At 47.8% G+C, this 57671-nt stretch carries 38 protein-coding genes (1 of these 38 running past the window's edge); 33 read left to right on the top strand and 5 right to left on the bottom strand.

The annotated features are described in order from the left end of the window. From DXA36_RS24155 to DXA36_RS33110, 3 genes are all read left to right on the top strand, one after another. A partial coding sequence (locus tag DXA36_RS24155) for an S-layer homology domain-containing protein (RefSeq protein WP_182479242.1) occupies positions 1-2736 on the top strand: 2736 nt, incomplete at its 5' end. 615 nt (positions 2737-3351) lie between these two features. Further along, on the top strand, positions 3352-3558 hold the full coding sequence (locus DXA36_RS32730; RefSeq protein ID WP_147366644.1) for a hypothetical protein: 207 nt from the start codon (positions 3352-3354) through the stop codon (positions 3556-3558). A gap of 284 nt (positions 3559-3842) precedes the next feature. Further along, positions 3843-4388 (top strand): hypothetical protein, encoded by a 546-nt coding sequence (locus DXA36_RS33110; protein ID WP_182479248.1) that lies wholly within the window; start codon positions 3843-3845, stop codon positions 4386-4388. A 235-nt stretch (positions 4389-4623) separates the two neighbouring features. Here the strand turns inward: DXA36_RS33110 and DXA36_RS24170 are convergent, their stop codons facing one another. Next, positions 4624-5790 carry a helix-turn-helix transcriptional regulator gene (locus tag DXA36_RS24170; RefSeq protein ID WP_118681994.1) on the bottom strand — a complete coding sequence of 389 codons (1167 nt, stop codon included), beginning with the start codon at positions 5788-5790 and terminating at the stop codon, positions 4624-4626. A 218-nt stretch (positions 5791-6008) separates the two neighbouring features. Here DXA36_RS24170 and DXA36_RS24175 point away from each other — a divergent pair, with 218 nt between their 5' ends. From DXA36_RS24175 to DXA36_RS24230, 12 genes are all read left to right on the top strand, one after another. Next, positions 6009-7400 (top strand): MFS transporter, encoded by a 1392-nt coding sequence (locus DXA36_RS24175; protein WP_118681995.1) that lies wholly within the window; start codon positions 6009-6011, stop codon positions 7398-7400. A gap of 5 nt (positions 7401-7405) precedes the next feature. Beyond that, positions 7406-9433: a hypothetical protein gene (locus DXA36_RS24180; RefSeq protein WP_118681996.1), complete on the top strand. Its 2028-nt coding sequence runs from the start codon at positions 7406-7408 to the stop codon at positions 9431-9433. Positions 9434-9661: 228 nt separating this feature from the next. Beyond that, positions 9662-11383, top strand: a complete 1722-nt coding sequence (locus DXA36_RS24185; RefSeq protein ID WP_118681997.1) for a sensor histidine kinase — start codon at positions 9662-9664, stop codon at positions 11381-11383. After that, positions 11380-12951: a response regulator transcription factor gene (locus DXA36_RS24190; RefSeq protein ID WP_118681998.1), complete on the top strand. Its 1572-nt coding sequence runs from the start codon at positions 11380-11382 to the stop codon at positions 12949-12951. Before DXA36_RS24185 ends, DXA36_RS24190 begins: the two co-directional genes overlap by 4 nt. 121 nt (positions 12952-13072) lie before the next feature. Continuing rightward, positions 13073-14623 (top strand): extracellular solute-binding protein, encoded by a 1551-nt coding sequence (locus DXA36_RS24195; RefSeq protein WP_118681999.1) that lies wholly within the window; start codon positions 13073-13075, stop codon positions 14621-14623. A 65-nt stretch (positions 14624-14688) separates the two neighbouring features. After that, positions 14689-15633 (top strand): ABC transporter permease, encoded by a 945-nt coding sequence (locus tag DXA36_RS24200; protein WP_118682000.1) that lies wholly within the window; start codon positions 14689-14691, stop codon positions 15631-15633. Between the two features lie 14 nt (positions 15634-15647). Then, entirely contained in the window at positions 15648-16535 is an 888-nt protein-coding gene (locus DXA36_RS24205) for a carbohydrate ABC transporter permease (RefSeq protein WP_118682001.1), read from the top strand. 97 nt (positions 16536-16632) lie between these two features. Beyond that, positions 16633-19275, top strand: a complete 2643-nt coding sequence (locus DXA36_RS24210; RefSeq protein ID WP_118682002.1) for a hypothetical protein — start codon at positions 16633-16635, stop codon at positions 19273-19275. Between the two features lie 91 nt (positions 19276-19366). Further along, complete coding sequence (locus tag DXA36_RS24215; RefSeq protein ID WP_207666377.1) at positions 19367-21781, top strand: glycoside hydrolase family 3 N-terminal domain-containing protein; 2415 nt, start codon at positions 19367-19369, stop codon at positions 21779-21781. A 96-nt stretch (positions 21782-21877) separates the two neighbouring features. Further along, positions 21878-22951: a family 43 glycosylhydrolase gene (locus tag DXA36_RS24220; protein ID WP_118682003.1), complete on the top strand. Its 1074-nt coding sequence runs from the start codon at positions 21878-21880 to the stop codon at positions 22949-22951. A 116-nt stretch (positions 22952-23067) separates the two neighbouring features. After that, on the top strand, positions 23068-24588 hold the full coding sequence (locus tag DXA36_RS24225; RefSeq protein ID WP_118682004.1) for a DUF5060 domain-containing protein: 1521 nt from the start codon (positions 23068-23070) through the stop codon (positions 24586-24588). Between the two features lie 24 nt (positions 24589-24612). Then, complete coding sequence (locus DXA36_RS24230) at positions 24613-27000, top strand: alpha-L-rhamnosidase-related protein (RefSeq protein WP_118682005.1); 2388 nt, start codon at positions 24613-24615, stop codon at positions 26998-27000. Between the two features lie 67 nt (positions 27001-27067). Here the strand turns inward: DXA36_RS24230 and DXA36_RS24235 are convergent, their stop codons facing one another. Together DXA36_RS24235 and DXA36_RS24240 are read right to left on the bottom strand one after the other, a co-directional pair. Beyond that, on the bottom strand, positions 27068-29110 hold the full coding sequence (locus tag DXA36_RS24235; RefSeq protein WP_118682006.1) for a hypothetical protein: 2043 nt from the start codon (positions 29108-29110) through the stop codon (positions 27068-27070). A gap of 23 nt (positions 29111-29133) precedes the next feature. After that, on the bottom strand, positions 29134-30510 hold the full coding sequence (locus DXA36_RS24240; RefSeq protein WP_118682007.1) for an MFS transporter: 1377 nt from the start codon (positions 30508-30510) through the stop codon (positions 29134-29136). A gap of 224 nt (positions 30511-30734) precedes the next feature. Here DXA36_RS24240 and DXA36_RS24245 point away from each other — a divergent pair, with 224 nt between their 5' ends. Next, complete coding sequence (locus tag DXA36_RS24245; protein WP_182479243.1) at positions 30735-31901, top strand: helix-turn-helix transcriptional regulator; 1167 nt, start codon at positions 30735-30737, stop codon at positions 31899-31901. A 21-nt stretch (positions 31902-31922) separates the two neighbouring features. Here the strand turns inward: DXA36_RS24245 and DXA36_RS24250 are convergent, their stop codons facing one another. Further along, positions 31923-32165, bottom strand: coding sequence for a hypothetical protein (locus tag DXA36_RS24250; RefSeq protein ID WP_118682009.1), 243 nt, complete (start codon positions 32163-32165; stop codon positions 31923-31925). Between the two features lie 319 nt (positions 32166-32484). Here DXA36_RS24250 and DXA36_RS24255 point away from each other — a divergent pair, with 319 nt between their 5' ends. The 12 genes from DXA36_RS24255 to DXA36_RS24310 all read left to right on the top strand — a co-directional run bounded on the left by DXA36_RS24255 (position 32485) and on the right by DXA36_RS24310 (position 49567). Continuing rightward, complete coding sequence (locus tag DXA36_RS24255) at positions 32485-32916, top strand: alpha/beta hydrolase (protein WP_118682010.1); 432 nt, start codon at positions 32485-32487, stop codon at positions 32914-32916. Next, positions 32868-34616: a sensor histidine kinase gene (locus DXA36_RS24260; protein WP_118682011.1), complete on the top strand. Its 1749-nt coding sequence runs from the start codon at positions 32868-32870 to the stop codon at positions 34614-34616. The genes DXA36_RS24255 and DXA36_RS24260 overlap by 49 nt, the downstream gene beginning before the upstream one ends. After that, complete coding sequence (locus tag DXA36_RS24265; protein WP_182479244.1) at positions 34597-36198, top strand: response regulator transcription factor; 1602 nt, start codon at positions 34597-34599, stop codon at positions 36196-36198. Before DXA36_RS24260 ends, DXA36_RS24265 begins: the two co-directional genes overlap by 20 nt. 81 nt (positions 36199-36279) lie before the next feature. Next, the gene (locus DXA36_RS24270) at positions 36280-37824 is read left to right on the top strand and encodes an ABC transporter substrate-binding protein (RefSeq protein ID WP_118682013.1); all 1545 of its coding nucleotides are present in this window, start codon (positions 36280-36282) and stop codon (positions 37822-37824) included. Positions 37825-37856: 32 nt separating this feature from the next. After that, positions 37857-38819: an ABC transporter permease gene (locus tag DXA36_RS24275; RefSeq protein ID WP_118682014.1), complete on the top strand. Its 963-nt coding sequence runs from the start codon at positions 37857-37859 to the stop codon at positions 38817-38819. 14 nt (positions 38820-38833) lie between these two features. Beyond that, the gene (locus DXA36_RS24280; RefSeq protein ID WP_118682015.1) at positions 38834-39724 is read left to right on the top strand and encodes a carbohydrate ABC transporter permease; all 891 of its coding nucleotides are present in this window, start codon (positions 38834-38836) and stop codon (positions 39722-39724) included. Positions 39725-39791: 67 nt separating this feature from the next. Continuing rightward, complete coding sequence (locus DXA36_RS24285; protein WP_118682016.1) at positions 39792-40979, top strand: sialidase family protein; 1188 nt, start codon at positions 39792-39794, stop codon at positions 40977-40979. A 142-nt stretch (positions 40980-41121) separates the two neighbouring features. After that, the gene (locus DXA36_RS24290) at positions 41122-42675 is read left to right on the top strand and encodes an ABC transporter substrate-binding protein (RefSeq protein ID WP_118682017.1); all 1554 of its coding nucleotides are present in this window, start codon (positions 41122-41124) and stop codon (positions 42673-42675) included. Between the two features lie 116 nt (positions 42676-42791). Next, on the top strand, positions 42792-44330 hold the full coding sequence (locus tag DXA36_RS24295; RefSeq protein WP_182479245.1) for a carboxylesterase/lipase family protein: 1539 nt from the start codon (positions 42792-42794) through the stop codon (positions 44328-44330). Between the two features lie 34 nt (positions 44331-44364). Continuing rightward, positions 44365-45390, top strand: coding sequence for an alpha/beta hydrolase (locus DXA36_RS24300; protein WP_118682019.1), 1026 nt, complete (start codon positions 44365-44367; stop codon positions 45388-45390). Positions 45391-45433: 43 nt separating this feature from the next. Then, on the top strand, positions 45434-47938 hold the full coding sequence (locus DXA36_RS24305; protein WP_182479246.1) for an alpha-L-arabinofuranosidase C-terminal domain-containing protein: 2505 nt from the start codon (positions 45434-45436) through the stop codon (positions 47936-47938). Between the two features lie 78 nt (positions 47939-48016). Next, on the top strand, positions 48017-49567 hold the full coding sequence (locus tag DXA36_RS24310; RefSeq protein ID WP_118682021.1) for a carboxylesterase/lipase family protein: 1551 nt from the start codon (positions 48017-48019) through the stop codon (positions 49565-49567). 465 nt (positions 49568-50032) lie between these two features. Here the strand turns inward: DXA36_RS24310 and DXA36_RS24315 are convergent, their stop codons facing one another. Continuing rightward, positions 50033-51223: a serine hydrolase domain-containing protein gene (locus DXA36_RS24315; protein WP_118682022.1), complete on the bottom strand. Its 1191-nt coding sequence runs from the start codon at positions 51221-51223 to the stop codon at positions 50033-50035. 513 nt (positions 51224-51736) lie between these two features. On the opposite strand from DXA36_RS24315, the gene DXA36_RS24320 reads away from it, so the two are divergent. From DXA36_RS24320 to DXA36_RS24345, 5 genes are all read left to right on the top strand, one after another. After that, positions 51737-52744: a LacI family DNA-binding transcriptional regulator gene (locus DXA36_RS24320; protein WP_118682023.1), complete on the top strand. Its 1008-nt coding sequence runs from the start codon at positions 51737-51739 to the stop codon at positions 52742-52744. Position 52745: 1 nt separating this feature from the next. Then, the gene (locus tag DXA36_RS24325) at positions 52746-53687 is read left to right on the top strand and encodes an ABC transporter permease (protein WP_118682024.1); all 942 of its coding nucleotides are present in this window, start codon (positions 52746-52748) and stop codon (positions 53685-53687) included. A gap of 12 nt (positions 53688-53699) precedes the next feature. Next, on the top strand, positions 53700-54620 hold the full coding sequence (locus tag DXA36_RS24330; protein WP_118682025.1) for a carbohydrate ABC transporter permease: 921 nt from the start codon (positions 53700-53702) through the stop codon (positions 54618-54620). A 44-nt stretch (positions 54621-54664) separates the two neighbouring features. Then, entirely contained in the window at positions 54665-56290 is a 1626-nt protein-coding gene (locus DXA36_RS24335) for an ABC transporter substrate-binding protein (RefSeq protein WP_118682026.1), read from the top strand. A 205-nt stretch (positions 56291-56495) separates the two neighbouring features. Further along, a protein-coding gene (locus tag DXA36_RS24345; protein WP_118682028.1) for a glycoside hydrolase family 2 TIM barrel-domain containing protein crosses the window boundary here: on the top strand, positions 56496-57671 show its 5' end (the start). 1203 nt of this gene lie beyond the right edge of the window; the window shows 1176 of its 2379 coding nt (coding positions 1-1176); its start codon is at positions 56496-56498; the stop codon falls past the right edge of the window.

Consider the following 57671-nt stretch of genomic DNA (forward strand, 5'->3'; position numbering starts at 1 on the left):
GGCGGTACCATCACCGTCCAGGACAACGCCGTGGTGTTCGCCACGGGCCACCACAACGCGGATCACATCGGCGGCGGCTCCGGAGACACCGGCAAAGGCGACAGCGGCACCATCCACCAAGACGGCGGCGTGATTTTCGAGGGCACGGCCGGCGCAGTCTGCGGCGACGTAACCCTGCCCGGCGACCTGACCATTCCGGGCGGCTCCACGCTGACCAATGACCACACCCTCACCAACAACCACACCCTCACCAACAACGGCACCATCGACGGCTCCGGCACTCTGGAAGGCAGCGGCATTTTTCAGGGCACGGGCACCTACATTACAAAAGTTACCCGCACCATCGCTGCCCCCACCCGTGCAGACGCCACCCAAACCAGCGTGACCTTGAACGCCGTCAGTCCCAAGGGGGACGGCAGGGTGGCATACGCGAGGAACGACACAAACACCGCCCCGGTGGACGGCTGGCAGACCGGATTGACCTTTGACGGCCTGACAGCGGGCACGGCCTACTATTTCTTTGCCAGAGTTACGGGCGGCACAATCTATATGGACGTGACCTCTGACGGCGCGGCGTTCTCGACGGCGGACCTCTCTCCCGTAACCATCACGGAAATCCCCGGCGTGACGGCCCCGGCTACGGGAGCGGTCCCCGTAACGACGGTTACCCCCACGGCGCAGTACACCGGCACGGTGGCGTGGAACCCCGACCCCGGCACAGCCTTTGCCGCCGAGACGGAATACATCGCCACCATCACATTGAGTCCTAAAGACGGCTACACCCTGCAGGGCGTGGCGCAGAACGCTTTCACCGTGGCGGGGGCGAACGCCACCAATGATGCGGACAGCGGCATCGTCACGGCGGCTTTCCCAAAGACAAGCGCTGACCCGGTCTATTCCATCCGGGCGCTCCCGGCGGCCCTGGACTTCGGCACCGTCACCGTGGGCGACGCCTCCCCCGCCGGACAGACCGTGACAGTGGAGAACACGGGCAATCAGGACGTGACACTCTCCCAGCCCTCGGCCACCGGCTATGACGTGGGAAATCTCTCCCAAACAGTGCTTGCGCCGGGTGAAAAGGCCACGTTCACTGTCCAGCCCCAGGCGGGGTTTGCGGCGGGCTCCCACAAGGGGAGGCTGGCCATCAACGGCTCCTTTGGCAGCAGCGCCGCGGTTTCCCTCTCTTTCACCGTCAACGCGCGGGAAAGCGGGGGGAGCGGAGGCGGCAGCAGCAGCGGAGGCGGCAGCTACTACCTTATCACTACCCCGGAACTGCCGAAGCCCAATCCTCCCATGCTGGCCGTGATCGAGCTGCCTGTTTCCGTGGAGAACGGAACGGCCGCCGGCAGGGCGGACGATGAGCGTACGGCGTCGGCCATAGCCGGGGCCGGGAGGGATGCCAAGGCCAGGACAAACGGGATCGCGGTGCAATATGACGCACAAACGGCCACGGCCTACGACGGCTTTTCCATCGTGATTGCGCGGGCCACCCTCGACCGTCTGATCGCCGCCAAGGTGAAGTATGTCACCTTAAACACCGGCGTTGTGGATATGACCTTTGACCTCGCGGCCCTGCAAGCGATTCAGAAGCAGGCCTCCGGCGACATCACCCTGACCGCCGTCCGGGAAACCGGCCTGGCCGGGGACGCGCTGGCCGCTGTCGGATCCCGCCCCGCCTACCGGCTGGCCGTGGGCTATACCGGCGCGGACGGCAAGACGGCCACGGTAGACAGCTTCGGCGCAGGCCGCGTCACCATAGGCCTCGCCTACAAGCCCGCTGAAAACGAGCAGGCCGGCGGCCTGTATCTGGTTTACAGCGCGGACGGAAGGGGTGCGGAGTGGCTGTATCAATCCGGCTACGACAGGAACAGCGGAAACGTGATCGCCTCCGCCGGGCATTTCAGTGTGTACGGCGTGGGTTATCGGACAGCCCCGGCCTTTGCCGACACGGCGGGACACTGGGCCAAAGGGGATATTGATTTTGCGGTGAGCCGGGGCCTGTTCTCCGGCACATCGGAATCTGCCTTCACACCAAACGGCATCCTCACGCGGGGCATGTTCGTAACGGCGTTGGGGCGGCTGGCCGGGATAGACCCCGCCGCCTACCCTTCCGGCCGGTTTAGCGACGTAGCCCCCACCGCCTACTACGCCCCCTTTGTGGAGTGGGCGGCCTCCAAGGGCATTGTGGACGGCACGGGCGAAAAGACCTTCTCGCCTGACACGCCGATCACCCGGGAGCAGATGGCGGTTATCATGCAGCGGTACGCCCAAAAGCTGGGGTACCCCCTGCCCGTGGCGCGGGAGGCCGTGGCCTTTACGGACGCCAGCCAGATCACCGGCAGCAGGAAAGATGCGGTGCGGGCCATCCAGCAGGCCGGGATTATGAGCGGCAAGGGCGATAACCATTTCGGCCCGGGGGACGCCGCCACCCGCGCCGAGGGCGCCGTGGTGCTGCGCCGGTTCGTCGAAGTGGTCATCGACCCCTCCACCGCTGGCGGCTGGGGGCAGGACGACGCCGGACACTGGCTCTACTATCTGGACGGCAGGCCCGCCACCGGCTGGAAACAGCTGGACGGCAAATGGTATTGGTTTGACGCTGCTGGCCTCATGCAGGCCGGGGGCTGGAAGCAGATCGGCGATAGCTGGTACTACTTCTACCCGGACGGCAGCATGGCCGTGAATACCAAGGCGGACGGCTATGAGGTCGGCCCGGACGGCAAGCGGAAAGAAGATTAACTAAACAAGTGCGTCACCCATACGGACGGGGCGGCGGGCGTAGGGAGTACCCTTGCCCGCCGCCCTGTTTCGGGAAAGGGGTGTCATGGGAAAAGGGGTATTGGCCATAGGATACGACAAAGAGAAGTTCAGCGAAGCCAAGAGCGAATTCTTGAAATTAAGCCGTTTTTGCGTCGCAACTTGCGTTATTTGCTTATTTTCTGACAGTCTGTGGTCAGGCTGTTGTCAGTTTGTCCCATTATAATTTCCATTCCGCGCGCCTTCGGGCGCGGCACAAATAGTAATGAAAGATTTTCAAAACCTCTACTCCGTGAGATAATGCTTGTTAAAAGCTATACTACAAAGCACGGGAGGAGGAGATCCCTGCAGGGATGCTTTCCCTCAACCTTAATGATAATGTACAGATTCAGGGCAGTCTGTACGATCCCTGAAGTCAGGCATACATATATGGATTTGGTTACCAGGATCGTAGAAAAAAACTTTTCTTTTCAATTGGGAAACTGGTGCAGGGAGCACGGCGTCTGCTATATCGGACATTTGATTGAAGATAACAACCAGCATACAAAGATGGGATCTTCTTTAGGTCATTTTTTTCAAGGACTGGGTGGACAGGACATGGCTGGAATTGATGATATTGGCGGTCAGGTATATCCGGGAGGAGAAGAAGATTCTTACGATATGGGAACATTCCGATGCAGGGATGGGGAATTTTATCTGCACCGTTTCCAGATCCGGAATGCCGCCCCATTTCTATGCGCATGGGCAGAATCCTATATATCGTCATTTTGGCTGCATAATGTTATATATGAATCGTGTATGTGAACTAATTAGCGATGGTTATCATACCGCCCAAGTAGCGGTAATATACCATGCAGAAGGGGAAGGGACTGGACGTGCCATGTACTCTCAGACTGTGGGGCATTTGCTTTGTGATAACCAGATAGAGTATGATTATCTTCCACAGGATGTCTTTGATGAGGAGGAGCGTTACCATGCACGGGTAATGGATAAAAAAATTAAAGATCAACACGCAGGAATACAGTGTTGTATTAGTCCCAACGACACAATTTATAACGGAAACCTTCATACAGGCTATAGAAATGCTGATGGATCATGGAGTACCTGTATATTTTATAGAAGCATATCCGGAAAGAATTTGTATTGACAGGACAAAGGCGTTGAACAGGGAGATGCAAAAGGGTGAAAGATTTGATGAAAAGGTTTCTGCTACACTGCTTAATTCCATTAAAAGAGCAAAGGTGATTTCCCTTGCCCATGTACCAACGGAAATGCGGCAGATTGGCGCTGCCGAAATACAGCTTGAACAGGAAAACGATAGACTCCGCTATTACCATTATACCCACCAGGATAATATGGAGGTTTTTATGTTCGTTAATGAAGGGACATCTCCTTATCATGGTGGTATTCAGATTGGAAAAGAAGGAGTGCCATTTATTTATGATGTATGGGAAAATGTGATTCGTCCTGCAATTTATAGGGTAGGGAAGTATAGAGTAATATACCGCTATTTAAAAGACGGGGTATTAGATATACTTGTAGTTATGGAAATGTTGCCGGAGAGCGAACAGGAATCTGCAAGCCAGTTCATTAAAAGGCTGGTGCTTGCATGGGACCTGGATTTACAAAAGTAACAAAGGAAGAACGGCAAAGGTTGGAAGCGGCAGAACAGAGAATTGACAGCGGGGGATATGTAAAAGACAGTGAAATTAAATGGGATTAAGAATAAGCAGTTGCAGGCTGAAAGGGCGGCAGCCGCTTATTTTACGGGTGTGCACCGTGTTTCCAGAAAGTCTGCAGATTTTCTGGACGTGGCAGGAAAAAGCCCCAGATTATTAATAAAGTAGTAAAGTCGTGTTATATTGGTAATCAAATATCAGGATTTTCCCTGTATTCCTTCGGTGTTTTTCCTATAACCCTTTTAAAAACACTGCAGAAATAACTCTGGGAAGAAAAGCCCAACATTTCTGCAATGGTTACAAGGGAAAGCTCTTTATATTCCAATAGCCGTCTGGCCTCTTCTATTTTGCATTCCTGAACATAAATGGAAATGGTTTTCCCCGTTTCCTTCCTGAAATGTGTACACAGATAAGAACCGTTCATATGCAGGTTTTCAGCCAGGAGTGCAGGAGTTATCCTTTCATAAAGGTGTGACTGAATATACTGGTGAATTTGGCGCACAGTAACGGAATGGGAATGGAACTGGTGTATCCGGGCAATGCGCTTGGTATATTCCTTAAAATAATCATAGAACAGATAAGTAAGCTCGGACTTTGTCTTTGCATGGAGGATTTTGTCCAGGTAATAGGAGGCCAGCGCATTGGCCAGGCTGAAATCCATTCCCGCCTGGACGGAGGTACGTGAGGCCATGATATTAGCGCTTAAAATATAGATGCGCATATAATCAATGCTGATTTCATCCCAGGAGTCAGCGTGGATAAAATGTTCATTCAGCAGTTTTTCCATGGCATCCAGGCGGCCATAGCGCAAATAGGACATCAGGGTGTTTTCATTCCAGGGATCTTCAGGTGCCACTTCAATTTTTAGTTCAATAGGCAGTTCCTCCAGGACGGGATAGGGAATGTTCCATGAAAATGGCATTCCCACAATATCCGGTTCTGTTTTTTGATTCAGTGCATAATTCAGGAGCTTTAGATGGGAGAACAGTGTTGGGAGGTCGCAGACTGCATTTTTGGAAAAATAGGTGCGCAGCGCAGGCTCATCCGAAGCCTTGCGTCCCAGTCGGTGCAGGATAAGCTCTGCCTGCCGGGGAAGGCACTCAAAGGGCATCAGCGGTCCCACAAACACAATCCCATTTTCTTCCGGCACAGTTATTCCGCCGAAATACAGATATTCCGGTGTGAAGCTGTACCATACGGGCGGAAGATTGGCAGAAAGGGAATTCATTAAGATTAAGGGAAGATTAAAATTCTGCAGAGAGAGTTCTGATTTTTCCACAAGCTCTTTCCCTTTAAAAAAGCTGAGCGGTACCCGGTTTGCCTGATAGTACTGGTTAAGAAAAAAGGTGAGATCCATTATTGCCTCCGATCATATATTACCGAGAGAGGAATAAAATCAAGGGTTTGAAAACAATATGCAGCCGTTACTATATCAAACCCATGATAGAATATAAACTTTAACAAATATATTAACATAAAAATAAATATATTGATATAGCAAAAAGAATAACTCGGCTATGATATCACTGGAAACAAGCGATTCGCACAAATATAAGATCAGGAGGAAAAGTTTTTATGGGAAAACGTGAAAAGAATCCCAAAGCCGTTGGCGTGGGGCGCATGTTTGCCTGGCAGAGCCGCGCCGTGTCCCAGGGCTGCGCACTGATGGCTATCGGATTTCTGTCCGTATATTGTACGGACACTCTGCAGATGCCGCCGGCGCTGGTGGGGACGCTGCTTGTAATCAGCAAGCTGCTGGATGGCTTTACGGATATCATAGCCGGTTATATTGTAGACAAAACCAATACAAAATGGGGAAGAGGACGGCCGTATGAATTGTGTATTGTGGGAGTTTGGTTTTGTACATGGCTGATGTTTACCTGCTCTCCGGCATGGAGCATGGTAGTGAAAAGCGCGTGGATTCTATGCATGTATGCGTTGGTAAACAGTGTCTTTTATACCTTCCTGAATGCCAACAATACGGTGTATATGGTGCGTGCCTTCCGGTATGAGGAGCAGTTTGTAGCGCTGAATTCCTACGGAAACATTATCAGTATGCTGGGCACGGTGGCCTTCAATGTGCTTTTCCCGATCTGTATGGCCAGGTTTGCCACAAGTGCATCCGGCTGGAGTATGCTGATTGCCATGTTTGCCATACCGCTGGCTGTTATCGGACTGATGCGTTTTCTTTTCATCAGGGAAACCATTGACGTGGATGTTGTGGATGAAAACGGAAAAAAAGAAAAGGTCAATTTCCACGATGTGAAAAAGGTACTTACCAAAAACCCCTATATTTACATAGTAGCCATTGTTCTGTTTGTCTGCAATTTTGTCACGAATATGGGGGTGAATGTTTATTACTTCACTTACGTGGCGCATAACGTTTCCATTATGGGAATTATCAGCGCTATACAGATGATAGGCATACCGGTGGTGATTATATTCCCGGCCATCATCAAAAGATTCTCCACAGCAAAGCTGATGTTTGTCGGCTGTCTGCTCAGCGCTTTCGGGTATCTTCTGAATTTCTTTGCAGGCGGAAACATGGTGATTCTGGGAATCGCCGCAGTCTGCTACGGCATCGGCAGCGTGCCTATTTCCATGCTTGTTAATCTGCTTATTATTGAATGTGCCAATTTCAATGAATGGAAGGGGATGCAGCGTATGGAAGGGACATTGGGCTGTGTGACCGGATTTGCCACCAAAGTTGGTTCCGCTGTGGGAGCAGGAGTCCTGGGCGTGTTGTTGTCCCTGTCCGGTTATATCGGAGATACCAGCCTGATTCCAGACAGCGCCGTCATGATGATACGTACTCTTTTCAGCCTGGTTCCGGCGGTGCTGTGGGTACTGGTGGCTCTGAGCCTTCTGCTCTATAAGCTGGATAAGCTGATGCCCCGGATCAGGGAGGAAAATGAAGCACGAAGACAGGCTATCGGAGAAAAAGCGGAAGGACAGAAGAAAGGATGAGGACTATGCAGGAAAATAAAATATATATCCCGGAGGAAGATCCCTATTTCGCCCGCCCATATATTGATGTGGAAGAATGGAGGGATACGCCGCTGCGCCACTTATATGTCCACGGCGGTTTTGAAGGAACAAAGAAGGACGGTACTGAAGTGAAATTCTGCTTCTACTTCCCGGAAAAGGAGAAGTATGAGGGGCGTTTTTATCAGTATGTATCCCCTGCGCCGGAGGATGAGCATGAAAGTGAGCATCTGACGGGAGAGGACGACAAAATCAGTTTTGCCCTGACTCATGGCGCATATTATGTGGTGACCAACCAGGGCGGTTTCAGCCTGACGGACGGGGAACGGCTTTTTAAATCCAGCGCCAACGGCGCACAGTTTGGCCGTAAGACGGCGCAGCGGATTTACGGATATGAGCACCGGCCCTTTGGTTATATCTTTGGCGGAAGCGGCGGAAGCTTTAAGACCATGAGCTGCATGGAAATGACTAAAGGAATCTGGGACGGAGGCGTTCCCTATGTGCTGGCAAATCCCATGGCCACACCCAATGTGTTCAGTCCCAGGGTCCGTGTCATGCGGGTGCTGGGGGAGGAGGGACTGAAAAAAATCGTAGACAACATGGAACCTGGCGGAAGTGGAGATATTTATCAGGGCCTGGATAAAACGCAGAGGGAGGTCCTTTTGGAAGCGACGAAAATGGGCTTTCCGAAACGGGGCTGGTTTTGCTGGCCGTTTATGGGTGACGGTTCTCTGATGGTCCTGGCGCCGATGATCTATCGGATATACCCTCAGTATTTCCTGGATTTCTGGTCGAAGCCCGGCTTTGCAGGGGCGGATCCGGACAGCACGGAGGCCAGGGATCGGGTACAGTTTGTCACAACAGTGAAGGAACTGGTTTATCCGGAAAAAAAGGAATCAGGGGAAGCCTATACCAGTGTTGACAACAGCTGGATCAATACTCTGATCGGAAACAATGAAACGCCGGTCATCCGGCTGGCACAGCTGCCCGATGCGGATGCTTATCTGTTCCACAGCCGTATCCGTGTCCTGAACGGCGGTGCAGCGGGAAAGGAGTGTTCCATCGATAGGATCGAAGGGGATCTGCTGACCGTCAGCAGCGCATATGACGGCAGCAACGCAGGCAATTCCCTGGAGGGATTGGAACCGGGAGATCAGATAATGCTCGACAACAGCGATTACCTGGCCATGCAGACTCTGCAGCGCCATCAGGTGCCGGATGCCAGCTATTATGTATATGAACAGTACCGGGACGGAAACGGAAATCCCCTGTATCCCCAGCTGCCCGTATTGATTGCGCCGTTGATTGCACAGAATGGAGGCGGTTCCGTGCCCAACGGCCGGATCAATGGCAAAGTAATCGCCGTCTGCAGCATACTGGATGAAAGCGCCCTTGCATGGCATGGAGACTGGTACCGGAATGCGGTGCGGCAGGCAAAGGACGGGGATGAAGAAAACTGGTTCCGCCTGTACTATAATGATAACTGTATACACGATGACAGGGCAGGGTATTTGGACGACAGGCAGCATCAGGTGGATTACCTGGGCATTCTTCATCAGGCCCTGCTGGATATCGCCGACTGGTGTGAAAAAGGGATTGCGCCTGCGCCCACAACCAATTACCGGGTAAATGATGGGCAGATTGAGGTCCCGGCAGGCGCAGCAGAGCGCGGCGGACTGCAGCCGGTAGCGGATGCTTATGCCAACGGAAAAAAATGCACTACCGTAAAGGCGGGGGAGCCTGTTATATTTACCGCAGATATTGAAGTACCGCTTCAAGCCGGCAAGGTGACCGCAGCCGCCTGGGATTATGAAAAAACGGATGATTTCAGTGAATTGATGCCGTTTGAGACAGAAGAAGACGGTAGGATCGCCTATGTAAAGACCACCCATGTATTTACAAAGCCCGGCACCTATTTCCCGGTGCTTAAGGTACAGAGCAGCCGGGATGGGACATTGGAGGATATATTTGTTCAGTGCAGGAACCTGGATCGGGTGCGGGTGATTGTAGAGTAAAATAGGCTGTAAAGAAAGAGAAGTATTTTGCACCAGGAGAGGAGTCGCAACGACTCCTTTTCTGGTGTATCGTTTCTATTAGTCAGGTAATCCTGTCAGATTGGTACGGTTCGGGCAGATCTGAACAGTTGCTGCTATGTCACAAAATAAACAGTTAAAGTCGCAAAAAGGATATCTGCTCTTCATAAATAGGGATATAATTATATTTGGAGCAATGGAGATAAAGCTATGATGACAAATTCTTTATTAAAGAGCGATAATGGGAAGAAGACCAGAATGTTCAGCTTAAGGCGGCAGATACTCAGGTTTGTAATAACTTTGGCTTTTTTGCTGCTTCTGATAATGATTACAGTAATGACAATACTGATTCATTCCTACCAGCGAAAAGTAGATAGTACGCAGTGGGAGAATGTGTCTTCTTATGCAGCGTCAATTGATAACAGCGTGCTGCAGCTTAGGGATACCGTTGGATACATATATTCCGAGAACAGCATTTTCCAGGGATTATATCTATATCAGCCTGCCGATGACAGGGTTAATTCGGTTGTAAATATGTTGAATCTGCTGAAACTCCAGGTTAAATCGAACAGAAATCTTGGAGGCTTGTTCATTTATTATGACAGCGATAAAAAACCTCTTTATTTTGTAAATGAAGAGATGTCTTTCCAGGATAAAGAAATGATAAAAAGTGCAGGACGTGCGGTACAGGGAACCAGCAATGCTTTTATCGACTACGTGCTCAGGGCCGACAGTGATACCTATTATAATGTTTATATGCAGAAAAATACCGCTGCAATAAGCGGAAATATCAGTCTGAGCCATGGACTTCCTGTAGATGTGGGTGAAGATGAGGAGTATGGGATTATTTATGAAGGCGTCTTTTATCATATAGCGGGCAGAAATTCGGAGATTTCAGACAGGGATCTTCTGTTGCTCAAGCCTGGCAAAATATGTTTGAACGGTATGGTTGCCTATGTGCAGAAACTGGACAGCGCTGCCATGTCAGTAGTGAAGATTCTTCCGCAGAATATATGGCTTTATATCAACGGAGTCCATATTTTCCTGCTTATCCTGGGGATTCTGCTGATTCTATTTTCTTTGCGGCTTTATCGTTTTACATCCGATCAGCTGTCCATTCCTCTTGAGGATATGACAAATGCGCTGCTAAATATCCAGGGCGGGATATGGGAAGTGGATTTCAACGCTTCTAACCGGATTACAGAGATAGAAAATGTACGGCAGACCGTGCGGATGATGCTAAAGGAAATAGAGCAGTATAAAATCAAATCGTATGAAGAACAGCTGGAAAAGCAAAAGGTTCAGCTGCAGTTTCTGCAATTGCAGCTTGCTCCCCATTTTTATACCAACTGTTTGAAAAATGCATATTACATGCTGATGATGAAGGAATATGAGAATGCAGAAGAGTTTCTGCTCTGTCTTTCCACCCATTTAAGGTATCTGCTTCAGACGGATGCAAAGATGGTGACGGTACAGACGGAAAAGGAGTTTGTGGATAATTATATTACAATGCAGTCAATTTTATCATCCAGACCGCTTCTGTGTGAAATAGCGGTGGATGAAAAAGCAGCCGCACTGGAAATCCCCATTCTGACACTGCAGATATTTGTGGAAAACTCGGTTAAATACGGCCGTGTTATTGAAGGCCGGAATCTGGAGATACAGATTTTAGTGAAATGTCTGGGGACGGATAATGGAGAACGGCTTGATATCATCTGCTGTGATAATGGGCCGGGTTATCCGCAGGAAATGCTGGATGAACTGAATCAGAAAGAGGTATCTGCGGGAGAACAGATGGGGATTGGGATTATTAATCTGCTTGGCCGACTGCGTCTGCATTACGGGAATGAAATCAGCTGGTATTTTGATAACAGAAACGGCGCTTACAGTGAAATTATAATACCTGCAGAAAAGGGAGGGGGAGTGTCATGAAGGTACTGCTTGTTGATGATCAGGAAAGGATTCTGGCAGCAACGAAAAAACTGGTTAACTGGAATAAACTCGGGGTGGATGAGGTATTTACTGCGGACAGCGCCGCTGCGGCCAAAAGAATCCTGGAAACCCGGACAGTTGATATTATGCTGACTGATATTGAGATGCCGGGAGAAGACGGGATATCCCTGCAGAAATGGCAGGCGGAACACTATCCTCAGGTATATTGTATCTTTCTTACTTCCCATGCTGATTTTTCATATGCAAGAGAAGCGATCCATAACGGAGCGTTTGACTATATCCTGCAGCCGGCCAGCATACCGGATATTGAAGAGGCAATGGGCCGCTGTATCCGGAATCTGGAGGAAAGGGATTTGCTGTTAAAGAAAAGCAGCCTGTATGATGAACAGCTTCCCAATGCGCTGGAGTCCTATGTTATTTCTTTGTTTTATCAGAGACATCAGTTTGCCCAGATGGAGGAGTTTCGTGCGGAGTCCGGTACCCAGGGAGAGGAATGGTGGTTTCTGCCGTGTCTTGCGGAAGCCGAACAGATAACGGCGGAATCTGTAAGGGAATTACTCCTGATTGAGTTTGAGAAAAAAGACTTTTTCAGAGAGAATATGATTTATATTGCAGTAACGCTTACAGAAGAACATGCCGCAGTTTTGCTATGTGGTACAGGAAATAAGGAGCTTGCTGCAATCAGGAGGGAACTGGAGGCTGTACGGCAGCATATTTGTGAGGAAACGGGAGGATTGCTTACGGTATTTATCGGCCGGTTTGCAGGGACAGATCTGCCTGCAGCTGTAGGAGATGTCACCGATTACCAGAGAGAAATGGTTTTTAGGAAAAATGAAGTGCATCTTGTTGAAAGCAGAAAGACACAGGAGTTAAGGGTCCCGGATGGAGCTGTCTGGGGAAAGTGGCTGATTAGGAAGGATTGGGCGCTTGTTAAAAACCAGATTGTCAATCTGCTTCATTATGCACAGAAGCAGCAGTATCTGACAGTCAATTATATGCAGAAGGTGATACACAGCTTTATTGAGGCATGCTCAATCGGCTGTTATGCGCAGAATAAGAAACTGACAGAGCTTTTTACGGAAGAATTTACATATGAGAAGATGCTCCATTCCTGTTCTTCCGTAGAGGAACTCTGTGAAGGCGTGGACATTTGTCTGAGACAGTACAAGCAGCTGCTGGCAGACAGTGATGAGGAAGAAAATACATATTCGGTCCGTGAGCGCATCGAGGATGTCATCCACTATCTGGATGTAAATATGGATCGGATGATTTCAAGAAGAGAAGCCGCCAAATACGTGTTTCTGAATGAGGATTATTTTTCCAGGGTGTTCCGCAAGGAAACCGGTATGGGATATAAGGAATATCTGCTGAAACAAAAAATGGATTATGCAGGCAAGCTTCTGAGTGAAACGGATATGCCGGTGGCTCTTATTGCTTCCAAGGTTGGGTATGAAAACTTCACTAATTTCACGCAGATGTTCCGCAAGTATACGGGGACGACACCGACCGAATATAGAAAAAATCATGTAAAAGGCAGGCGGCTGTAAAGTCGGAAAATCAATAATCCAAGTCTTAAAACAGCTACTTTTCAATAAAGGGATCTAATATACTAAAGCCATCAGAAAACATTGATTTGAGTCTTCAGAAGAAGACAGATGGGAGTAAAGAATGAAAAAGAGAATTACAGCAACGTTATTATGTGCAGCTATGGTTCTTGGATCCCTGGCAGGATGCGGGTCACAGGGAACTGCGGGAAGCGCGGCATCCACACAGGCGCCGTCAGGGGAAAACACGGAGGCAGCTTCGCAGGCGCCTTCGGAAACAAAGGCTTCAACGGGTGATATGGTTACGTTATCTTTGTACATTCCAACTTTGGCGCCGTATACGGAAGAAGCGATTGCCGAAGTGCAGGATGCGGTCAATGAACATCTGGCGGATAACTATGGGATTCAGACGAAGCTTGTTTACACGGAAATCGGAAATTTTGAAAAGGCAATCAACCTGGCCATGACGACGGATGAACTGGATGTAACCTGCTATTTTACAGGAACAGGGCAGCTTTCCAACTATGTGAATAACGGACAGCTGCTGGATATCACCGATTATTTCAATAATGCTTCTGATGAACTGAAGAACAGCTTTACAGAAGCAGAGATTACCGCTTCCAGTATGAATGGACGTATGTATGGGCTGGTAAGGAAGTACCAGTATGGCGGTACGGAAGTTGCCGTATTGAACAAGGATATTGTGGAAGAAATGGGAATTGATCCCGCCTCTGTTACCGATATGGAAAGCCTGGGAGAAGTTCTGTATAAAGTGCATGAGGCGCACCCGGAAATATATGCGCTGGTTCCTCAGTCAATGAACGATATGACATGGGGAAGCCCCTGGATTGGCGGTATCGGCCTGACATCCTTTGCTTATACCAATGATATTGATTCCACGGAGGTAAAAAGCGTATTTGAACTGGAAAACTTCAGAGAATTCTGCAGCTATACTCATAAGTGGTATCAGGATGGCCTGATTATGGCAGATGCAATCAGCAATACGCAGGAAGGCAGCAGTATGGTTACTGCAGGCGCAGCATTTGCAACGCTTCACAATGCCGATATTGATCCGCTGGAAACTTTATACCCCAACACTGTCAGTACATCTGAGTTTGTCAGTCCCAGGGCGATACCTACCGATATTGGAAATCTGCAGTATGGGATAAGCGCCAACAGCGCTCACCCTGAGGAGGCCTTTACACTGTTAAGCGCTCTTTATACGGATGCCAAACTGCATACTCTGCTTTCCTATGGAATCGAAGGAAAACATTATGTAATCAATGAAGACGGACGTGCGGATTATCCGGAAGGAATGACTGCGGAAACGGAACCCTACGGCGGATTTGCAGCAACGGCAACTTACCCCAATTATCTTTTAAATCCATTGAAGGCTACTGCTGTGGTAGATGATTATAAGGCGGCCGTAGATGAATGGAATAATAAGGTGAAGGTTTCCAGGACGTTTGGTTTTTATTTTGACACAACAGAATATGGGGATTTTCTGACAGCATATAAGAATCTGGAAGAGAAATATATGCATTCTATTAAAACAGGCAGTGTGGCCCTGGATGATGTGCTTCCCACAATCCAGTCAGAGCTTGAAGCAATCGGATTCTATGATATGCTTGCCAAAGTACAGGAAGAACTGGATGCGTACCTTGCACAGCAATAAATAAGAGAATTGTTTTGGAGCAGTATAAGGCGGGAAAACAGGCAGCCGGATAAGGGGTTTGAAAAATGACTGACGGTAAAAGAAACAAAGAAAGGCCGCATAATAAAAAAGGCTTCGTTAAGAATCTTTGGAGCTATCGGGAACTGTATCTGATGATGCTCCCGGGATTCCTGTATCTGTTGATTAATAATTATATGCCTATAGGGGGATTAACCCTGGCATTTAAAAAATATGATTATTCCAAAGGGATTGCCGGAAGCCCATGGAATGGGCTGAGCAATTTCAAATTTTTATTCAGCACCAAAGATGCGGCGCTTATTATACGGAATACGCTTGGATATAATTTCGTTTTTATATTGCTGGGAACCGTATTTGCAATTGCCGTTGCCATAATCCTGAATGAAATCAGAGCGAATCTGCCCAAGAAAATATATCAGATTTTCATACTGATTCCCTACCTGATTTCCATGGTGGTGGTCAGTTATATAGCGTTTGCTTTTTTAAGTACGGATAATGGTTTTATTAATAATTCCATTTTACATAAGAAAATCAACTGGTATATGACACCGAAGTACTGGCCTTATATTTTAATTTTTGTAAATCTTTGGAAGAGCTTCGGTTATAACAGCATTATATACTATGCGACCGTAATCGGTATTGATACGTCCCTGTATGAGGCGGCGGTAGTTGACGGCGCGAACAGATGGCAGCGTATCTGGAATGTGACTTTGCCGGGGCTGCGTCCTACGATTATAACCCTGACCCTTCTTTCTGTCGGGAGAATCTTTTATTCCGATTTCGGGCTGTTTTATCAGGTGCCCATGAATTCAGGACTTTTGTATGATGTGACGACGACAATTGACGTATATGTATATAAAGGACTGATCCTGCTAAATGATGTGGGAAGATCGGCAGCGGCCGGCTTCTTCCAGTCTATCTGCGGATTTATTCTCGTTTTGACTGCAAACCTCGTAGTATCAAAAATTGATAAGGATAATGCATTGTTTTAGAAAAGGAGCGGAAAATGGTTCAACATGATAAAATACAACAGACACTCATGCACGCATTCATGATTCTTCTGGTAATGAGCTGCATCCTTCCGTTCCTGCTGATGGTTATGGCATCCTTTACGGAAGAGGCGACCCTGACGAGGAACGGCTACAGTTTTTTCCCTGAAGTATTCAGCCTGGAGACTTATCGTTATATTATCAAGAGTGCGGGAACAATCCTCAGAGGATATGTAATGACGATAGTAATTACCCTGATTGGAACGGCCTGCAATCTGATCTTGACAGTCCTCTTTGCCTATCCGTTATCGAGAAAGGATCTGCCATACCGCGGTTTTCTTTCCTTCTTCCTGTTTTTTACGATGCTGTTTAACGGCGGACTGGTGCCTACCTATATGATGTATGCCAATACCTTTCATATTAAAAATACTATGTTTGCCCTGATTGTGCCCTCCCTCATGATGAATGCGTTTTATGTGATAATGATGCGGTCCTTCTTCTCTTCCAGTATACCGGATTCTCTGATAGAGGCGGCAAAGCTGGACGGGGCCAGTGAACGGAAAATATTGATGCGCATTGTTGTGCCGCTTTCCAAGCCTATGATCGTTACATTGGTGTTAATGGTGGGATTGGGGTATTGGAACGACTGGATGAACGGACTGTATTATGTCACGGATCAGAAGCTTTATACGATACAGATGATTCTTAACAATATGATTAACAACATTGAATTCCTTACAAGGAATGCAAGCATGCTGGGATCAGCAGCATCAAGCATGAGAATCCCCCAGGTAGGCATCCGTATGGGTATTGCGGTAATTGCAGTGCTGCCTATTTTAATTATCTATCCCTTCCTGCAGAAATATTTCGTAAAAGGGATTGTAATCGGAGGTGTGAAGGGCTGATTTGTGAAATCGGACTTTGAATTACAGGAATAAATGCGAATAGATTCCCGGAAAAGGAATCTGTTCGCTTCTTTTATAATAGGAAGGAAAGCTGATTATGGACAGTATATTGCAGGAAATGATGTCAGATGAAACAATACCAAATTATCTGCATCCTTTCACCGCTTTATCCGTACAGGATGACTTTGCTGCAGTGAAAGAAAGAATTCTGAAACAGAAGAGGATTGGAATCCGTTCTATGAATCTTCTTTGGAGCGGAAAAGAGGAGGATGAAAGTTTTACCCCATTTAATTCGGATAAATACTGGACGAGAATCCAATGGGTGGCGGATATCTGCCGGGAGCAGGGGATGACCTTCATGATGCAGGATGCCGCTCCATTTCCCACAGGCAGGGTAGAAGGGGTTCTGGAAAAGGAAGAATACCTGGAATTAAACAAGCTGTATCTGGGAGAGAGGCATTTGGATGTAAAGGGGCCTGTTTCGGAGGGCTGCTTTCTTATTTCCGATCTGACGGGTTCCATCCGCAGTACGGATCAGGAAAAGGGCTTTGGTAAAGCCAGGCCGTTTCCGGGAGATAAGCTGTTTGCGGTTGTTGCTTTGCCGAGGCTGGAAGAGGGGCTTTGTATGTCCGCCGGGATTGATCTGACAGATCAGGTCAGGGACGGCATGCTTCTCTGGGAAGTACCGGAGGGCCTGTGGAGAATTTTTGTGATATTTGAAACACATAATGACGGCGGCAGGCGGTATTATATGGATCTTTTAAATCCGGATTCGGCAGCCTTGAATATCAGGACGATTTATGAACCCCATCTGGAACATCTGAAGGAGGAAATCGGAAAAACCTGGCTGGGTTTCTTTTATGATGAAGCAGAGATAGGAAACTTATGGGGATACTGCTATCCGGTGCTTCCCGGGAGTAAAAGGAATCAGGAAGGGGAAAGCATGGCCCTGCCCTGGAGCAGGCAGGCCGCAGAATGCTGGAAGGAAATATGGAAAGAAGACTTCCGCAGAGTACTGCCTCTTCTCTGGGAAAAGGATGACGGACAGTTTCACAGAGTGCGTTACCTTTTTATGGATATGATTTCCCGTATTGTCCGGGAAACCTACAATGGGCAGATGCACAAGTGGTGCAGGAGTCATGGCCTTGGTTATATCGGCCATAATCTGGAGGACGAGAACACCCACTGCAGTCTGGCAAATGGCCCGGTACATTATTTCAGGATGCAGGCCCATCAGGATGCGGCTGGAATTGACCTCATCGGCGGGCAGCTGATGCCCGGAAAGGACTTTCCCCAGGCCTGGTATGGAAGTACGGAGGGAGACGGTGAATTTTATCATTATGGGATAGCCAAGCTTGCATCGTCGGCCGCCCATATTGATCCCGGCAAGAAGGGAAGAAGCTTCTGTGAGGTATTTGCGGTATATGGGGATATAGCCGGTTCCCGGCTTCGTAAATTCGTATATGATCATCTTCTGGTAAACGGAATCAATGAAATGATACCGGCTCCGCCTGAAATACCCGGAGCAGAGGAGAGATGCTGCAGGGAGGAGAACAGCTATGTGAACAGGATGTGCCATTTGATGCACCGGACAAAGGCGGTAATAAAAACGGCAATTTTGTATCATGCCGAGGCGGAATGGTTCCAGGGTGATTTCCAAAGATTTCAGATTCCCGGCGGAGAACTGGCAAGGCATCAGATTAGCTATGATGTGATACCTGCCGACGTATTTACCGATACGGATTATTACAGTACGGATACGGGAAAAGGGCTGGCGGTTAATGGAAATGTGTATGAGGCGCTGATAATACCGGCTGCGCAGGCTCTTCCGGAGTCCGTTTCCCGATTTCTGCAGGCGGCGGAGAAGACAGGCTTTCCGGTTCTGTTTTGTGACCGGAGGCCGGACGTGATAGCGGAAAACGGCAGACCATTAACCTGTGCCTATGGTATGCTGGTAAAACAGACACAACTGGCCGGGGCGCTGGATAAGTTGATTCACCGCGATATTTTTTTGGGTGACGAAAACCCGGATATCAGATATGCACATTTTACATGTGACGAGGGAGAGTATTATCTTCTTGTTAATGAGGGAAAGAGAGCGGAACTGTCTGTTTCCTTCCCTTATCAGAAAAATATATATTCCCTGGATGTCATGAGAAAACGTATGTGGAAAACAACGGTCATACCGGAAGAAAGAGGATGCTCCTGCATTTTTTGTATGGACGAGTTTGAAGCAAGGGTTTTGCTTCTGAGAGACAGGGAGATCCCGGAGGTAAAGGCTCCGGAAACGTTTGAACGAAAAGAATTCCAGGTAAAATGGAAGGTTTCCCTGCAGAATGGGGCGGTGTTTGAAACCGGAGAACTGGTTAATATCAATGGCGCCGGCTATTATCCCAGATATACGGGAAGAGTGGTTTATGAGACAAGCGCAGAGTGGACAGCCCTGCCGGATGTCCTTGATTTGGGGGCTGTCTATGAGAGGTGCGGTGTCTATATCAATGGAAAGCCGGTGGGCTATGCACAGAATGCACCCTACTATTTCGAGATAGGACCTTATGTAATCCGCGGGAAGAATGATATCAGAATCGAAGTGGATACCGGCACGGCAAGGGATACCCAAAAACCGGATTCCTTTGCATTTGGGCGGAGCATGAGTGCAGCGGTATACAATTCACTGGAGCCGGGCGGGTTGCTGGGGCCTGTGGCATTATATTATAAAAGAGGTTATAAAAGCATTTAAGTTCAGGGGAAATGACTGTAGAAAATTTTCCTCCCGGAATTGAAGGGATCGCTGTATTGGAAAGCAATAAACAATAGATGGAGAAAATGGAATGAAAGAACATATAAATCAAAAATATATGGATATATCGCTGGAAGCGGCAGAACGGGCCAGGCTGCTTTTGCAGGAGCTGACATTAGAGGAAAAGCTGGCGCAGCTTACCTGTTATTTTCCACAGGGAACGGATTATTCCGCATTGAAAAACAATTATCCACACGGAGTCGGGCAGGTCAGCGCATTAGAGATGAGAACTCTTGATACATTGGAGGAATGTGCACGGATGCAGCGTGAGGTTCAGGAAATGGTGATGGGGCAAAGCCCTCACCATATTCCGGCTATTTTCCATATGGAAGGGTTATGCGGGGCGTTTATCCAGGGTGCGCTCAGCCTTCCGGCAGGGATTAACCGGGCGGCTTCCTGGGATATGGAGCTGGAAGAAGAGCTGGGACGGATTGTCAGCCGGCAGGAGAAAGCAGTGGGGATTACGCATATATTCGCTCCTGTACTGGATATATCCAGGGATTCCAGAATGGGAAGGCAGGGGGAAACCTATGGGGAGGATCCCACCCTGGCCGCAGCCATGGGGACTGCTTTTACCAGGGGGATACAGGCAGAAAGGCAAAATGGCCGGAAGGCGGAGGCGGTTGCCAAGCATTTTCTCGGCTTCCATGCTTCCCATGGAGGGATCCATGGGGCTGACTGTGAAATAGGGGACAGGCTTTTGCGTGAAATATATGGGAAACCTTTTCAGGCGGCGATTACGGAAGCCGGCCTGCGTGGAATTATGCCCTGTTATTGTTCCCTGAATGGAGAGCCGGTTTCGGTTTCTAAGACAATTCTCACTGGTTTGCTGCGGGAGGAGATGGGGTTTGACGGCCTTGTGGTTTCGGATTACTGTGCCCTGGGAAATGTGCATTTAGTTCAAAGAGTGTGCCGAAGCCTGGAAGAGGCGGGGCTGAGAGGGCTGGAAGCGGGGATGGACATGGAGCTGCATGTGGTGCAGTGCTTTAATGACAGGCTGAAGGAGTGGTTTGCGGAAGGCAAAGCCGATATGGCAGTGCTGGATCGTGCCGTCATGCGTGTCCTGGCCGCTAAGTTCCGTATGGGATTGTTTGAGAACCCGTTTGCCCTGGCCGAAGAGGAGCTGGAGAAGGAATTCTTTTTTTCGGGCGACCGGGCCGTTACGGAACGTTCCGCCAGGGAATCGCTGGTATTGCTTAAGAATGACGGGACGCTTCCGCTTTCTAAAAAGATAAAAAGAATAGCCCTGATAGGCTGTCATGGGGAAACGCCAAGGGTTATGTTCGGCGGTTATACACATTTCAGCATGGCGGAAGGGCTGTACGCCGCCCAGGCCTCCATGGCCGGGGTAAAAGGAGATAACCAGCAGGTATCCATGAAAACCTATCCGGGATCAAAGGTTCAGGTGGATTCGGTAGTGCCGGAAGCGCTTGTACACAAAATCGCACCCTCGGCAAAAAGCCTGCTGGTGCAGCTGCGGGAAGAGATGCCGGAAACGGAAATACTTTATGCCTATGGGTATCCGTATGCGGGAAATGATACCTCCGGCTATGAGGAAGCCCTTGCCAAAGCGGCGGAGGCGGATCTTCTGATTCTGACTCTGGGAGGAAAGCACGGCACCAGTTCCATAGCCACTATGGGGGAGGGAGTGGATGCAGCGGATATCAACCTTCCCGTCTGCCAGGAGGAATTCATTAAGAAGGCGGCCGCCCTGGGGAAGCCTATGGTGGGGATCCATTTTAACGGCAGGCCCGTTTCCAGCGATGCGGCGGATCGGTATCTGCATGCCCTTCTGGAAGCTTTCAGCCCTTCCGAAGCGGGGGCGGAAGCGATTGCGGATGTCCTGACGGGCGTCTGTAATCCATGCGGCAAGCTTCCGGTTTCCGTGGCTTATGAAGCGGGACAGATTCCCGTGTACTACAATCATCCCAACGGTTCCGGCTGGCATCAGGGGGAAAGTGTGGGCTTTCCCGAATATGTGGATTTGCCTCACAAGCCCAGGTATGCCTTCGGGCATGGCTTGTCGTATACTTCTTTTTTGTATGAAAATCTGCGGATGGATAAGAAACAGGTGGAACCCTATGGGGAAATCCTAATCAGTGTGGATCTTATCAATGACGGCGGACGAGAGGGTATAGAGGTAGTGCAGCTATACTTAAGAGATATGTTTGCCTCCGTAACACGGCCCAATCAAGAACTTCAGGGATTTGCCCGGGTTGCGCTGAAGCCCGGACAGAAAAAAACGGTTACATTTACGGTTGGGGCAAGCCAGCTGGCTTTTCCCGACAGAGACGGAAGATGGAAAACAGAAGAGGGGGATGTGGAGGTACTCCTGGGAAGCGCTTCCGATGATATCCGCCTGACAGGGAGCTTCCGTATCAGCAGGGACGGCTATCCGGAAGGGAAAAACAGGGGATTTTATGCCAGGGTAAGGATTGAGCAGTGAACACTAGTAGTTCAGTTAAGGAAAAGTAATTTACAAGGGCTGCGGCTTAGTTGGTAACCGGACTGCGTTAATTAAAATAGGGAAAGAAGGAAAAGCATGTATCATTCAATAAGACCTGGCCAGGTATGGCTGGATACGGAAGGAAAAAGAATCCAGGCCCATGGTGGCTCTGTGATTTATATTAACGGAACCTATTATTTTTACGGAGAAAATAAAGAAAAAACGGATGGGAAAAATGGTATCTGGCACTGGGGGGTACGCTGCTATGCTTCCAGGGATTTATATAACTGGGAGGATAAAGGGCTGATCATTCCTCCGGAAGCGGATGATCCGGAATCATCATTGCATCCCGCTTCCCAGATGGACAGACCACATATTATTTACAATAAAGATACGAAAAAATATGTGGCATGGCTGAAAATCATGAATAAAGATGGTACACAGACGGAAACCGTGCTTACTGCAGATGAATTTCTGGGGCCATATACCAAAGTCAGGGAAGGACTGAAGCCGCTGAATATGAGTGCCGGGGATTTCGACCTTGCAGCGGCGCCGGATGGAAAAGCCTACTATTATTTTGAACGGGTCCATTCAGAAACGATATGTGCGGATTTGACTGCAGATTATACGGATGTTACCGGATACTACAGCACTCATTTCCCGCATCCGTACCCTCCGTATGTGAGAGAAGCCACGGCGCATTTTGTGAGAAAAAATAAGCACTATCTGATTACTTCAGGTACTACAGGCTATTTGCCCAACCCGTCTGAGGCAGCTGTCTCTGACAGCTGGCATGGACCTTTTACCGTTTTAGGCAATCCTCATCCGGAGGATAAAAGCAATACCTCTTTTCATTCACAGATTTCTTCTGTATTTAAGGTGCCGGGGAAAAAGGATCTCTATATTGCCTGTGCCGATCGTTGGCTGCCGGAGCATATGGATGAAAAATATGAAGATTATGCAAAGATGTTTGAAGCTATGTTTAATCCGGAGGCAGAAGCAGACTGGAAAGAATTAGTGATGAACCATCCTCAGGATATAACAGATAATACATCGATTGCAGACTATGTATGGTTACCGCTGCGGTTTGCAGAACCTTCCGATAAGCACCCTCTGGGAATGGTATATATTGACTGGCTGGATGAGTGGCGGATTGAGGATTATGAGTAAGAAGTGAAATCGCTATTGAATTTAAAGGCAATTGTACAAATGATAGAAATTTATAATTTATTGGAACAGTTAGGCCTGCCGGGACTGGCAGTGCTATATCAGGAGGAGATTGGATAATGCGTCAGTATGAGATGTTTGAGATATCACTTCAGGGTGAAAATAAGAAATATAATCCTGCGGAAGTAAATGCGATATTTTATTATGGTGACACGGAAAAACAGGTAAAAGGATTCTATGCCGGAAATGGAGAGTATAAAGTGAGACTCCTGCCTTCAATGACAGGTTTGTACAAATGGAAAATAGAAGGTGCAGTGAGCGGGGAGGGAGAAGATTTATGTGAAAAGGCCAATAACGGTATGCATGGTCTTGTCAAACCTGACGGAGCGCACTTTATTTATGAAGACGGAACTCGTTATATTCCTGTCGGTACTACGGTATATGCCATGCTTCATCAGGAGAAAGCGCTGAGGGAACAGACCATGCGGACATTGGAAAACTCTCCGTTTAATAAAATCAGATTTTGCGTATTTCCGAAACATTTTGATTATAATTCAAATGAACCGGAGCTTTTACCTTTTTTCTTTACGGACGGAAAGCCGGATCCGGCAAAACCGTGTTATGAATTCTGGAACAGGCTGGAAGAATATATCGGCCGTTTAAACAGGCTTGGTATCCAGGCGGATCTGATACTTTTTCATCCATATGACCATTGGGGTTTTGCGGAATGGTCTAAGAAAGAGTGTGTTGCATATCTGACGTATGCGGTAAGAAGGCTCTCCGCTTTTCCCAATATCTGGTGGAGCATGGCGAACGAATATGATGCAGTAATTTATTTTGAACATGACTGGTGGAATGATTTTGCAGCACTGATCCGAAAAGAAGAATCATGCAGACATAACCTCAGCAACCATAATCTCCTTTGGAAATGGGACTTTGGGAATCCGGATACTACCCATGTATGCCTGCAGAGCTCGGCTTTTGAAGAAGTGCCGGAACTGATGCTGGAATACGGCAAACCGATCCTTTTCGACGAATGTGGGTATGAAGGGGATATTCCATATCCCTGGGGAAACCTGTCGGGTTTTGAGATGGTGAACCGCTTTTGGAAAGCTGCGGTAATGGGAGCTTATTGTACACATGGAGAAACCTTCTGGAATCAGGAAGAGATCCTGTGGTGGAGCAAAGGAGGGATATTTAAGGGGGAAAGTGTGCCCAGGATTGCATTCCTGAAGGAGATACTGGAATCCCTCCCCGGAGATCTGACTTATGAAGTCCTGGATGCGGAAAGAGTTTATTTCTATAAGGGAAGAGAAGGTCTCAGGGAGTTGGCGGCAGACGGTAAATTTCCGGAGGGGTTCGTGGATTATCCGGAAGAACTGCTGCGGCCGCTGATCCGTACCATGACAGAACTAAGGAGCAGCTATAAAGATGAGGTAATTATAATATACAACGGGCGTCAATGCAGAAGGTTCCTGGATGTGGAGCTTCCAACAGAGGGCAGGTATACGATAGAAATTATTGATGTCTGGAATATGACAAGAAAAATACAAAGAAAAGGGGTATCTGGAAAAGTGCGGGTGGAAATGCCGGGGATTGAAGGGATTGCCATGCTTGCGACAAAGGAGCATGAGAAATAAGCGAGCGGAGGCGGAAAAGAGAAAATGATGTATCATTTTAACAAAGCAGTGCCTGTCTGGGGAGTGAACCTGACATATGAATATAACCAGATTCTTGGCTTCCGGACAGATATCAAGGCAGAAAAGCCGGCGGCAATGAAAATTGCATTGGCTGCCAGAACCTATTACCGTCTGTATGTAAATGGTAAAATGAAAGCGAACGGCCCTGCCAGGACCGCAAAGGGGTACTGCAGGACGGATGAATATAGAATACCTGCGGATGGTATTATGAAAATTGCGATAGAGGTTATCGCGCTGGACAAGCCTTTGAAATACAGCAATGATAATACGATGGAGCCGGGGCTTCTTACTGCAGAAATCAGTCTGGAAGGAGAAGACGGATGCTGGGAAACCGCAGCGGCAACCGGTGAGGACAGCTTTGGATATATGGAAATTCTTTACCGAAAATCTATGGCGGAACTGATGAGCCACAGCAGGGGAATCGTAGAGTATTATCAATTAACGCAGGACAGCCTGGGCTGGATAACGCAGGACTATGAAAGCTTTAAAAAGCCCGTTCCGGTAGCAGAAAGCATACGCTTCCTGGAACGGCGTTCTCCTTATCCAACCTATCGGTCAATTCCCTTCCGTAAACTTTTAAAGGTAAAAAATATGGAGCCTTGTGAAAAAATTTCCGGCGGCATTGTATTTGAACTGGCGCAAGCCTTTAACCCGGGATGGTATGATATGCTTAAGGCGGAGGATATGTTCATCGAGAAGCTTTTGGAAGAGAAGGAGGCGCTGTTTTCCGGACAGTGGAAGGCTGTCAATATGGGAGAAGGACAAAAGGGGATTTGTGTAACGGATTGTCACACCGCTTCTGCCTTTGTTTTTTCCATACCGAAATCAGAACTTGGATTTATCCATCTTTGTGTGCAGACACAGAAGGATGCCGTTATCGACATAATTAATACGGATCATACGGATAAAGAAGGCGTTGTTAGAGGAAATACCTATGCCGCCCGATATGAGCTTGAAAAGGGAAGCTATAATTTGATAACCTTTGAGCCCAGACTTACCAGATATCTTAAGATTATTATCCGTACAAATGGGGAAATTACATTTTCATATCCGGATCTGCTGGACTACAGCTATCCGGATGAAGAAATTTGTCAGTTTGAATGCAGCGACGGAGAACTGAACCTGATATATGAAGGGGCGAAAAGAACCCTGCGTCTGAATACGCTGGATATTTTCATGGATTGTCCCCAGCGGGAAAGGGGAGGTTGGCTCTGCGATTCTCAGTTTACTTCCCGGGCAGCCTGGCAGCTTTTGGGGGATTTGCAGGTGGAAAAGGATTTCATTGAAAATTTTATGCTGACGAATCCGGAGGATTATGCGGAAGCATTTTTCCCGGAAGTATATCCTGGCGAAAATTACAGAGAAATGTCCCCAGGAATCCAGAGCTGGTCTTTCTGGCTGCTGACGGAACTGTGGGATTTCTATCATCGTTCCGGTGACAGAGCTTTTATTGATAAATGTTTTCCCAGGGTGGAAAAGTTTTTGGATGCCGTTATGTCGCATGTGGGTGCCAGTGGATTGTTCGAGGGTTTTGACTGTCTGTTTGTGGATTGGTCTCTCTCTAATGAAAAATTTTCACTGTATCCCATATCAATCCCGGTAAATTGTCTGATTGTCCATACCTATGAACTGATGAGCGAGCTATACGATGTGGAAAGATGGAAAACAGTGGCAAAGAAGGTGAGGAGGCGGCTGGAGGAGATCCGGCCAGCCAGGGGATTGGACAGTGATGGTTATACCTATGAAGATGGACAGTTTATAAAAAATGGATGCCTTACCGAGGCCGGACTGGCACTGGAACTTTGGAGCGGTTTCCGGACAAAGGAACCTGCCTATGTAAAGCCTTTCGTGGAGGCCATGGGAACCTGCCCTAAATTGAGGCCTAATCCTAATATAGGCAGGGCCAACCTGTTTATCGGGCTGATGATACGGTTTGATGTACTTGCCAGGCTGGGTAAAACGGACACGCTGGTGAAGGAACTGAAAGACGTATATCTGCCGGAATCAATACATGGCCCGGGGACATTCTATGAAAATATCAATGCATTCAGCGGCTGCCATGGATTTAACGGTATGGCTGGGGCGCTGATTGTGAATCAGGTACTGGGGCTTGGGCAGCCGATGCAGCTAACCCGGACGATCCGTATCAATCCACATCCCGGAGAACTGAACTGGGCATGCGGAAGTGCGGTATGTGCTGATGGCAGGATCTTTTTTGAATGGAAGGCGAATCAGGACGAGCATGTCTTGGAAATGGAACTTATTCTGCCGGAGGGATGGAAAGCTGAGGTGGAACTGCCTTTTGAACTGGCAGGGTGGAATGTGCGGATGAATGGCGAGTCATGTGCTTGAAAAAGTAACATCAACAGAGAGGCGCCCGGTAAGGCTCCTCTCTGGAGCTATGTCAGGAATATTTGTCTTATTCCACCACAACCCTTACCCTGTCCAGATTTTTGCATTGTATAAAGATATCATCAAGTGTTCCGGTCCGGCTGCTCTGTGCCTTCAGCACCGGAAAGTAAGTTCCGGGTCTTTTAAATATATGAGTAGTTTTCACATAAGCTGTCTGGCTGTTTTCATTTATTTCCAGCTTTTCATATCTGCTGAAATCGTTTGACTGTTCGAAATCCCAGGCGGCTGCAGTTACAATGCCAGTATGCCCTGGAACCTCTATTACAGCAGTAAAGGTTACCGGTTCCCCGGCTTTCACGAAAATACTTTTTTTACCGTTGGCAAAAGCTTTTACCACAGGCTGCAGTCCTCCTCTCTCCGCCGCACTGTCGGGAACTTCGATCTGTCCGTCATAGTACTTGTAATTAGTTGATGGTACGGGTTCTCTATTTTTTTCACACCAGTCCGCCAGATCCAAAAGGGCCTGATGCAGCACCCCCAGATAATCAACATGATGCTGCGGATCGCTTTGTTCCGGATCATTCAGCCGGGCCGTATTATCCTCATGTACGCAGTTATCATTGTAGTAGAGGCGGAACATTTTGTCCGTTTTGCTTCCCAGGTGCCGCTCCACCGCATGGCGGTACCAGTCCCCATGCCACGGATAAGCACTTTCATCCAGCAGACTGCAGACAGCGATGACCTTTCCATGAATATCGCCGGTGGGAACCTCCCCGCCTCCGTTTTTGGCGATGATGGGAGACAGCAGAAAAGGCAGCTGCGGGTAGATGGGGAGGCCTTTTTCATCCCGATACTGATCGTATACATGATAGCTTCCGTCCGGCACCTGATGCCGCTGAAATGTCTGCATTGCCAGATAATCGCTGTTATCCAGCAGGATTTCATCTCCAACAGCCAATCCTGTCAGGTTATGATAGGAATCGCTCCAATCAAAGGCCTTTCCAACGGTAATAACACCGTTTTCTATTTTTTCAATGGAGTTTTCTTTTCCTTTTGCCTTTCCGCTTAATACTTTAATTCTGCAATGAAAAAGCCGCATTCCCAGATCGGGAATAGTTTCTACGCGGATCTGCGGTTCCATATCCTGTCCGGCGGACAGGGTTTGCCAGCTTTTGTCCACACTGCTGCAATCTTTGTTAGTTTGTTCCCCACAAAAACCTGTCAATCCGGCAACCCTGGTTACGAAGCGGATTCTGGCCCTTGCTTCATTGCTGTCCGGATCCGCACCCGCATAGCCCGGTTTTTCCCAGAAGTCTTTAAAATAATTGGGGAATACATTATATATATAGGGCGCCAGCACCATCAGGGATCCATCCCCCATTGTCGGCCATAGAAACCATCCGCGTTTAGGAAATCCCATCCTGGTAGCTTCCGCTAAAGCTTGTTTTTGTTCTTCATCAAGGCCTTCGTAGATATTTCCGCTGCCTCCCGGTTCCATTGTATCTACAAGGTGTTTCAGTTTTTCTTCCCCAAGCATTCTCATTACGCGGACACGAGGGCCGAAAACATTCGGTACGGCCATGGGATTTGCAGTCACATAAGGTACCCCTCCATCCCAGATGCCTTCGGTCATTTCCATACAGCCTATCGTCTTAAAGCTTCCGCCGCTCCCTCCGAAGATGTAGCCATAGGGCCTGTGTTCATATTCGTACAGTTTCCCGGCCAGCTTACGGCCAAACTGCGCACAGTGAGCGCTGGTTTTATACAGACGCTCCCCTTCTCCGGGGATAAATCCCCCCTGATTGCTGTTTACAAAGTAAGCTCCATGGGTTAAACTAAAGCGGATTTTATCATCTTCTCCGCTGAGCCATTCGCATTCATGCTCATCAGCCGGTGCGGGTGATACATATTGAAAAAATCTTCCCGCATAGTTATCTTTTTCCGGAAAATAAAAACAAAACCTGGCCTCCGTACCGTTTTTTTCCGTTCCGCGGAACCCGCCGTGTACATAATAATGGCGGACAGGGGTATCACGCCATCCTTCTTCATCAATATAGGGCTGTGAAAAGTAATTATCTTCCGAGGGTATGTACAGTTTCTTTTTTTCCATGTTCTTTTCCTCCAATAGAACTTTTAAATTTCCGTTTCTCTTTGTGCCCTGCGTTTATCCAACTCCTCACGAATTTTCGGAATCATACCGTCCAGTTTATAGAACAGTAAACTTCCTGCTACGGCAAGCCATAAAAGCATGGGGATAATGCTGAATAAAATACGGATCATCCATACGGCGCTTTCCGGTATTTGGGTCATATCGCCCACATATCCGGCACAGGAGAGAAGGATTCCCAGCAGGCCTGCTCCCAGTGCAGACCCGATTTTAGTTGCCAGGCCGGTTACACATCCCAGGGTGCCTTCCATTCGCTGCATTCCCTTCCACTCGTTAAAGTCTGCACAATTTATGATCATAAGTGGGAACAAAACACTGATAGGAGTGATTCCTCCGCCGTACATAATTCCTGCAATCCCCAGCAGTACCGGATTGCCTTCTGCGAAAAAGTTCAGCAGATATCCGGCGGCTGTAACGAGGCATCCCGCTAAAATCAGTTTTTTTATAGAAAAGCGTTTAATTATTTTTGGGAAGAATGCAGCAAGGGGAATCGCTAGAAGCATTGCCGCATTAACCAGTCCCATTAAATTCAGATCTCCGGCCACATATGTGAAATAATAAACATTGACGCCCATATTAGTGACAAAATTCTGGATGAACAGGATTAAGGCTATGATATAAATATAAGGATTCCTGGTAAGAACTGTTTTTACGTCCTTAAGATGTACTTTTTCCTTCCCTCCGTCTGCCGGGTTGGCATCTATTGGATTCGTTTCCTTAATAAAAAGAAAACGCAGCAGCCCAATAATAGCCATAGGAACTGCAAGCATTGCAATCATCCTGCTCCATCCGGAGGCATTTACCGCATATCTGGCAACAAGAGTGGGAGAAATTATATTAAAAAAAGCGACACATATCATACTGATAATATTGCCGTAGGAATTTAGCACCACATATTGCTCTTCATACTTAAATGCCCGGACCATGTATACTGTGGCATTTGCATTCAAAAAAGTAAAGAATACACTGTTTACCATAGCATAAGCACTCAAAACCCAGATACATTTAACCACAATGCTCCAGGACGGCGAGCAGGAATACATTAACCAGGTGCAAAACCACAAACCGACAATACAGAATTCGTAGGGACGTCCGCGTCCGATTTTTGTATTCGTGCGATCCACAAGATATCCTGCGAATATATCAGTTACCCCATCTAAAAGCTTACTAAAAACCAGGAGCATCCCCACAAGATAAGGATCCATTTTTAATGTATCTGTACAATAAATTGATAAATAGCCCAGAATCATCATACAAATTCCGTGCGATACCGCTCTGCTCTGCCAGGCAAACAGACTTCCAATTCCTAACGACTTTGGATTTTTTTCTCTTATTTTCCTCATTTTCTACCCCCAAATAAATATAGCTCCTGACAACAGGATTGAATAGTTTATGGTTGTATTTTACAAAGAGATGGAAGATACTGGATATCACTATATTTACCTATTTATAACTATATTGTAAAAAATGCTGAAAATAAGTATAATATTTATAGTTTAGGTATTCTGAGCAGCAGCGATAATTCATATCAGCCTGTATACTAATAATGAAAGGAAATGACAGTCTTATGCGGATAGAGGAATTGTTCGAATTGCTTGACGATTACAGCCGTGCCATGCATCTTCCTGTCAGTTGTTTTATAGGGCATGAACTGGTTAACAGAACCATGGATTTTCTGACTGATTTTAATCTTCCCATGTTGCTTATGGAATGCCTTCCACAGGAACTTCCTCCTGTCTGGTACAGCATTTCACCGGAATTTATGTATATGGCGGGATTGACACTTACTGATAAAAATATGACAATTTTTATTGGCCCGGCCTGTGTACTGGATTGTTCCCGGGAGCAGGCATCCCGTATTCTGGAACGAATCGGCCGTTCAAGAAAGGACATATCGGAATTGATACGTTTCTTCCGAGCTCTTGGTGCTTGTGATTCAGTCTCTATCCAGGCTGGCGTCAAACTACTGCAGCGTCTCATATGCAATACCTGTACATCACCTGAGTTGTTGGAATTTCACTGGAACAATCTGCTGCATTTTCCCGCTTATAGTATCCCGGAACCTGAAAATACCGGAGATATACCATTGGAAAAAGAATTGGTGGAATGTATTGAAAATGGAAGAAGTGATGTGCTGGAACAAATCATTCTAAATAGTATGCTGATAAGAAAGGGGGAGGCTTTTGATGATCCGCAGCTTTTTCGGAACAGATCCAATATTATGTGCAGCGCCAATTTCTTTTGTTCCAGGATAGCCCTGCGCGCAAATCTGGATATAGCCCTTGTCACGGCTCTGTTCGAACAATATGACCGAAAAATCCAACACGCCTCAAATGTCTCTGAACTGACATATATCTTCGTGGAATTTATACGGGAATATACCCGTCAGATCGCTGCATTAAAGGGCTTGCAGACAAATTCTCCGCTGGCTGAGAGAGTGAACCATTATGTGGTATCCCATCTTTATGAAAATATAACCCCGACGCTCCTTTCCGAACAACTGAAGGTTAACCTTTCTTATTTATGCAGGCAATTTAAAAAAGCAACAGGCAAAACAATTTCCTGTTTTGTACAGGAACGTAAAGTAAAAGAGGCTATGCATCTGTTAAAGAAGAATACGTTGACTGTCACAGCTGTCAGCCAGTTGTTGGGATTTTCTTCCGCAAGCTATTTTTGCGTTGTCTTTAAAAAACATACAGGTATGTCTCCGGCCGGATTTCAGCATGAAAAATAGAGGCGGACTGATGGGCAGTCCTTAAATAGGAAATAAAGCAATTAAGGCAGCTTCTTGTTGCACGTCCCATTCGGTCATTTTTATAATAAAGCCGTTTGATTTAAACGCATTTCTGATATTTTGAGGAACGGCCAGATAGGTTTGTATTAAAGTATCGGGAGCCTTTCTTAATAGATTACCTATCTTGGTTTTATCAAAAGTAATTGCATATGGCGCTACCAGATCTCCGTAGATGTGGTTTTCATCTTCTATCATAATCATCATTAGTCAATGATTCTCCAGGTATTGAGCTGTTTGGCCTGGCTGGATACCTCTATACTGACTTCTCCGGAACGATCCGATATAAATACGGCGGTTAATTCATCGGTACGGCCCAGAAACAGTATATAATTTATACATCAGAAAATATGATATATGAAATCTGTTTTTGAATATTTTTTCCTGGCCTCATTTATTAAAATAAGTGGACTATTATGTAAAAATTTTGTAACTGTTTACTATTTTAGCAGTTATAAAAGTATTCCGAATTACAGGAGGGAGAAAGATACTGAATTTTAAAAAGTTAACCGGAGAAGAAACAGGTGTGGCAGAGGAGTTCAGGGCGGATTGGGAGGCCTGCAATATCGATTTCTATGAAGATGTGGCCTATGGGATAGGAGGGGATCACCCTATGTACCTTGATCTCATGATACCAAACGAAAAACCTAAGGGAAAACGGCCTGTGATTATCTGGGTTCACGGCGGCGGGTGGAGAATTAAGGAGCTTACGAAGAAATACCGCCCGGTTAGTGCACTTGTGCAGGCGTGTCAGATAGGCTTTGTCTGCGTGAGCATTGAGTACCGTCTTGTTACGGAGAAGCCGTTTCCGGCACCGATAGAGGATTGTAAATGTGCGGTACGTTTTAAACTGCGGCGCAGGTTCCCCGGCCCACAAAGCGCTGGTGAGAGAAGGAAGGAATTAGAGGTATGGACAAAAAGGAAATCCCGGCTCTGGCGAGTAAAAAGGGTTCCATAAAAAGATACTTATTTATAGGCGGTGTAGGCGGTTCCGTCCTGTTACTGTTGCTTTTAATGTGTTTCGGAGGCTATATCATGCTGCAGTACAGGAATGTGTATAAAAGGGATCATGCAGCCATGACCTCCGATTATGCACAGCAGCTCGCCCGGGATATCGGCTCCCTGGAAGCTTATATTAAAAATCTGTATGGGAACAACGTTCATTACCAGATGCTCAAACGGCCTCAGATTACGGAAGATCAATGGATGCTTGCTTCCTATTACCTGAATAATAACTTCAGTACCAAGGCAGATAATCTGGACTATTTCGGCGGCGTTTTTTATTATGATCAGGACTGGGACTCCCTGAACAGTGAGTTCAGCAGCTATCCTTATGCAGGAGACAGCTACCGCCTGAATCAGGCGGTTAAAGCGGAAGTGAGGATGCATACAGGTGAAAAAATGCCATATGAAAAAATAATGGCCTATGAAGGGGAAATTTATCTCTTATATATTCTGGGGGATCGAGGGAAATATTTGGGATATGCGGTCAATCTGTCGGGTTATTTTGTATTGCGGGAAAATATGCAGCTTATCATTTCCGATGAGCAGGGGAATATCCTTGCAAATTTGGGAGACAGGCTTCTTGACGAAGCGTCCGCTGTGGAGAAGCTGAAGGGCGGTACGGATAAATCGGGCCTGAAGTACATGATTTCCAGGGCTGCTGTGGAAGGGCAGAACCTTCAGCTTATGCTGATACATAAGGATGAAAAGCTGGCCTTCTGGAACCAGGCGGAATTCTGGCTGCTGTTCATCCTGATTCCTCTGGCGGCTTTTGCTGTTTTGTGGAATGTGTACAGGTTTGTAAAGCGCATTATTTACCAGCCTATCGATCATTTTGTACACCGCCTGACGGAAATGAAAAGAGGAGAGACGCCTGAAGCTTCCGGAGGGGCGAGGAAGGAAAAACAGTTGGAGGAGATCCGGCTGATTAATGAAAAGCTGGATGAACTGATTGCGGAGATGGGGCAGCTGGAGCAGGAAAAATACAAAAAGGAGAAGGAAGCCAACGCCGCGCTGCTGCAGTATTATCAGCTGCAGGTAAGGCCCCATTTTTTCCTGAACTGTCTGAATATTGTAGCTTCCCTTCTCAATGAAAATGATGTGGATACGGTGAAAACCATGATTTTTGCCGTGTCCAGGCATTTCCGCTATGTATTTCAGGATTCGGACAGCCTGGTTACACTGGCCGAGGAAATAGAAGAGGTCAAAGCCTACTGCGATATTTATATTATTAAAAACGCAATGCCTATTCTCCTGCAGATTAGCCTGGACGAGGAGACGAAATCCTGTGAGATTCCCATTTTGTGTGTGCAGACGTTTGTGGAGAATTCCGTAAAATATGCGGTGAATAAGGGCAGGGTGCTTTCCGTTTCCATTACGGCGGGCAGAATAGAAGATGATGGGAAATGGTATACAAGAATCCATATTACGGATAATGGGGAGGGGTATCGTCCGGAACAGCTGGAGCAGCTGAACAGGCCTGTGACGGAATTCCAGTATCATTCTATGCAGGTTGGAGTCGATAATATAAAGTACCGGATTTATTTGTTATATGGGGAGAAGGCGAAGCTATACTTCTATAACAGCCCAACCGGAGGGGCTGTTACGGAAATACTGCTGCCTCAAAGGTATAAAGATGAACATACTGATTATTGATGACGAGAAAACGGTTTTGAAAACCGTATATTCCCAGCTTCAGGAAATGAAGCTGGGAATGGAAAGAATTGATACGGCCGACAGCGCTGAGGAAGCAAAGGAATGGATGAATACGTACAGTTACGATATCTTCCTCTGCGATATTGTTATGCCTGAAACGGACGGAATCACCTTTGCCAAATGGGTGCTTGAGAGATACCCGGAGGTGAAGGTGATTTTCCTGACGGCCTACGCGGATGTGAAATACATGAAGGAAGCGATTTCTATGCAGAGCTTCGATTATGTTCTTCAGCCCGTCAGCACTCAGGAATTGAAAAGCGTTGTGGAACGGGCCGTTTCCCAGATCAAGATTGAGCGGAAAAACAGGGAGCTGATAAATATGGGCGCCTTTTTCCAGACCTACGAGGAAAGTATTCTTGAAACGGGCACCCTCCAGTATCTGGAGGGGGGCAATGAGGAAGACTCCTACCTGCGCAGACTGATTGCCGGTCATAATGTTAACGGTGCGGGCGAATCGGACTATATGCCCGTATTGATCCAGGTTCTAAAAACGCAGAGGAATCTGGAAAAAATAGAAAAACCTATTCTGCGCCTGATTTACCAGAATATCCTGGATGAAGTGTTTCAGGATTTAAAGGTATACAGTATTATTGTGCTGGAAGAAAATAGTACGGATTTTGCCATACTCCTGTATTGGAAAAAAGAACTGGCTTATGAAACGGGGACGCTTTCCGGGAAGCTGGAAAGCTTCCGCATTCTGGCGTACCGCGTACTTTTGACCTCAATGGCAATTTACTGCGGAAGAGCCTGCGAACCTTCAGAACTTGTGAAATATTCACAGCCTTTATTCCAGGCAAAAAAGGACAATGTGCGCCGGGAAAGCCGTGTGTTCATTCCCCGTGAAAATGAAAAGGATGTGAACAGTAATTCCTACAGGCTCCAGCTGAATACCTGGAAAAAGTTGTTGGAGCAGGATCAGTTTCTGAGCTTTAAGGACAGCATTCTTACTTATATCACCAAAGATTACCACGGACATATGAATGCCACCGGCATGATGAACCTGCATCAGAGCGTCACACAGCTTCTGCTTGTCTATCTCGTAAACCATCAGATTGGCAGCGAGCAGATTTTCGATAACGAGCTGCCCTACCTGACCTATATGAATGCCTGGCAGGGCTATGATCTGTTTGAAAAAGCGCTGACTTATATCACCCAAAAGCTGCAGGAGATTATTGGCAGAGGGGAAACGAAGGATGTGATCCAGGAAACGGTAAAATACATCAGGCAGCATCTGGATACAGATCTGGCGGTAACGGAAATTGCGGACTATGCGGGAATGAACCCGGAATATTTAACGAAGCTTTTTAAAAAGAATACCGGTTTTACCCTGAAGGAATATATTGTAAATGAAAAAATGGAGTCGGCCAAAATACTGCTGTCCACAACGACATTGCCGGTGACTTTAATTTCCGGCCATGTGGGCTATGGAAACTATTCCAATTTTACAAGAAGCTTTAAACAGTTAGTGGGCTGTACGCCCATGGAATACCGCAAGGCGGCAGCGAATCAGAAAATGCAATAAACCTTCTCTGATTTTGCATATTTTTCACGTCCCTGTTTGATTAGAATATGCTTAACAAACAGACAGGGGAGGTAATATACGATGAATAAAAAGCTATTGTCACTGATTCTTGCAGTTGTATTGACAGGTTCGCTTGCAGGGTGTTCACAGAAGTCACCGGCGGCGCAGCCTCAGACGGACAGCAGTGAGGAAGCGGCGGGCACAGCGGAAACAGCCGGAGAATTTCCGGCATCGGAAAACCCGGACGAGTGGCCTGCGATTACGGTACAGGTGCCTGTTCTTAGTGAAATGGCGGACGAACAGATGGTGGAGGATGCTTTAAACGAGTATCTGGTATCTATTAATGCAGGAGTGAAGGCTGATATGGTGCAGATGGCCCTGGGGGATCTCTCCACGCAGCTGACGCTTATGCTGTCTGACAATCAACAGCCTTTGGATCTATTTTGCTGGAGATTCTATTCTACACTGGACGGATGTGTGAAAAACGAACAATGCATCCCTCTGGATCCATATTTGGCAGTTTACCCTGATTTATGGAAAATGTATCCCGGAATTGTTCTGAAGACACAGCAGATCAGCGGTGTGCAGTACGCGGTTCCTTCCGTGGACAGCTATGCAACCTATGATGTTTATGCATTAAGAAAAGATGTGGCGGAGGATCTTGGTATTGCGGACAGAGACGGGGAGCGGATTACACTGGATGAAATGACCCAAATTATGAAGGGTGCAAAGGCAGCCCATCCGGAATTCGCTTATATGATCAATACGAATAATGAAGCTGTCATCGGCATAGACAGCCTGGGAAACAGCAACTGGCTTGGCGTACTGATGAACCGGGGGGTGGATACGAAGGAGATTGTCAATCTGTATGAGACGGATGAGTGGCGCGAGTTCTGCCTTCGTATGAAGGCATGGAAGGACGCCGGCTTAATGATGGATGATCCCCTGAATAATGAAATGACGATTTCCCAGTATAATAACGGCGTTTCCGCAGGTTGCTACCTGGGGGGCTACAGCCCGGATTATATCAAGGCGCTGATTGCCTACAGCCCTTATGAACCCATCGAGTTCCAACTGACGGATATGGTCGGGACAAGTGCTTCCGTGCTGGGCGGCTGGATGATTTCCACCGTATGCAAGGAGCCGGACGCAGCAATGAAGCTTCTGTACCTGATGGCCACAGATGAGAAGGTGGCCAGGTACTTTATCCTGGGTATTGAAGGTGTGCATTATAGTGTGGATGAGAAGGGCATTGCAAGACGTCCCGAAGGTGTTACACAGAACAACAGCACCTGGAATCAGGACTGCCCGTGGTTCTATCCCAACCAGTGTCTGAGCATTCCGCTGGAAACGGAAATGGTGACTTATTATACCGATATGCTGGATGCCCCCAATCATGCAGAATTTTCAGAAGCGATGGGCTTTGTATTCGACAGCGCCCCGGTTTATGACCAGATGGCGGCATGTACCACGGTAGTTGCGGAATACAGAGACGCTTTGCTCTATGGCCTGGTGGATGTGGACACTTATCTGAAAAAATTCAATGAGGAGCTGAAGGCGGCAGGAATAGATGAAATCATAGCGGAAGAGCAGAAACAGTTCGACGCGTGGCTTGCCGCACAGTAAATTAGATTCCCGGAATGGAAGGACAGGATAAGATGATGTCGAAAAATGTGAGCACAACCCAAAGTAAAACTGCTTCAAAAAAACAGACGCTGCGAAAGCTCCGTAAATATGCCCCGTTATATCTCTGCGCACTGCCGGGCTTTCTGTATCTGATCATTAACAATTACCTTCCCATGGGCGGCCTGATTCTTGCATTCAAGAAGTACAGCTTCGCCAAGGGAATTATCAAAAGCCCCTGGAACGGACTTAGCAATTTTACATATCTGTTCGGCTCGAAATGGGCTAAGATCATGTTCCGCAATACCATTGGGTACAACATATTGTTTTTGTTCCTGGGTACGGTCTTTGCCATCTTTGTGGCAATCCTATTAAATGAAGTACGTAAAAAAAAGGCGCAGCAGGTGTATCAGACGACTATATTGATTCCCCATCTTGTAAGCACCGTTCTTATAGGTTATCTGGTATATGCCTTTCTGTCCAGCACGAACGGTTTTGTCAACAAAGGGATTCTGGAGCCTCTGGGAAGAGAAGGGGTACAGTGGTATACGGAAGCAAAGTACTGGCCCTTTATCCTGACTATCGTGCAGTTGTGGAGAAGCTTCGGCTTTCAGAGCATCGTATATTTTGCAACGATTATCGGGTTTGACAAGACTTATTATGAGGCGGCCGTGGTGGACGGCGCCACTACCTGGCAGCAGATTACCAGAATCACCCTGCCCCTGTTAAAGCCAACGGTCATTATTTTGACTATCATGGCATTGGGTAGAATGTTTGCATCGGATTTCGGTCTGTTCTATCAGGTGCCCCAGAACAGCGGACTGCTTTATTCCACTACAACCACAATTGATACCTTCGTATACCGCACTCTGATGCAGGATCATGATGTGGGAAGATCGCTTGCTGCAGGCTTCCTGCAGTCCGTACTCGGATTTTTCGTGGTAATGCTGACCAATGCTATTGTGCGCAGGACTGAACCTGACAGTGCATTGTTCTGAGAGGGAGGAAAAAAATGGCTGGAACGAATAAAGGATTTCGCATATTTGCAAATATAATTATGATTGTTTTAATGCTGTGCTGCCTGCTGCCGTTTATCCTTTTAATTACGGCATCTATCACTGATGAAGCTACTTTGACGCTCTACGGATATTCTTTTTTCCCAAAAAAAATAAATTTCCGCGCCTATGAATATTTGTTCCAGGCAGCCGGAAAGATTGCCAGAGCCTATGGAGTGACGATTCTGATAACATTGGTCGGGACAACGCTGAATGTAACGATGACAATGTTTATGGCTTATCTTTTGTCAAAACAGGATTTGCCGGGGAGAAATTTTTTATCCTTTTTTATCTTTTTTACCATGCTTTTTTCCGGCGGTATGGTTCCTTCCTATATTATATGGAGCCAGTACATGCATGTTGGAGGCAGCCTTCTGGGACTGCTCCTGCCTAATCTGGCGCTGGGAGCCTACAATGTAATATTGATGAGGACTTATTTTACCACAAATGTGCCCAAGGACATTCTGGAGGCCGCGCAGATGGATTCCTGCGGGGAGCTGGGGATGCTGTTTCGTATCGCTCTCCCGCTTTCCAAACCCATGTTGTCAACGGTGGCGCTGTTTTCCGCATTGGCTTATTGGAATGACTGGATCAATGGCCTGTATTATCTGACTAGAAGAAGTGATCTGTATTCCATCCAGAACGTGTTGAATTCCATGATGAACAATGTGCAGTTCCTGAAGGAGAATACGCTGGATGCGGGCAGTGCGCAGATTACAACCCAGATACCTACCTCCGGGGTGAGAATGGCAATTGCGGTAATTTCCGTACTCCCGATTATGATTATTTACCCTTTCTTCCAGAAGGCATTTATTAAAGGCATCGTAATCGGCGGAGTGAAAGGTTAACGTTAACGATATCCCATTACGGATATCCGTTGAGTGATAAGAAATAAAGGACGAGAGGAGTAAGGAGATGACTATTGATAGTAAGGCGGTTCATGATTCGCTTTATGCGCCCAATGGGGGGCATGTGCCGAAGGAGGGCGGGAGTTGCTCGATTTTGCTGAAGAGAAGGTATACCAGCGTGGTGTTTTGTCCCGGAGAGCCTTTTGAGGGGCAGAGGGGGCCGGGGTCTATGTATCCGCGGTGTATCTGCCTGGAGCATAACGGGGAGAAGAACGGGACTTTGCTGGCGACGATGGAGTATTATACGGAAGATACGCCTGTTTTTCCGATATATGAGAGTACGGATGATGCGCATAGCTGGCATTATCTGAGCTGTGTTGAGGATACGCAGCTGGGGCAGGGGTGCCGGTTTCAGCCTCATCTTTTTGAGCTTCCCTGTGATATGGGCAGTGTGAAGGAGGGAACGATTCTTTGTGCGGGTAATATTATTCCGAAGGATATGAGCACTACCACGCTGCACATGTATAAAAGTGAGGATGCGGGCAAGACCTGGGAATTCGTCAGTGAAATCGTGAAGGGGGAGAGGGATGAGAAGCATATCATGGGGTTTCCTGTATGGGAACCTTTCCTGCTGCAGTCGCCTGACGGAAAGCTGTTTTGTTATTATTCGGATGAGAGGTATAAGGATCATGGGAATTATAATCAGCTTCTTGCGCATAAGGTGTCGGAGGACGGCGGTTATACGTGGGGAGAGGAGAAAATCGATGTCGCTTTTCCCGACGGGAATCTCCGGCCGGGTATGCCTGTAGTAGTTTATCTGCCGAACGGAAAGTTTATCATGGTGTATGAGATGGTAAATGAGGACAGGATTCCTGTTTATTTCAGGATTTCCGATTCCATGGATGACTGGGGGGAGCCTGATTTTATAGGGAATCCGATAGTTGCGGTGGACGGCAGTTACCTTACGGGCACGCCTTATGTGACATGGATTGACAAGGGAGGAAAGGATGGTACTATCCTGGCGGCAGGCAGAGGCTTTTCCCATATTTTTGCCAATTCGGAAATGGGGATGGGCTTCTGGGAAAAGATGGACAGTCTGATTCCGATTGATAATAATTATAATTTTACAGGCTACAGTCAGTGCATCCTTCCTTTAAAGGGAGGCAGGCAGATACTGAATTTGAGCCCCTGCCAGATTTCGGACAGGCAGGCGCTTATTGAAGCGGCGGTTGCGGACGTATATGTCCGAGCATAAAGGTACAGGAGCCGTTATTGGGTCAGGCGTCTGGACTGGTGCCGTGAGTCAGAAATTGCAATGGAATACATCGGAAAATGAATATTTTAAAGGAAACCAAAATTATATGATATGTTTATTAAGGAGTATGGGAGGAAGTAGTATGAACAAGAAACTGGTATCACTTATTCTTGCCGCGTCAATGATTGGGACGCTGCTTACAGGCTGCGGCTCTGATCCGGCCGGGACAGGAGCGGCCGATGCGCCGGGAAGCACAGGCAGCGTATCGGCTGAGGGGGAAGATTCTTCAGGAGCACTTGAGGTATCCGAAAACCCGGACGACTGGCCGGTAATCGCAGTGCAATCCCTGAGCTATGATATGCCGGATGAGACTATGGTGGAGGAAGCGCTGAATGAGTATCTGGTATCGATTAATGCAGGAGCAAAGGTGGATTTGATCGGTATTAACTTCGGCGACCTTGCAACACAGATGACTCTGATGCTGTCCGATAACCAGAACCCCCTGGACATATTCTGCTGGAGATTTTATTCCAATGTGGACAGCTGTGTAAAGAATGAACAGTGCATTTCCCTTGATCCATACCTGGATGTGTACCCCGATCTTTGGGAAATGTATCCGGAAAAGGTGTTAAAAACCCAGCAGGTTTCCGGTGTACAGTATGCCGTTCCTTCCGTTGACAGCTATGCCACCTATGAGGTATATGCATTAAGAAAGGAAATCGCGGAGGAACTGGACATTGCCGATAAGGACGGCGAACGGATTACCCTGGATGAAATGACGCAGATTATGAAAGACGCAAAGGCAATTCATCCGGAATTTTCCTATATGGTGAATACAAATAACGAATCCGTAATCGGCATTGACAGCCTGGGCAACCCTAACTGGCTTGGAGTACTGCTAAACAGAGGCGTTGACACAACGGAAATTGTCAATCTTTATGAAACGGAGGAATGGCGTGATTTCTGCTATCGGATGAAGGACTGGAATGAAGCCGGATTACAGATGGATGATCCGCTGAATAACGAAAGAACTATCACGCAGTACAATAATGGCGTATCCGCAGGCTGCTATCTGGGCGGTTACAGCGCTGATTACATTAAAGCTTTGATTTCTTACAGCCCCTATGAACCCATAGAATTACAGCTGACGGATCTGGTGGGGACAAGCGCTTCCGTATTGGGCGGCTGGATGGTATCCACAGTATGTAAAAACCCGGATGCGGCAATGAAGATTTTATATTTGATGGCAACCGATGAAGTGGTGGCGCGTTATATGATTCTCGGTATTGAAGGCCATAACTATACGGTGGATGAAAACGGAATCGCCCGTTTCCCGGAAGGTGTGGATGCCAGCAATGCAACCTGGAATATGAACGGACCCTGGTACTATCCGAACCAGTGTCTGAGCCTTCCTTTGGAGGTGGAAATGTCAACCTATTATACCGACATGCTGGACGCCCCGAATCACGCAAAGTTTTCGGAGGCGATGGGCTTCATATTCGACAGCGCTCCGGTATACGATCAGATGGCAGCCTGTACGACGATTGTGGCTGAGTACAGAGATGCACTGCTTTATGGCCTTGTGGATGTGGACTCTTATCTTGAAAAATTCAATGAAGAGCTGAAGACCGCAGGAATCGATGAGATTATTGCAGAAGAACAAAAACAGTTTGACGCCTGGCTGTCTGCACAGTAGACAAATAAAGAACCAGCAAATGTGTTGCCGGCCATAGGTGTTTCTATGGCCGGCAATTGTTGTGGATAAGGATGTTCCGCGGATTGCGTCATCCTGTGTATGTGAGAGGAGAAGCTATGGAAAATTTACAGGTAGTTGTGGAATCGGGGAAATTACAGGGCATTCATGGATGGGACCCAAGGGTTGCGGTATTTAAGGGAATACCATACGCCGCACCTCCGGTAAGGGAGCTGCGCTGGAAAGCCCCGCTGCCCGCCCCGGCCTGGGAGGGCGTGAGATGGGCCGATCAATACGGGCCAATCGCCTGCCAGCCCGTGCCAGGCAGCAATCCAGAGGAGTTCTGGACAAGGGAGATCCATCCCACCGGAACGGAATTTGCCATGAGCGAGGACTGTTTGTATCTGAACGTTTATACAACGGCCAGGACGGGGGAAGAAAAGCTTCCGGTACTGATTTACATTCACGGCGGAGGCTTTAAGGGCGGATACCCTTACGAGGTGGAATTTGACTGGGAGCATATGGCGAAAAAAGGGATTGTTGTCGTAGCAATCGCTTACCGTCTGGGCGTTTTGGGATTTTTGGCCCACCCCTTGCTGTCCGCGGAAGCGCCGGAGGAACCAAAGGGCAACTATGGCACGATGGATCAGCTGGCCGCTTTAAAGTGGGTAAAGCGCAATATTGCCGCCTTCGGAGGCGATCCGGACCGGATTACCATTGCCGGACAGTCCGCGGGAGCCATGAGCGTACAGAATCTGATGACCTCCCCCATGGCGGAAGGGCTGATTGACGGCGCTATTATTGAAAGCAGCGTAACCGTGGCCTTTGCGGAAAAAGCGGACAGAAGCCATCCTCTTGACAAGGCGGAGCAGGCTGGCGCCCTGTTCTTTGAAAAGGCGGGCATCAAAAGCCTGGAGGAAGCGAGAAAACTGCCCGGAGAAGAACTGGTACGGCTGGAGGATGAACTTTTAGGGCCGGGCGTCCATTTTGAACCCGTCATTGACGATATCATTATAAAAGAATTTAATTTTGTAACCTATAAAAATAATCACCATCACAGGATTCCCGTGATAGCAGGCTATAACCGGGGAGAAGCGGAGTCCTTTGCGAAAGCGTTCACAAGCCCTGTGGAAACAATGGAGGCGTTCAAACAATACGCCGCCGGCTTCGGTGAAAAAGCGGAAGAATTCATGGCGCTTTGCAATGTGAAAAATGATGATGAGGTGAAGTCGCTTTTTTCCGGCAGCGCGATGCTTGATCTGATTGCGGGCGCGAGGATGTTCGGATATATCCAGGACAGCCAGGACAGAAAGGTCTACCTCTATGACTTTAATGCAGATATCCCCGGCGATGATAATGCGGGCAGCTATCACGGAAGTGAGATGTGGTTTGCCTATGACAGCCTTGCAAGATGCTGGCGTCCGTTTACCGGAAAGCATTATGATCTGGCCCGCCAGGTAAGCTCTTACTGGGTGAATTTTGTGAAAACCGGAAATCCCAACGGTAAAGATACCATCGGCGAAGAGCTTCCGGAGTGGAAGAACTTCACGGCGGAAAATGAATTCGTGATGGAATTTACGGATAAGCCGGAGGAATCCGGGATAAAAACGGATCCGGTTATGAAATTCAGGATCGATTACACGTTAGGGAGAATGTAAAAGTTTTATTCACTTTTTCAGATGGAGGTTAATTATGGGACAGAATACAAAAACTTTATATGAGAACGCCGCGCAGTATTGCCATGCGCTGCAGCACCGAAGCGTCGCTTATTTTGAGGACGCTCCCTGCTATCCGATAGAAAAGCTGGTAAAGCTGCACGGTATGAGGCGGGCCATGCTGGAGGAGAAAGAGGAAGCCGGGAAATGGGAGCTGGCGAAGGAATATGATGGCTTTATGGACGCGCTGGAAAAGCTGCTTGATGCGCCCTCCCGCATTTATCTGTGGCCGGAGGGCAACATGCCGGAAACAGGAGAATATACGGAAAATCCGGATTCCCGTTATAACCATGATCCCGATTTCCGCCCCTATATGTACGAATTCCTTCTGCCTGAGGACGTGAAGCCGAAGGGAGCCGTCATTTTGTGCGCGGGGGGCGATCACGGGGACTGCGTGATACATGAGGCTTACCAGAGTTGCCTGGATTTCAATAAACTCGGCTATCAGAGCTTCATGCTCTTAAACAGGACGAACATGATGCCCTACACCGGACAGGAATGCGGCGCGGACGCTGCAAGGCTGATTCGCATGATCCGTAAGGACGCTGCAAAATACCGCATCAGGGAAAACCAGGTGGCCTTTGCCGGATTTTCCAACGGCGGGCTGACAGGAGAGGAATGCATCCGTTATTATTCGGGCAGCCAAAAGGTGACAGATCATTTCCCGGATTATGAGCCGGATGAACTGGATGAATACCCGGGAGCCCCGGACGCTTTCCTGTGTATCTACGGCCCACGCTGGGAAGGCAGGGAGATCGATTATACAAATGTGGTGTATCCTCCGGTATTTTTCGCAGTGGGCATGGAGGATAAAGCGCTTGACAACCTGCACTGGGTGTACAGGGATCTGCTTGCGCATGGCATCCGAGCGGAGGTGCATACCTTTTCCGGCGTGCCCCATGGCCAGGCGGGGGTATCCCTTTTTGGGAATTATGAGTACCCGAATTTTGAGCTTTGGCTGCCTCTGGCGGATGCCTTTATACAGAAAATATATAACGGTTAAGGTCTGCCTGTTGTGTTACAACCTATGGAAAGGACAGAAATTAATGAAAAATACAATACATATTCATACAAGCAAAGTAAAATTCCCTACGGCACCAGAGCTTTACGGCTTGTTTTTAGAGGACATCAACCACGCCGCAGACGGGGGACTGTACCCTGAGATGATTAGAAACAGGGCGTTTGAGGATTCCCTGCTTCCGGAGGGCTGCACCACCGATCCGAATCAAAGGATTTTCGTAACGGAATACGGCTGGCCCGGCGCGTTCAACCACGGCGAAGGCATGGATGAATGGGAGGCTGCGGTGCCTCCCACGCAAATACCGGGCTGGTATGCGGGGAATGCTTCTTTTCAGCTTTTGACACAAGGCACGCTCAACCCGAACAGAAAAGCCGCCCTGAAAGTAACCTTCGCACCCGGAGGAAAAATATATAATATCGGCTATTCCGGCGTGCCCGTGAAGGAAGGCGATCGGTACCTTCTGTATTTTTTTGCGGAATCCGATACTGACGCAGTAATTACGGCGGCGCTGGAATCTGAGGAAGGTACGGATCTGGGAAACTGTGAGCTTTCGGTTCATAAAGACAGTGACTACCAGCGGTATGACTGTGAACTGACGGCCGGGGGCACCGATTTTAAAGGCAGAATCAGCCTGACCTGTGACAGGGCCTGCACGATTACCCTTGGCTTCATCTCACTGATGCCTGCAAAAACCTTCAGGGGACATGGGCTTCGTGAGGATCTGGCGATGGCCCTGAAAAACACAAACGCGAAGTTTATCCGTTTCCCCGGCGGCTGTGTGGTGGAGGGCATAAACGAACAGAACGCCCTTCGTTTTTCCCGTACCATCGGCTCTGTCTGGGAGCGTCCCGGCGCGCAGCTGATGTGGCATTACCGCACGACCAACGGGCTTGGCTTCCATGAATATCTGCTGCTTTGTGAAGATCTGGAGATGGAGGCCATGTATGTATGCAACTGCGGAATGAGCTGCCAGGCGCGTCACGGCGGCGGTTTTTCGGAAGAGGTGACCAGGGAATATCTGGAGGAAGCGCTTCATGCGCTGGAGTACGCATTGGGCTCCGCCGACACCCCTTACGGAAGCCTCCGGGCGCAGAACGGCAGGACGGAACCCTTCCGCCTGAAATATGTGGAAATCGGAAATGAAAATTTCGGACCGGAATATAATACACGTTATGAAATGTTTTATAAAACGTTAAAACAAGCCTTCCCCCAGGTGATCTATATCTCCAACGGACATACGGAAAGGGAGGGGCTTCCCACCGACTATGCGGATGAGCATTATTATGACGCGCCTGAATTTTTCCTGGAAAACGGCGATCTGTTTGACGACTATGACAGGAACGGCCCGAAAATATTCCTGGGAGAATATGCGGTAAACGGCGGAAATACCATTGCGTCCATGGAATGCGCCCTTGCCGAGGCCGCCTTCCTGCTTGGGGCGGAGAGAAATCAGGATATCGTACGGCTTACGGCTTACGCCCCGTTGTTTCAGAATTCCGATTATACCGCCTGGAAGCCGAATATGATCGTATTTGACAACCATCAGGTTTATGGAATCCCCAGCTATCACGCAGTTTCCCTCCTTGGAAAATACAGAGGGGACGAGGTGGTGGAAATCGAAAATGAAAGCGAAGCAAAGCCCCCGGTATACAGAGGTATTTCCGGCATCATGTGCGAAAAGGAAGGGCTTTTATTCAAAAATGTGAAGATAAACGGACAGCCGGCGGAGATTTCCCAATGTGTATACGGGGACGCCAGGGAGACAAAGGACGGCTGGAAAATGGTTTTCGGAAACCGGAAGCATCATTTTACCGGAAAGAGCAGGGAGTGGAATGAAGCCTTTGAACGCTTTATAGGCAGCGCAAGCTCCCATGAGCCCCCTGTGATGTGGACGGTTTTCGGCTCAGAAGAGCTGGAAGAATACATCTTTGAGGCCGATATAAAAACAGAAGCGGATAATCCGCTGACCTTATCCGTCTGGAATCACCGCCAGGAGACGGATGAGGGCTGCAATGAGCCGAAGGATACGGAGTGGACGAGAAGAAGCGTAAGAAACCAGGTATGGAAAATCGAAAATGGCAGGAGCGCGGTGAGGGTTCCCCGGTTTTTCGACAAGCCTCTTTCGGAAGAAGAACAGGTTTCGGTATCCATCCCTTACGATCAGTTTAACCATTATAAAATGGTGTGCAGCGCATATGGCTGCGAGTGTTATATAAACGATGAGCTTGTGCAGAAAAAAGTGCATACGCTTCATCCGTTAATCAATGCCGTTGCAACCCAGGATGAGGATAAAATTTATCTGAAAATTGTAAATGTGAGCGACAGGGAAGAAGAAGTACGGATTACGGCCGACTGTACGGTGGAGGAGAAAATTTTAACGGAAGTGCTGGCGGCGGAGCCGTGGGAGATAAATTCCTTTGAGGATAAGGAGCATGTTTCCTCCGTATGCGGGAGTATTTCCGGTGGAAGTGATTTCACATATTCAGCGCCTGCACATTCGGTGAATGTGCTTGTCATGGATAAAAGGTAACAATGTAACCGTTCAGCCCCGGCTGAACGGTTACGATAGCATTCAAATTTTAATTAAATGTGAAAGGATGGGGGAAATATGTTAAGAAAGGTTCAGGTTAAAAACGGAGTTCTTCAGGGACTGGTGGGAAAAGACCCGCGAATCACCGTATTCAGAGGAGTGCCCTATGCAAAGCCTCCGGTGGGAGAGCTTCGCTGGAGAGCTCCGCAGCCGGCCGAAGACTGGGAGGGCGTGAGGAAATGCTATGAGTATGGGGACATGCCCATGATGAGAGTGCATCCTGGTACGGGAAACGATTTTTACACAAAGGAGCTGCATCCCACGTCAGCGGACTACGGCATGAGTGAGGATTGTCTGTATCTCAATATTTTTTCACCCGCCGCTTCGGAGGAAGAAAACCTTCCTGTATTTTGCTACATCCATGGCGGCGGCCTGCAGGACGGCTACAGCTATGAGGTGGAATTCGATCCGGAAAGAGTGGCCCGCCGCGGCGTTATCGTCGTGATGATTGGCTACAGGCTTGGCTTGTTCGGATTTTTGGCGCACCCGGAAATCACCGCCCGGACGCCTGAGGGAGAGGTGATATCCAACTTCGGCTTCCAGGATCAGTCGCTGGCGCTTCACTGGGTACATGAAAATATCAAAGCCTTCGGCGGCAATCCGGACCGTATTGTAATCTGCGGCCAGAGCGCCGGCGCGGGCAGCGTACAGGCGCAGCTGTGCAGCCCCTTAAATGAAGGAATCATCGCCGGCGCAATATGCCAGTCCGGTATTTCCATGGCATTTGCAGATGAAGAAAAACCCTTTGGCGCCGCAATGCCGCTGAAGGAAGCGGAAGCGCACGGGGAAGATTTCTTCAGGCAGGCGGGCATTGAAAATTTGGCGCAGGCGCAGGAAATGGACGCTTCCGTACTGATGGAGAAGCTGCGCGGAATTACCGCCGACTGGAGATTCGGGTTTGGACAATGTATTGACGGCAGGTTTGTGAAGGAATCCGTATGGGACTCCTATTACAATGACCGCCTTCCCGACGTCCCTATGATCATCGGCGTATGTCAGGGAGAAACGCAGGGAGGCATGTTCGGCGGCAGCGGCTTTACTTATGAAGATTTCCTTAAATGGGCGAAGCTCTTCGGCGACAAGGAAGAGGAATTTATACGGATTGCAGGCGTTTCCAATGAGGAAGAGGCGCAGGCGCTTACAAAGACGGATGCCAGAAATATGCTCCTCAGTAACAGCAGAGGCTTTTGTGAGCTTCGCTCCTCCATGGGTAAGAAGGTGTATTACTATATCTTTGACCACGATATTCCGGGGGACGACGCCGGCTCCTTCCACGGCTCGGATCTGTGGTTCATGTTCGACTCCCTGGGGAACAGCTGGAGGCCCTTTGAAGGGAAGCATTATGATCTGGCCAGGCAGGTAACCTCCTACTGGACTAATTTCGTTAAGTATAAGGATCCAAACGGAATGGATTACAATGGAAATCCGCTGCCAAGATGGGAGCCTTACAGCAAGGACAACAAGGCTGTGATGAAGTTTAAGGATGGGGCCGTGCCGGAGGTGTTGGAGGAATGTCCGGTGCTGGACTTCAGGCTTGCTTTTGGGAAAGAGGTGTTTGGTGACAGGTGATGCCGGTTTACCGGGTAGATAAAGAGTGAAGTTGTGACGAGGAAGAAATCCCCTGGTTTGGGCAGTGAACCAGGGGATTTTCCGATTCTTTTATTTCCGCGGGCAACGAGCCAAAGCCAGACTTGCATAGGTATTTGCCTTTTTGAGGCTTGATAATGGCAAGAATATCCGGGTAAGATTGACACTGACGAAAGAGCGCGATTAGACAATGAGCGTAACCGGTTGTTTAAATAAATCCTGTATGGAGATTGATATTCCATATTGGGAGAAGTAAGAAATGAGGGCGAAAATGCATGAGAGTTCTGATAGATACGAATGTCCTGATTTCCGGAGATAAAGACTTTTTGGACTCTGGTGTGGAAAATCCCATGATTATGATACCTGCTGAATTTCTTGGACACTTATTATAAAAAGACTGAGCCGGAAGAAAAGAAATAGACTCCGGCTCAGTCTTTTTGCATAGTTTTATTCAATACACCCATACACAACATCCCGCACCTTCACATGAAACAGCTCATTATGTTCCCCCTGTGTATTATGCATATAAACGATGGACAGCTTATCCTCAGGAGAAGCCTCTGCCCAGGAGCCGTAGCCGCCGGACCAGCCGAAAGCGCCGATGGATCCATTGGAAGCGCCGGAAGCTTTGTCAAGCAGAGTGCGTACGCCCATGCCATAACCATAGCCAAGGATATCCACACCATTATAATGCCAGAAATCCTTAAGCTGCTCCGGCCCGAGCTGGTTGGTTCTCATCAGGTCAATCGTCTTTCTTCCAAGGAGCCTTTCCCCCTTATACCGTCCGCCGTTTGCAAGCATACTCATAAATACGGCGAAATCCCTGCAGCTGCAGTTCAGGTTTGCCCTGGAATATTCCGGAGTGCCGCCGATTTTCAGGATATCATCCATTTCTTCAGGCATGGGCTCCTTCTTTTTATCCGGTGTAATAAAGTAACAGGTAACCAGGCGGCCCAGCATTTCATCATCCAGAAACGTGGCGGTATCCTTCAGGCCGAGAGGCTCAATCAGCCTTTCTTTCATATTCTGTCTCACCGATTTTCCCGTTATCACTTCTACAATAGCCCCTACAATCTCACTTCCCAGCCCGTAAAGCCAATGAGTTCCCGGCTCGAACATAATCGGAACCGAACCCATTGCGCGTACCTCATCCCTCAGAGTGGGAATTTTACCGTCAGTGCAATAGGGCCTGACTGCTTCGGACATGGCATTGACGGTGGGGTTATCCGTCACATGGTCAAGCGGCCTCATGCAGTAGGGTAGCCCGCAGGACATGGTAAAAGCATCCCGGATGGTGATGGGATTCTCAACGGGAACAACCTCCGGGCCATGCCCCGGAACCTGAACATATTTGGTGGTGTTTTTCCATTCCGGAAGAAAATCATAGATTGGATCTGTAAAACGGAAGGCCCCTTCCTCAAAAAGCATCATGCCAATAGCATAGGTAAAAAGCTTTGTTGTGGACGCCTGCCTGAAAATGGAGCGGTCATTGATTTTGCTGCCCTTTTCGATATCGGCGTAACCGGAATAGCTTTCATGGATAATTTCATTGTTCTGCATGACAACGCAGGCACAGCCGGGGATTGGCCCCTGCGTAAAAGAATCTAGCAGCTTGTCGAGATTTCTAAAAGTTCCCATAGTTTTCTCCTTTTTGCATATAAACAGATTGTTTCAGTTTCTCGTTCTTACAATTTTCTTCAGAATAAATTAACACATGATGCAGATACATTTATAGTAGAAATCCTATCTGTCTTATGTGATTTTCTGTGTTCTTAAGATAATGAATACAACAGTTATGACGTATGAGGCCTGATGCAAGGCGGCTGCCAGCCAGCCAGGCATTCTTAAGGGTTCGGTTCAATGAGAAAAGGCTAAATTTATATATGCTATAAATTAGCATAAAACATAATAAAGCTAAATCCACATATCATACAATATATATTTATCTACATGAAATTACAAGCAAAATATAGGCAATATAAAAGAAAAACGTCATTTTAAATAAAAACGCCCCTGCTAAATTGTAAAGTTATGCTAATTGCATAATTTTGCTAAATGATATATAATTTTGCTAAATGAACAAACGATTGCGCTAAGATGAAAGCTAAATTGGCACTAAATAAATATTGAATTATAACGCGGGGTGATCAGATGAATTATAAACCGGCAGGTACGGAGCTTTCCATGGACGATATTGCCAGGGAACTGGGGGTGTCCATCACAACTGTTTCCCGTGCGCTGTCGGGAAAAGGGCGTATCAGCGAAGCCACAAGGAAAAGGGTGCTGGAATATACAAAAAGAATGCAGTACAGCCCGAATAAGTTCGCACGCGCGCTGTCAGGGAGCAGGACCTTTAATATAGGGGTGCTGATACCGGGAGATGCCAAGATGGAGGAAATGTCTTTTTTCCAGGACTGCCTGATGGGAATCACGGCGGAAGGGGTTAAAAATGACTATGATATCCTGCTTATTTATTCCTGCAGAGAGGAGGTGAGCCAGCTTAAGAAGGTAGTGGCTGCGGGCAAGGTGGACGGAGTTATCATTACCAGGGCGGTCAGGGGAGATCCTGCCGTGAAGCTTCTGGAGGAAGCGGGGCTTCCCTATATTGTAATCGGCAGCAAAAATGAAAAGAAGATCATACGGGGCTGCTGCGAGATGACGGGAAGCCTGCTGGAAAAAGGCTTTCGCAGGCTGGCCCTGATAGGCGGGGACAGCAGCCATGAGGTAACAATAAGCAGGCTCAAAGGATATAAAATGGCATACTGGCAGCGCAATATCAGCCTTCAGGAGGATTTGATTATGCTGGAGACTTTAAACCGGGAAGCGGCGGAGAGTGCTGTTGACCGTGTCATAAGAAAAGAGGCGGACGGGATTATATGCATGGATGACTGTATATGCAGGTATGTTTTCCAGAAGCTGGACCGGAGCGGCTGTCATGTGCCGGAGGATATACTGCTGGCCTCCTTCTACGACAATACTCTGCTCTTGCATCATTATCCATCCATTACCGCCGTTCATTTCTGTGATGAGGAAAGGGGGAGATACGATTGCCTGGAACTGATAAACCGGATAGAAGGGCGGGAAATGAAGAAGGTGCCGGAAGTAGAATATGAACTGATTTACAGAGAATCAACAGATAACTGCAAGGGAGGGAATTAAGGTGAAAAAGGGAAATGCTGCCGGTAAGGCAAAAAGCCCATTTTTAAAAAAAGTAAAAAAGAACCGCGCGCTTCTGCTCATGCTGCTGCCGGCGCTGCTTCTGGTAATTGTATTCAGCTACATACCCATGGGAGGAATTATTATTGCCTTTAAGCAATACAACTATCAGGATGGAATACTGGGGAGCCCGTGGTCAGGCTTTGAAAATTTCCGTTATATGATTTTATCCAATAAGCTGTGGCCTTTGACAAGAAATACGCTTTTGTATAACGTGGCGTTTATATCCTTCGGCGTTATATTTGAGGTGGGCTTTGCCATTATACTGAATGAGATAACAAGGAAGCATTTTAAAAAAGTGGCCCAATCAATGATGTTCCTTCCCCACTTCATTTCGTGGGTGGTGGTTGCAACCATTATGCTGAACATTTTCGGGGATCATGGTGTGCTCAACAACATACTCACATCTGTGGGATTGGAAAAGTTCAATATTTATAATCAGGCGAAGGAATGGCCGATTGTCATGGTTATCGTAAAGCTGTGGAAGTCTACCGGCTACGGAAGCGTGGTATATCTTGCGGCCATCGTTGGAATCAGCCAGGAAATTTATGAGGCGGCCAAGATCGACGGCGCAAACATCTGGCAGCGTATTTTCCGCATCACGATTCCCTGTCTGAAGCCTACCATCATTATTATGGTGCTGCTTGCGGTAGGCGGTATTTTCAGAGGGGATTTCGGTATGTTCTATCAGCTTGTGAGGGATAACCAGATATTGCTGCAGACTTCGGACGTGCTTGATACCTTTGTTTACCGTTCCATGATGTCAACCTCCAATATGGGGATGTCCGCTGCTGCGGGCCTGTATCAGTCGGTGCTGTGTTTCTTTACGATTAACCTTGTTAACTTCATTGTTAAAAAAGTTGATCCCGATTATTCGTTATATTAGGAGGCGGAATATATGAGCGGACAAAAAATTTATAATAATAAGCCCATGAAGGCATCCATGGACATGATGGTTTTTAACCTGATCGGCACAATACTGGTAGTATTTTTTGCACTGGCGTGCCTCATACCGTTCTACCTGGTATTAACGGGATCGTTTACGGATGAAAAATGGATCCTTACGAAGGGCTACAGCTTCTTCCTTAACGCAAAGAATTTTTCCACGGAAGGTTATAAAATTGTATTCAAGAGCCCGGAAGCGGTGCTTTCCGCATACGGAGTTACCACCTTTGTCACAGTCACAGGTACGGTGCTTGCGATATTGATAACAACGATGACAGGGTTTGTGCTGTCCAGGCCGGACTTCCCGTGGAGAAACGGTTTTTCCTTTTTCTTCTTTTTCACCACATTGTTTAACGGAGGGCTGGTGCCATGGTATTTACTGTGTACGCAGACGCTGAAATTTACAAATCATTTATACGCGCTGATTCTGCCGGGATTGTTTTCCGTATGGAATATGATTATCGCCAAGAGTTTTATGAAGGGAATCCCCTATGAACTGGTGGAATCGGCTAAGGTGGACGGGGCGAGTGAGTGGCTGATTTATTTCCGCATTATGGTTCCCCTGTCGAAGCCGCTGATAGCCACACTGTCTCTTTTTACCGCTCTCGGTTATTGGAATGACTGGTATAACTGTATGCTGTTCATCAATGACAGTTCCAAATGGAATCTGCAGTATACCCTCCAGAATATTCTGAACAGTTCGGAGGCGCTGAACAGGATGGCAAGCCAGACAGGCATGAAGGTGGCTTCGCTGCCGGCGGAAAGCATGAAAATGGCGATGACTGTCGTTGCCATTGGGCCTATTATCCTGCTGTATCCGTTCCTGCAGAAATATTTTGTAAAGGGCATGACCGTAGGCTCAGTCAAAGGATAGCTTCGGAGTTAAAAAATTACATATATAAGCGAGGAGGAAAGAAAATGAGTAAAAGATGGAAAAAAGTGGTGGCATTGGGGTTGGCGGCAGTCCTTTGTATGCTTCCGGCATGCGGGAAGGCAAATACTTCCGGCACTGCAGGGACAGAAGGCGGCAGCGCGGCGGCTGAAGCAAATCAGGGCGCCGGAGGCAATGAAGGAATATCTGAAGACAGTCCCTACAAGGACAAAGGCTTCGATCTTTCCAGGCATGAGGATGTGGTAATGTACGCGATCGGCGACAGGCCGGAAGACATGGATATGGTGCTTGAGAAGCTGAACGGAGAATATCTGGAGCCCTGGCTTAACACAACCCTGGATATGAAATTTTTAAGCTGGAGCGATGTGCAGACGAAATATTCCCTGCTTCTGGCAGGCGGTGAAAAGGTGGATCTCATGTATACCTCCTCCTGGTGTAATTACAATTCAGAGGCGGGAAAAGGCGCATTTAAGGAGCTGACGCCGGAATTCCTGCAGACTTACCTTCCTTACAGCTATGAAATCCAGGCCCCGGAAAGCTGGGATCAGGTAATGATCAGCGGTAAAATTTTTGCCATACCGAAGAACTATGCCGTATTTAACAATTATAATATGATAGCCGTAAGAAAAGACTTAATGGAAAAGCATGGGATCGGGGAAATCAACAGTTGGGATACCATGAAGGAGGCTCTGTATACGCTGGCGGAAAAAGAAACACAAAACGGCATTTATGCCAATGGACAGAGAGGTAATGCGGAGTTTGCGGATCACGTATGGTGGCAGCATATAGAAGCGGAACCGCTGGCAAGCGGGTATGATTTCATGTATTTTACGCACGGAGAGGAAAAGCTTCCGGACTGGGATAAGGATGTGTTTTATAAATATACCGCGCCGGAATGTCTGGAGCTGTATCTGGAAATGGCGGAGATGGCAAAGAAAAATGTATGGTCCCCCAATAAGATTAACGATACATCGGATGCCCAGACCAATTTTGAAAGCGGAAAAACAGCGAGCTTCATCTGGAACAGCACCATTGTGAGCGCAGGTGATAATCTGGAAAAAGCCGGCATAGGCACATATGAAATTTTTGATGTTACACCGAATACAAAAGCGCAGAGGGGCAGCTATGCGGATGATACCATAGCGATTCCGAATGCTTCAAAAATCCCGGAAAGAGCGGCGCTTGTCCTTGACTGCCTGAAGGGCTTCCCGGAGGTCAACAATCTGGTAGTCGGAGGAATTGAAGGCGTTCATTATGAAATGACGGATGACGGAAAAAGAAAACTGGGCGAAGCTGCCGACAGATACGGATGGGGCAGCTGGGCATGGGGAATTACCGGTAAAGACAGTCCTCAGCTTTACAGCGAGGATCCCAGAAGCAGCATGATGGATGAGATGTGTACGGCGAAGGAATATACGCCTGTCGCATCCGGCTTTACCTTTGATAAAAAGAATGTGGAAGCGGAACTGGCTGTAATCAGCTCTATTGTTCAGGAATATGGGGCAAGCTTTAATATTGGCCTGTTCGGTGATGAAACGGAAGCAAAGTATCAGGAATTTGTCGGCAAGCTTGAAGAAGCAGGTCTGAGTAAGGTTATGGAGGAGTGCCGGACTCAGTACGAGACATTCTGTGAAAGAAAAGGACAGGAATAAGCGGCAGGGCGGTAATGATTTGGAAGTTCAGGAACCGTTGCGGTGACTGACAAGGTGCTGAACAGTTACCTGTTGTGTAAAGTGACGGCCGGTGTTATCATCGGCTGTCCTTTTAAAATATGGCACCGCCGGGGAACAGTTCAGATTTGTCTGAACTGTGATGCCTCCGGATGTGACAGGCCAAAAGGCCGGAAAGGACATCATTATGCGGAAAACGATAAATTTTAATAAAAACTGGCGCTTTATCCTTGATGATAAGGAGCATTTTTCCCAACCGGACGCTGATGAGAGCGCCTTCAGGATGCTGAACCTGCCCCATGACTGGAGCGTTGATTATGCGCCGGAGGAAAAGGAAAAGACAGGCGGCGGAGGCGGCTACGGTAAATCAGGTATTGGCTGGTACCGGAAACGTTTTACCCTGGAAAATATTGCTGAAGGGGAAAAGTTCTATCTGTATTTTGAAGGCGTCTATATGGATTCCACGGTCTATGTCAACGGAAAAGAGGCAGGCGGCCACGGTTACGGCTACACCTCCTTTTATGTGGACGTGACGGAGCTTGTCCGGGAAGGAGAGAATGTTGCGGCTGTACGCGTGAAAAACGATCTTGTGCCCAACTCCCGCTGGTACAGCGGTTCCGGTATATACAGAGACGTTTACCTGGTGTGCGCCAATGAAATCCATTTTGATCATTTTGGAGTGCGCTGCGCAACAAACGGCATTTATCCAAAGCAGGATACCGCTTTGCTGCAGATCCGCGCGCAGGTTGTCAATGACGGCGGCAGGTTGGAAAATGTGGGGGTACTCCATAAAATATACGATCGTGACGGAAAGCTTGTTTCCACATCCGGAATTGCACTGTATCTTGAGCCGGGTGAAAGCAGCGACTGCATGGTGTGCCCGACTGTGGAATCGCCCCATTTATGGACGGATGAGGATCCCTATCTGTATACACTGGTGAGCACCGTTGTTGCGGATGGCCGGGAGCTGGATTCCTTTGCCTGCAAAACAGGCATCCGGACGGCCGTATTTGACGCGGATCGGGGCTTTTTATTAAACGGTGAGACTGTAAAAATAAAGGGCATGTGCGTCCACCATGACTGCGGCCTGACAGGCGCTGTGGGATATCGGGAGAGCTGGGAGAGAAGGCTGAAGGAGCTTAAAAGTATGGGCTGCAACGGAATCCGCTGTTCCCACAACCCTCCGGCTCCCGTGCTGCTGGATCTCTGTGATGAGCTGGGTTTTCTGGTGATGGACGAGGCTTTTGACGAATGGCTCCTGGCGAAGAACAAGACGGATAATTATTATTCGGAAAACCTGGCATACGGTTCCAGCATGTTCTTTACAAATCATGCGAAAGAGGATTTGACCGCCATGCTCAGG

This window comes from Eisenbergiella sp. OF01-20, from assembly GCF_003478085.1.
Classification (GTDB): Bacteria; Bacillota; Clostridia; order Lachnospirales; family Lachnospiraceae; genus Eisenbergiella.

What these genes read in the sequence shown, in the direction of transcription:
- DXA36_RS32730 (WP_147366644.1), top strand. Translation starts at nt 3,352, where the DNA reads ATGGCTGGAATTGATGATATTGGCGGTCAGGTATATCCGGGAGGAGAA.
- DXA36_RS33110 (WP_182479248.1), top strand. Translation starts at nt 3,843, where the DNA reads ATGGATCATGGAGTACCTGTATATTTTATAGAAGCATATCCGGAAAGA.
- DXA36_RS24170 (WP_118681994.1), bottom strand. Translation starts at nt 5,790, where the DNA reads ATGGATCTCACCTTTTTTCTTAACCAGTACTATCAGGCAAACCGGGTA.
- DXA36_RS24175 (WP_118681995.1), top strand. Translation starts at nt 6,009, where the DNA reads ATGGGAAAACGTGAAAAGAATCCCAAAGCCGTTGGCGTGGGGCGCATG.
- DXA36_RS24180 (WP_118681996.1), top strand. Translation starts at nt 7,406, where the DNA reads ATGCAGGAAAATAAAATATATATCCCGGAGGAAGATCCCTATTTCGCC.
- DXA36_RS24185 (WP_118681997.1), top strand. Translation starts at nt 9,662, where the DNA reads ATGATGACAAATTCTTTATTAAAGAGCGATAATGGGAAGAAGACCAGA.
- DXA36_RS24190 (WP_118681998.1), top strand. Translation starts at nt 11,380, where the DNA reads ATGAAGGTACTGCTTGTTGATGATCAGGAAAGGATTCTGGCAGCAACG.
- DXA36_RS24195 (WP_118681999.1), top strand. Translation starts at nt 13,073, where the DNA reads ATGAAAAAGAGAATTACAGCAACGTTATTATGTGCAGCTATGGTTCTT.
- DXA36_RS24200 (WP_118682000.1), top strand. Translation starts at nt 14,689, where the DNA reads ATGACTGACGGTAAAAGAAACAAAGAAAGGCCGCATAATAAAAAAGGC.
- DXA36_RS24205 (WP_118682001.1), top strand. Translation starts at nt 15,648, where the DNA reads ATGGTTCAACATGATAAAATACAACAGACACTCATGCACGCATTCATG.
- DXA36_RS24210 (WP_118682002.1), top strand. Translation starts at nt 16,633, where the DNA reads ATGGACAGTATATTGCAGGAAATGATGTCAGATGAAACAATACCAAAT.
- DXA36_RS24215 (WP_207666377.1), top strand. Translation starts at nt 19,367, where the DNA reads ATGAAAGAACATATAAATCAAAAATATATGGATATATCGCTGGAAGCG.
- DXA36_RS24220 (WP_118682003.1), top strand. Translation starts at nt 21,878, where the DNA reads ATGTATCATTCAATAAGACCTGGCCAGGTATGGCTGGATACGGAAGGA.
- DXA36_RS24225 (WP_118682004.1), top strand. Translation starts at nt 23,068, where the DNA reads ATGCGTCAGTATGAGATGTTTGAGATATCACTTCAGGGTGAAAATAAG.
- DXA36_RS24230 (WP_118682005.1), top strand. Translation starts at nt 24,613, where the DNA reads ATGATGTATCATTTTAACAAAGCAGTGCCTGTCTGGGGAGTGAACCTG.
- DXA36_RS24235 (WP_118682006.1), bottom strand. Translation starts at nt 29,110, where the DNA reads ATGGAAAAAAAGAAACTGTACATACCCTCGGAAGATAATTACTTTTCA.
- DXA36_RS24240 (WP_118682007.1), bottom strand. Translation starts at nt 30,510, where the DNA reads ATGAGGAAAATAAGAGAAAAAAATCCAAAGTCGTTAGGAATTGGAAGT.
- DXA36_RS24245 (WP_182479243.1), top strand. Translation starts at nt 30,735, where the DNA reads ATGCGGATAGAGGAATTGTTCGAATTGCTTGACGATTACAGCCGTGCC.
- DXA36_RS24250 (WP_118682009.1), bottom strand. Translation starts at nt 32,165, where the DNA reads ATGATGATTATGATAGAAGATGAAAACCACATCTACGGAGATCTGGTA.
- DXA36_RS24260 (WP_118682011.1), top strand. Translation starts at nt 32,868, where the DNA reads ATGGACAAAAAGGAAATCCCGGCTCTGGCGAGTAAAAAGGGTTCCATA.
- DXA36_RS24265 (WP_182479244.1), top strand. Translation starts at nt 34,597, where the DNA reads ATGAACATACTGATTATTGATGACGAGAAAACGGTTTTGAAAACCGTA.
- DXA36_RS24270 (WP_118682013.1), top strand. Translation starts at nt 36,280, where the DNA reads ATGAATAAAAAGCTATTGTCACTGATTCTTGCAGTTGTATTGACAGGT.
- DXA36_RS24275 (WP_118682014.1), top strand. Translation starts at nt 37,857, where the DNA reads ATGATGTCGAAAAATGTGAGCACAACCCAAAGTAAAACTGCTTCAAAA.
- DXA36_RS24280 (WP_118682015.1), top strand. Translation starts at nt 38,834, where the DNA reads ATGGCTGGAACGAATAAAGGATTTCGCATATTTGCAAATATAATTATG.
- DXA36_RS24285 (WP_118682016.1), top strand. Translation starts at nt 39,792, where the DNA reads ATGACTATTGATAGTAAGGCGGTTCATGATTCGCTTTATGCGCCCAAT.
- DXA36_RS24290 (WP_118682017.1), top strand. Translation starts at nt 41,122, where the DNA reads ATGAACAAGAAACTGGTATCACTTATTCTTGCCGCGTCAATGATTGGG.
- DXA36_RS24295 (WP_182479245.1), top strand. Translation starts at nt 42,792, where the DNA reads ATGGAAAATTTACAGGTAGTTGTGGAATCGGGGAAATTACAGGGCATT.
- DXA36_RS24300 (WP_118682019.1), top strand. Translation starts at nt 44,365, where the DNA reads ATGGGACAGAATACAAAAACTTTATATGAGAACGCCGCGCAGTATTGC.
- DXA36_RS24305 (WP_182479246.1), top strand. Translation starts at nt 45,434, where the DNA reads ATGAAAAATACAATACATATTCATACAAGCAAAGTAAAATTCCCTACG.
- DXA36_RS24310 (WP_118682021.1), top strand. Translation starts at nt 48,017, where the DNA reads ATGTTAAGAAAGGTTCAGGTTAAAAACGGAGTTCTTCAGGGACTGGTG.
- DXA36_RS24315 (WP_118682022.1), bottom strand. Translation starts at nt 51,223, where the DNA reads ATGGGAACTTTTAGAAATCTCGACAAGCTGCTAGATTCTTTTACGCAG.
- DXA36_RS24320 (WP_118682023.1), top strand. Translation starts at nt 51,737, where the DNA reads ATGAATTATAAACCGGCAGGTACGGAGCTTTCCATGGACGATATTGCC.
- DXA36_RS24330 (WP_118682025.1), top strand. Translation starts at nt 53,700, where the DNA reads ATGAGCGGACAAAAAATTTATAATAATAAGCCCATGAAGGCATCCATG.
- DXA36_RS24335 (WP_118682026.1), top strand. Translation starts at nt 54,665, where the DNA reads ATGAGTAAAAGATGGAAAAAAGTGGTGGCATTGGGGTTGGCGGCAGTC.